We start from the raw sequence: 53,169 nt of genomic DNA, 5'->3' as shown, positions 1-53,169 counted from the left end.
GCCAGAACCACCACCACTTCGCACAGCCGGGCAAAGATCGTGCCGCCGCCACAGCGCCGTTCAAGGCTTTCTGTGACGATGAGGTCTGACAGCCCGCGCAAGTGTGGTTCCTGCGAAAGATCAAACGACAATGTGTCGGGCAGGGTGTTGATCAACGGATTGATGATGCCGTTGAAATCGATGACAGCGGCGGTCAGCAGTGTGGTGCCCGGCAGGGGCGCCGCGGCGCTGCGCGGCATATAAAGCAGGTGGGTTGGCGCGCCTGCGCCATCCGCATCCAGAATGAGCAGATTGGCGATATCTGGTTGTTCAACGTGATGGGCTTGAAGACCGTAGGTGCGCAGGAAGGCTGCCAGCCGGTCATGCTTTTGGTTCGGATTTGAACGTTCGATCATGCATTTAGCCATAGGCTTGATCGATATTGAGGTAAACTGATGACAACGCACTCATGCCATTAAATGGACTGCCGTCATGTCAGACACACCCGCAAATTCCGTCACCAAATTTGATCAGTCACGCGCAGAGGAATATGCGCGCCAAAGCCGGATTGCGCTTGCCGGTTACGATGCCTGCCATGAACTGTCTGCCTGCATGGTGTCGGCCTCTCTCGCCGATATCAGTCAGGCCCGCATTCTGGTGGTTGGGGCAGGTGGCACGGCTGGTGAAATTATTGCCCTTGCGGGACTGGAACCCGACTGGTCGTTTGTGGCTGTCGATCCGTCCGTACCGATGCTGGAAGCGGCGCAGGAAAACATTGCTAATGCCGGGCTGGCGGCGCGGGTTACCTGCATAGCCGGTGACCTGTCGTCTGTTGCCAGCGATGCGGTGTTTGATGCCGCCATCATGATTGGGGTTTTGCACCACCTGCCCGGTGATGCCGCCAAGCGTGACATCATGCGCCAGCTGGCAGCCCACCTGAAAGACGGTGCACCGCTTGTGGTGGCCGGAAATTACCGCGCCTACCAGTCTCGGCCGCTGTTCATGGCGGCATGGGCGCGACGGTGGAAAATGTCCGGCGCGCAGCCGGACGAGATCAGGGCAAAGATGGACCGGATATTGCAAGGTGCCGAACCACCGGTCTCGCAAGAGGCAGTCGATACGCTGTTTACACAAAACGGGTTTGAACACCCCACGCAGTTTTTTGCCAGCCTGTTCTGGGGCGCATGGATTTCAAGGCGTCGCCTGATGCCCTGATTGCCAAGGCGGTTACTGGCGGCAAATGCGGATGCGCTTTGCCTCCTTCTTTTCCTCAACATCAAGCCATTGTTCGGTGAAGGCGGTTGGCGGGTCGTTCAGAAGGGCGTCGATGTCGAGACCATGGCGCAACATGTCGCGTCGCGCCTTTGACGGTAGAAGTTTTGCCAGCAATTGCAGCGGTGTGACGGGCAGCTGCAGTTTTTCCACGCAGATGCCATCGACATATTTCTCGATAAGAAGTGTGCTCACGGATTTGTCTTTCGATGTGGTTGTTGATTGGGGAGGAAGGTGCTGCGGGGCTATCTGCGCCGGGCTGGTACGACCCGTGCCCGGGTCAGAAACGCATCGATGCGTTGTTGCTGTGGCAACAACCAGCGCCAGATCAGAACCATGGCAAACAAGGTCAGCAGCCAGCCAAGCATGACATCAGACAGGAAATGGGCGCCAAACAGCACGCGATTAAGCGCAATCACCGCAAGGAAAGGCGTGAGAACGAGGGCGGCGATGCTGCGCAATTTCTCAGGGATGAATACGAGAAGTGAAAGAGCGGCTGCAGCGCCCGATGCCTCGCCTGAGGGGAAGGAGCAGTTGCGTGCGCAGGTGGCGGCAAACTGCCAGACCGGGGTAAAATCTGCACTGCCGCCAAATTCCAGGAGGTGGCGGGGCCGGGCGCGACCAATCAGGGCCTTTAATGTCTCGACAATGATGACCGGCCCTGCGGCAAAGCTGAGCAGCACAAACAGTGGCTTGTGCAACGGGCAGAACCGGTATTTGCGCGGCAAAGCCAGGTTGAGGCCAAGGAGCAGCAGCATGGCCCCGATGATATAATAGACGCTGCCACGGCTGACGTTTCGCACCGCTTTCAGGAATGGTTGCTCGGCCAGAACAAACACCGAGCCGCGCGCAAACCAGCGTGATACCGCAAGGTCCACCATGGGAAAGACCACGAAGAAAAAGCTGGTCAACACAATGGCTGTGCCAAGCAGGCTGATTGCCCTTTCCGTACCTGTCTGTGTGGTCGGCTGGTGTTTTTGAAGGGACGCGCTGGACAGAAAGTCCGATGCGGTTTTTGACATGCTGGTCATTCCTAGGGCCACGGCACAGACCGGAAAATGCTGTGAGATTTTCCGCCGGCCTGATACGTAAGTTCAACGATATGGAGCAGCCTTGCGCCATTGAGTGACGCCAGGTGCCCGTGTGTGGCCGGAATTTGAAATTCAATTGTCAAGAAACGGCGAAGACACGATCAAGGGCCTGTTCAGATTGGGTTTTCCGACGATCAAGAGACTGTTTGGAATTGCGTGAGGGCGGTTTATTTCCCATAGTCGCGGCGACTTTGACGGCCAAATGTAAGACCTAAATGATAGCCAGGGACAAAAGTGGACAATAATCTTGTTCTCATCGTTGAGGATGAGCCGGCAATTGCAATGATCCTTGAAGGATATCTGCAGCGCGACGGCTTTCGCACCGTGCATGCCGCCGATGGTGAAACCGCCCTGCAGCACCATGCCATTCTAAAGCCGGACCTTGTGCTTCTGGATGTACGCATTCCCAAGCTGGATGGTCTGGGTGTGCTGGCGCGCCTTCGCCAGACCAGTTCGACACCTGTCATCATGGTCACTGCACTGGCCGATGATCTGGACCGGTTGAGCGGTCTGCATCTGGGCGCCGATGACTATGTGGTAAAGCCGTTCAACCCGCAGGAGGTTGTGGCGCGGGTGAGGGCGGTGTTGCGCCGGACACTGGGGGAGCGAAAGGACACAATACGACGGTTTCGGGCGATTGAAGTGGATTTCGGCAGTTATTCGGTTTTCGTCAACAAGGATGGGCAGCGTATTGCCCTGACACTGACGCTGAGTGAATTTCGCATTCTTGCGCATATGATCCGCCATCCGACGCAGGCATTTGGCCGCGCCGATATTCTTGACGCGTGCCTGCCAGAAAGTGACGCGCTGGTGCGCACCGTCGATACGCATATTTCCAACCTTCGCCGCAAGCTGGAAGAGTTGGGGCAAACCGGTTTCTTTTCCGCCGTGCGCGGCATTGGCTACCGGTTTTCTGATCCGCTATGAGGTTGCCGAGATTTAAAAACCTGTCGCTTGCAACGCTGACAGCCATTGTCATCGCAACCATGTTGTTGCTCAGCGTTGGCATGGCCTATGTCGGGGTAAACCGGTATTCGGCTTATCTGGATGACACCATCAACAGCAACCTGCCGCCAGAGGCCGCAGCGGCCTATAAGGCATTGACTGAAGGCGATGTGCCCGATGGTGCTGGCGTCAAAATCCTTGTGGAACATCTGAACGCCCAGGATGCGCAGACCGATTTGCAAATTCAGCTTGCCGCCCTTGTGTGTGGCCTGCTGTCCGCGCTGGTTTGCGCCATTATCGGCATCTATCTGGCGCGGCGCATCGCCCGGCCGCTGGAAGATCTGACCGTGGCGGCAGAGGCGCTGAAATCGGGTGACTTCTCAGCACGGGTTGCGGTTTCCACCAGCAATACGCAGGAAGTTTCAAGTCTTGTCGAGACGTTCAATGCGCTGGCCACCAGCCTTGATACAATGGAAAAGCGATTGCGTTTCAACAATATGGCCATTGCCCATGAGTTGCGAACGCCGCTGACCATTCTACAGGGGGCGCTGCAGGGCATGATTGACGGCGTGTTTCCTATGGAGCGGAAGATTATCTCCGACCTTCTGCTGCAGGTGGAGGGGCTGGGGCGAATTGTCGAGGATTTGCGCACCCTGTCGCTGGCGATTGGCCATAAGCTGGTGATGCAACGCCAGCCGCTTGATGTGGCGCAGGTTGTGGAGGCGGTTGTTGCAGCGGCCCGCCCGATGCTGGAGGAACGCACGTTCGAGATTGAAACCGCACTGAAACCGGCAATGATCTTAGCCGACCCATCACGGGTGCGCCAGGCTGTGCTGGCCCTCCTCAACAATGCCAGCCGTTATGCCGAAAGTGGCCACTGGCTGCGCTGTGAGACGGAAAGTCTGCCCGACGACAGCGTGGTTATCCGTGTTCTCGATCGCGGCCCCGGTTTTCCTGAAGATATGGACGCGGTGGCCGTCAATCCCTTCTGGCGCGGTGATCCATCACGATCGCGGGCAACCGGCGGCACCGGGCTTGGATTGTCTGTCGTGCAGGCCATCGCAACCGCACATGGCGGGCATCTTGAATTCAGCAATCGCCCGGAGGGCGGCGCGATGGTGGTCATTCATCTGCGCCCGGAGGGATGAAGGCCAAGGCTGACCACATGGCAGCCCTCCTGCATTTCCAGCCCGGTGCGGCGGTGAACTTCACGACTTGCATGGCTTATCATCGGCTTAATATATGTTACCGTCATCAACCCAAGGTTTTGTTTTTGTTAAGCACAAATTCATTCGCCAGACGTCTGGTCTTATTGCCGCGCATATCCGTCCGTAGAGGCTGACAGCATCGACATTCTTTGGGCGGAGACTTGCGCGTGCGACATAATATTCAAAATATCCTGCTGGCGGCACTGATGGCTGGCGTCAGCGTTACCGGTACCGCAACGCAAACTTATGCGCAGTCAGCACCAAAGGCGCAGGCGGGTGAGGGGCGGGCCTATGAGATAGTCGGTAGTGAGGTCTGGGATGTGCCTGATCCTGTTTCAGGCCGCGGCTACCAGGTCTTTGTTGCTTTGCCGCCGTCCTATGCCACCCAGCCAAACCGGCGTTACCCCGTGCTTTATGTCACGGATGCTGATTACGCTTTCCCTGTTATTCGGCAGATCGGCCGTCGTCTGAATGTCGAGGGGCCGCAGATCAAGGAATTTATCCTTGTTGGCCTGTCCTATGCCAAGGGTGAGGATGGAAAAGTCAGTCGTCAGCGTGATTATACCCCGACCCCTAGAGGTCCGAGCACGGCATCAGCAGGCGCAGTGCATGGTGAAGGAAAAGCCTATCAGCGTTATCTGGCCGATCAGGTCAAACCGTTCATCGCCACCCGTTACCGGACTGATCCTGCGGGTTCGTTTTTCCTTGGACACTCCTATGGGTCTTTGCTGGGCGCGCAGATTTTGTTGACACAGCCTGACCTGTTTAACGGCTATGTGCTTGGTAGCCCGTCGCTGTGGTATGACAAACGCCATGCTTTGAAGCTGGAAGAGATGTACGCGAAAAACAACAAGGACTTGAGCGCCAAGGTCTATCTTTATGTTGGCGCTTACGAAGCCTTGCGAAAAGGCGACAGACGCTACAACCAGTCGGTGGATATGGTGGCGGATAACAAGGCTTTCGAAGCGGCATTGAAAAGCCGTCACTATCCGAACCTGCAACTGAAATCAGTTGTGCTTGAGGACGAAGATCACCTGACTGTTGCGCCACGCGGTTTCACCCAAGGTCTGAAATACCTTCTGTCCGTGCGTTGAAACTGCACTGACAAGGCTTTGGTGTTCTTAATCAAAATCCTCATCATCAAGAGATGTTTTCCACGCTTCAAAGGATGAGAACACATCTGTTGCAGGCCAAAGCGGGTCTGTCTCCTGTCGCCATGTCAGATGCACCTGCGCAAAACAATTGTCCGGAATTTTGAAGAGGAAATCATCGCGCCGGTCTTTTCGTCCAACTGCCTGTGCGGGAACATTGTAAAGCACGTGCTGCGGGCACAACTCCCGTTGCAGTTCCTGCTCAAATTGCCGGGCAGATTCCGGGGACGGCGACAACCAACCGGCAGGAAGCTCTAACAAATCCGTGCTTTGTTTTTTCAAGGCGTCTGGTGGCTTTGACTGGTGAGGCTGATTTTCTGTTTGCGGGCTTTGACTGCGCGGTTGATGGCGCGTTGGAACGGGCCTTCCAGCAGCATGGCGAAAACCAGCGTGACGAAGGCGGTGACTGGAATGGTCAGCCAGGGCGAGAGTTCAAGGCTTTCGCGCATGTCCGCCATGATCGGGAAATGCAGCACGTAAACGGCGTAAGAGACCGGTGCCAGCAAGGCAAAGGGCGCAAATAGCGGCCGGAACCCTTTCCAGCCGTTGAGCGACCAGACAAACATGGCAAGCGCAATGACCAAGGCACCCGCAAAGTGGCGAAGTTCCAGAAACGGAAACAGCACACTTGAACCGATATCAATCTCGACATAGCTGTTGGAGGCCAAAAGAGCAAGGCAGAGTGCCACAAGAGCAACCGGCAGCAGCGCCAGTAAAAACTCCTTTGCCTGCGCGCGGCCAAGATAGATTTCACTCATGACTGCACCCAGCCACCAGATGCAGAAATAGGCCAGAAAGCGGCTGAGCTGATTGGGGTAAGCCAGCATGATCAGGAAAAACACCACCGAGATGATGCCGACAACGACGGTTCTGTGTGCCGACGGCGTAAACCGCACCAGCATGTAATAGAACAGGTAAAAGGCCACTTCGTAGGACAGCGACCACAGCGCCTGATTGCCCATGTAAGGTTCAACAATGGTACCGAGGCGAGGGCGGTCCTGCAGCATCAGCGCATTGCCGATAAAGGTGCCGAGGTCGATGTCAATCCATTCACGGGCTGCCAGTGCGGTAAAGAGATAGGTGGCAAGCAGTGCGACCAGAAAGATCGGCATGATGCGGACCAGCCGGTCACGGGCAAAAATGCGGAAAGTCTTTTCTGGCCGTTGCGACCAGGAATAGTTGATTGAAAAACCTGACAACAAGAAAAACAGGATGACCGCCTCCTGCCCGAAGCGGAAGGGAATGGACAGGATGTAGGAATATTCCTGAACCTCTGGCCGCAACACGTGGAAAAAAACCACATAAAGAGCTGCAAAGCCGCGCAAGCATTCAATCTCGAAGAGGCGATTTGTCTTCGGGTCTTTACTGAAAATCAATTGCGGCTCACCGTAGGGTCACGTCATCGCTGCTTGGCGGAAGAGGGGTGTTTTCATGCTGTTTCGTTTTCTGCAACGCCCAGATTAAAGGTCAATTGTTAATTAGCAGGAACATGCCGCTTGTAAAAAGGCCGCTCAGGCTGCCGCGACACGATGGTGTATCGTCAACGTCCTTGCCAAATGGCACAACTATGGTATTTATACGCCAGAATGTGAGGTTGCCATGTTGTTACAGCCAATTGTGCCCACGCTGGCCGATGCCAGTTCAACAGACATCAGCGATGCGGAAGCGGGGGCTTTGGCACGCACCACTGTAAACCTGTTTAATGCCTGGAATCTGACGGATGCGCAGGCCTGCACGTTGCTGGGTGGGCTTTCCGCCCGCACCTGGGCACGCTGGAAAGAGGGCAGCCCCGGCCGCATAGACCGTGATCTACGAATGCGGATGGCGCATTTGATGGGCATCCACAAGGGGGTGCGTTATCTGTTCAAGGATGTGGCGCGCGGTTACGAGTGGATCAAGGCGCCCAACGCCGCCTTTGCCGGAAAGTCGGCCCTGGACATCATGCTGCAGGGCGAGTTGTCGGATCTGGCCGTGATGCGCGAATGGCTCGATGCCGAGAGAAGCGCATGGTAGGGCACCTGTCCGTTCGCGCCCATGTGCGTTCGCAGACCTACCGTATCATTCGGTCTATCTTTCCACCCATCCATCTGTTTGAAGATATCGCTGACCCGCGTGACTGGGAAGCGCTGGTGGCCGTGGAGGAAAAGACCAATCCACGGGTGCGTTACGAGGTGGGTGATCTGGGCAAGGTGCCAGTCGAACGGCGGGTGTCTGGCCCCGGCTCCAGCCTTGTCATGGCACCCTTTGTGCATTGTTCTACCGACCGGCCGGGTCGGTTCAGCGATGGCAGCTATGGCATTTATTATGCCGGCGGCACAGAAGATGTGGCGGTGGCAGAAACCGTGCATCACCACCAGAATTTTATGCGCGCCACACAGCAGGCACCCGGCTGGACATCCGATTTCCGGGTGCTGGTGGGCCGTATCGACAGGACACTGGATGATGTGAACGCCGTGCCTGGTGTGCTGCATCCCACGGATTACAGTGCATCGCATGTTGAGGGAAAGGGGCTGCGGACCGCCGGCAGCGACGGGTTGTTATGGGACAGCGTACGCATGCCGGGCGGGCGTTGCATCGGCGTGTTCTGGCCTGACGTGATTAGCATTCCCGATCAGGGGCGGCATTATTGTTACCACTGGAATGGCAAACGCGTGGACTATGTGCGCCAATACGACACCGGCGCGGTGCTGAAGGTAGATTGAGCAGGGCGGGTGCGCTGAGGCAAACTCTGTTTCGTATCCCATGCTCACAGATGCCATGCGTTGGAACGTTTATTACTTTCCTTCGAGCCCGGTGTAACAGGTGCGCAGCGCGGAAACCGCTTTGTCTGATTGGTCGGACCCGAAACTATAGGGGCCGATGCTGATGGTGCCGGACTGGGCGGATTGGGCGACCTCATTGAACCAGTCGACATGTCCCCCCAGTTCCACAAGGAAAACGCCACCCTTTGGCTGGGCTCCTGCCGCAATCGGTTTGTCGTTTATGATGACGGGAAAGTATTCGACATCATCGGGAAATTCCTGTGTCACAGAGACCATGACAGACAAACGCGGTGCCTTCTGGTCGGCGGTTGCCTTGACCACAAGCATGTCAAAACTGCTGTCACCGGAACCCGGCAGAGACAGCATGCAGGAACATTTTGCGTGAAACAGCGTCCATGCGCCGAAGGATTGTTGCGACAATGCGTTGTCGCCATTTTCAGCGATGCATTCATTCGCGGCGTCTGGTGGCAGGGCCGTCACTGAGGTGGCCAACACGACTAAGCTGTAGAAAAATACAGGCATCTTTCACCAAAGGCTATTGTGAGGTCCCAAACGGGATCGCGCCTCCAAAAAGAAAGTCCCGGCTGGTGAGAGCCGAGACCTTCGAGGTGAACAAATTGCGCGCCGGACTGGATTATTGCTTCGTCAGTGCTTCAAACGAAGCGCAACGGTCGGCAACCGTCATTCCGGTTCCCTGTGCAATATCTTCCATCGACACGCCGGAGCTGCCGTCAAAGCTGTTTCCCTTTGCGCCCTCCGCTTCATACGCGTCACCTTCCGTGGTGCTGGCAGGGGTAGGCAGAACGCTTACGATATTCTGGTAGGCCTTTACTGTATCGTCGCTCAGGTGGCCTTGCTCAACGCAATATTTGATCAGGCCAAGCTGGTTTCGCGAGCTGTTGTACAATTGCTGCGTTTCATCCGCAGATGCAGCCGATGCCAGCATCATAAGCGGTACAGTTGCTGCCGAGAGAAGTGCCAGGTAACGGTTTTTCATCGAGTATCCTCTTCCTATATCGATTATTTGTTGGCTTTGTTTTTTGCCATCATGCGTCCAAGGGTGATTTGGCCCCGGTACTGGCCGCAGACCTCATCGACGCTAACGCCATTTGCCGCAGCCAGATCTGTTAGTGACTGTTCCTCGCCCTGAAGATAGGAAATCCCCTCGCGGCCCTTCTGTTCATGCAGCTCGACTTCTGGCGTGTTTTCGACTTCGCCAAAAATCTCATCCGTGCCAACCTTGAAAAACTGCTCCGCATCTGGGTCCAGCAAACCTTTTCCGCTGCAATATACAACTATACCGTGATCGTTGCGTCGTTCCAAATAGGCGGAATCCGCTGTTCCTTGCGCGTCAGCGCCGGATAACGAAGCCGCAAGCGACAGCAATACAGACAGGGCAAAAACTGGCGTTTGAAAAGTGTTTTTGGTCATATGTCGACACCTATGTCTAAGTCTCGTCAAGCGAGATCGACGTTGCCTCTTCCGCATTCATCACTGTGCTTTTCACCGTGTGGCCGTCTGTTTTTGCAAACAAAAGATCAGTCGTAACAGCTTTTTTGCACTATAGGCGGCTTATGGATTAAAATTTGGGCAATTGCAATACTTTTGGTACGTTGTTTCGTTTTTGATTAACGTCATGGTTGCGTATCAATTTTCGTGCTTATGTAGCTGAAACATGGCCAAAACCATTGCTGTTGATGCCTGGCCGCCAAGGCGAAATCTTGAGAGCCACATCTTGATAGCGGGGTCTTCATGTTGGAAATCCCGGCGTCAAGGCGAGTGAAAGAGGCGTCCGTGACAGTTGTGCTTTTTGTAAGCGTTCGGTATGGGTGGCAATGTATACATCTACTTTAACGTGTTTTATTCGTGGCAGGGAATGGGGTGTCATGCCTGGAATGCGGGTGATTTTGTACGTCTTTGGTTTTTGCTCCGCGAGTTCGTGCTGGGCGCCGAGCCATGCGGCGGTTGAGGCTTATACGCCGACAGGTGAGGGGTTGGCCGCGTTGCGTGCCGAGGCGAAATCTCACTACGAGAAAGGCGACAAACGTCAGCTTCTCAAGCTTTCCGGCGTGTTGGATCCGATGGGGAAAGACAAACGCCTCGATATTAGCTGCCGACTTGCCGCGACGGGCATCGCACGCGAGGTGAAGGGCTATATCGGCGGGCTTGATGCGCGTGATGCGGATGCGAGGAAAATCGCTGAATCACGGGTCCGCATCGCTGCAATCTCGGTCAAGCGCGACCTCGCAAACTGCGAATAACTACAAGCAATATATCATCGAAAGGATAGATCATGTCGAATTTTCGCTCTGCACTGATGGCTGGCGTGCTGCTCCTACTTGTGCCGGGTGCATCTCATGCACAGGAAGCGGGCCTGGGGGAGCGCCGTGCCATTGCGGCCTACGCCAAGGAGACATGGCCGTCTTTGGAGAAGGCAATCCAGACTGCGGCAGGGTTTGCGGTGCCCGTCACTCTTGATCAGAAAAGCCTGGCGCTGCCAGGCTTGGCGGAATCATATGCAAGCGATGACTATCTCCGTAAAACCATCATCGATCCTCTGATCCAGTCTCTTACGGACATTGCTTCGAGCGACATCGGCAAGGACGCGCTGCAGAAAAAACTGAAATCGATCGTCATCCACTATGACGAGGCGTCAGCGCCGGCTTCGAACTACGCGGATGGCGTGTCGTTTGCCGATGGTGTTTTGACCGTGAACTGGAAGCCTTTCACGAATGTTGACGATATTCAGCCGCGCACAAAAGCGCTGACCACAGAACTCGAACAGAAGCTGTAAACGTCGTCTCATGCGCTCGCCGTTCAAGAGCGGTTGGCCACCCACCATTCTGCGCCGCAAAGATTGGTCCTTGCGGCTCAGGCTTTAATACAGGTGCTGTGATTTTTGGGGCAGGGATTTGGCGGACACCATGTAGCTGCTCGTTCATGCACTGCAGGCACCAACGGGCAAGAAGAAATTCATATTCACTGCAGGATGTGGTCGCAATTCATTGAAATAGAATAATTTTACGCCGAGGTGTTGAGTGGATACTGTAACATTGTGGAGGCCTGTGGGTCCCGTTGAACTGGATCTGATAAGGCAGAGTGGCATGACGGCGTTTCCGCCACGTTTGCCTGATCAGCCAATTTTTTATCCTGTGCTGACAGAGGATTATGCCATTCGTATTGCACGGGATTGGAATGTCGGTCGAGATGGCGCGGGCTATGTCACGCGCTTTGACATTCAGGCTGCGTTTCTTTCCGCCTATGCTCCGCAAGAGGCTGGCGGCCAGGCGTTGAAGAAATACTGGATACCGGCGGAAGATCTCGAAAAATTCAATGCTGCGATTGTCGGCGAAATCGTCGTGACCAAAAGCTTTGAACGGAACCAGTGATATCGAAAGCATGGCGCGCGAATTCGGGGTGATTTTCAGGGCAAGGATTTAACATGCAACATGACATTCCAGACGACGTTAACGGCGATGTCCTGCGCAGATTGGTGGCAGACGGAGACAATCTGTCCGTACCACGGACAATTGATTTTCAGATCATAATTCCGGATGAAAAATCAGCGACACGATTTGCAGAGGTCGTCAGTTCGAAATTTGACAGTGTCAAAATAAAGCTTTTTGAGGAAGGCAAGCCTGGACTTGCCTGGGATGTAACTGCCAGTCGAATGATGCATCCAGACCATAAAGAAATCACCGAAGTCGAAATGTTCCTGGAAGATGCGGCAGCTCCATTCGGCGGTGAGAATGACGGTTGGGGATGTTTTTCAATTGACTGAACGTTGAACGTTTCGATGTTGCGTTCGACTGTGCCGTTCTTTCGGATGATTATTCGCGAGGGAGGCGCTTCATTCTTGAGCCCGCCCAAGCCCACACATAAATCGCATAAGATATATTATGGAACTTATTCGTATTGGGTAATAGCCCAGAATGCCTGAAAACCTGGTCTTGGACGCTTTGGATGTTGCCTCTGTTACGCTCTGGGTTTGCCGACTGCCATATGCTTTGCTGAGTGTCGCCGTTCCTGCTGTGTCATCCTCCGCAACGCGCTACGACGCGCTGCGCTGTGTTGAGCCGCCTTTGGTCACCGTACAAAGTACGGCATGAAGATGTGCATATGTGGCACCACCGCCAATGGGCTTACCATGCCAACGAGAACAATTGAGCTGACCGACGCCAAAGCCCAGATGATCCAGAACGTACGAAACCGACGTGTCAGAAATCCGATCAGGCAAATCAGCAATACGAGCGTCAGGAATGTAAATGCGGTCATGAGGCTCTGGTGACCGACGCTGAGAAAAAGCACACGCGGAACCAAACCAACCAGCAGCACCAGCACAATCAATTGCGGTGCGTATTTCGCATCGACCAAGCGTCTCGCAGTCAACATAGTCTCATTGCTCTCTGTGACGTCGCATGGCCATACTGCTGTCTGTCTGGACGCTGAACGGACGGTCTTTAGATGGTGTTGTCTGCGTGTGCCACAGTACAGTATGCAAGTTCAAGTTCAGTCGATGAGCATGGTAATTCTGCGTGCCGATGCATGTTCAACCCGTTCGCAGGATGCAATGAAATGGTCACGTGTCTGGATGCACTGTCAGCGCATTTCACTTCAAAATGGCTAGCGAAGAAACGAAGCCGTCGGTTTCACATCCTGAAATTGGTGTGGTCGAGAAGACCTGAATAACTGAAATACTCAGTTTTCAGGAGTAGGGCGCTCCCCTACCCTGGCTCTTATCGTACCTGTGGATGTCAGATGTAAATTTCTATCATTCTTGTTTAGCCGTGTTGGTTAGTGAATTGAAATAATGTAGAAAAATGTATTCTGATTTCGTTGGTTTCTGGTGTTGATGACGAGGTTGACCGTTTCTGCATGAAGTGGATTAATATCGGCAAATACGGAATTGATTTCTCTAGTTAAATTACATTTATTTATTCGGAATATTTCATTCCTTGAAAAGGATCCGCTACACTGACGTTGCTGTCGCGGTTGGCCGCAGACCCGTCTAGCCGTTCCACAATTTGCGGGCAGGGTTTCCCCTGCCCGATTTGTCTACGTGTTAGCTGTGAGGGTTTGTGCTGCGGTATCAGACGCCGGTCAAAATTTGTAGGCGATACCGAGGCGCACGCCGTTGGTTTGGAACCGGTTGCCGGTTGTCAAATCCACCAAGCCATTCTTCGCGGTGAAGTCCTTGCGGCCATAGTCGGTGTGGCGGTATTCAAGACGGATGATCAGGTTGTCGGTTGCCGCAAAGTCGATGCCGGCGCCAACGGTCCAGCCGTTCGCGGTTTTTCTTTGTGAGGCTTCATCATAGCTGAGGCCGACAATATCAAAGAAGCCCATATTGTTGACGCTGCCAAAAGCAACGCCGCCTGCGACGTAAGGCAGAAAACGGTCAAATGCATAACCGGCCCGCGCTCGCACGGCGCCAGACCAACGCAGTCTGCTTTCTGTGCCGACAATGATGCTACCGAAATCTTCTTCAAGTCGACCGTTGGCGTTGTTGTAGGTGATGTCGCCGTCAAGGCCGACAATCACATTGCTGCCGAGGTCGAAATTGTAGCCCGCATAGATACCGCCGCCAAAACCATCGGCATCGATGTCTCCCGGAATTGTCGGGTTGTTAAAATGAGATGTGCCCCTGTCGCGGCCGACCTGGCCACCGACATAGGCGCCCGCCCATGAAAATGCAGCCGTGTCCCTGTTGTCATAGCTGACCGGGTCTCCGGCGCACGCTGTCGCGACGCCGCCCATAACGATAGCGGACGCAAGCAGAACGGATCTGGCTTTCATAAAAACTCCCCCCAGAGTTAAATCAAATTACCTGATTTGATTTTATGTCGGCAGCATATCGGAACTCGTCAAAAAATATGTAGTATTGCAGCAACACACGCCATGATTGATTGTTGTGCACCGTTTCTATTGAGGTCCTGGCAATGACCAGCACTGTGCGTACAAATGCTGCTCATATTGGCGGGCTAGGAAGATGCATCTCCCCTTCCCTTTGGCCATAGATGGCAATCAGACGTCTTCCCTGAAGGTTGGAGCCTTCAGACGGATCTGCGCAATCCTCGATGTGAGGCGGTGCAATTCCTCACGCGTTACTCTTGGCCGCAAGTGTCTGTTCGAAGGTTTGCAGACATTGGCGCGCTTTCGTTTGCCAGTCGTAACTCACCAGCACGCGTGCTCGTCCAGCCTCGCCCATCACACGTATGCGAGCGGGATCGTCCATGAGCTGCTGTATGGCATCCGCGAAGCCGGCAATGAAACTTGCCCGGTCGATGGGGTCTACCAGAATACCGTCGACGCCATCCTGCACGACATCCTCAGCCCCACCCCAGCGCGTTGCAATGACAGGCACACCGGCCGCTAAGGCCTCCAGACAGACATTGCCGCCAGCCTCGCGCATGGAGGGCAACAAAAGTGCGGCGGCGTCCTGATAAATTTCGACGATTTCCTCGTGGCCCTTGAAGCCAACAAAGGAGATGGCGCCCTTGCCGCTTGCCGCAAGCTTTTCGAGGCGTGGCCTCTCCGGCCCCTCACCGACGATGGTCAGGCGTGCTCGCCCCTCCAGCCGATGGATTGCCTCGATGGCGAGGTCTACCGCCTTCCAGTCAATCAGGCGGCCGACATAAACGAAATGGGTCGGATCAATCGCACCGCTACGATCCACGTTCTGCCAATTGGCAGCGTCGATCGTGGCGTCGAAAGAGCGAAATCGAGGCACGTTCTTCGTGGCCACGGGAAGGTTGGCGAGTGTGCGGTCGTTTGCGTAGAACAGGCCTGCTGCGTTGCGTTTTGCCGGAAAGATGTAGTGCAACGGCTCCGCGATGTACCGCCCCGCTGCGATCAGATATTTTCCGGCTTCGCTGGTCTTGTCGCGCATGCCAGGCGGATAGTCCATTACGCCGTTCAGCGGACCGAAAAAGACCGGAACGCCGATATCCGTGATCAAGCTGATCGCCTTGGGAGAGATAGGTATCGGCACGAATACGCAATCAATATCACGAGCCTTCGCGCGTTGGCGAAGCTCCTTGCGCTGTCTTGCCTCGGTGGCGAGGCGGATGATCTGATCAGTATAGGCTTCGCGCACGCGGCCCGGCAGGTAAAGGCCAAGACGGTAGACAATCTTTTGAAGCTTGAGGTCGGAGAAAAGTGTGACATCGTTCAGCTCGTCGGCTGTCAGCGATGCATGAAGATCCGGCTCCACTCTGGCATGCGACAAAAGCTGAGGCTTCAGCCCGAGTTGGCGAAACGCGCGGAAGAAACGCAGCGGAATGGCCGCCTCTCCGCCCTTGGTGAAAGATGCGTTGTCGCAGACTATTGCTATTTTCAACGCACTTCCCCCCGAAACGCTTAGCAATAAAGATAGAATACAAAACGATACTGATGGCGCGCGGGCATGTATATAAGTTGCTTAAAATAAACGAAAATAAATATACCGTTATCGCGCGCTTTGGCTTTACGAATACTTTTGGTATCTCCTGTTGAAGTCGTCTACGCCTTTGGCTCGGCCGGGAACCTGCCTACAGGTGCTAAAGATCACTCCTCCTTTGCTGCCGGCTTGGCTTGCCTTAAGCGGGCGTTTTGACGTGTCGGGGCAGTTCCACGCCGACGCTATGGCCATGGATGACGAACAGGTGCTCTTCTTCAGTGAATGGAATGTTCAGGCGAATGAGGATGTCGCGGAACTGTGCTGAGCAGTCTTCAATTCTTGGCGGTATCAATTGTCCTCTATGATGTGCGTATCTTGGATCTACCTTCAGCCATTCAATGTGCAGTCCGAGTGACGCTTCAGGTGTCCTTGCCCAATCACCGTAGGAACTGCCTACAGATTGTGGATCTTCCGGTTCTTCTGCATCATAGAGGACGTCTTTGTGCCAATAGCTGGGTGGGAATGGCATCTCCTCATAGATAGCGGTACATAACTTGTACCACTTGGTATCGTTCATGTGCGATGTCAGGCCACGCTCGGTCAGGGCGTTGTGTATCTCTGTGCGCAGATCGTCATTAATGCCGCCGATGTAAAACATGGTCTGTATCCGGGCGTTCGTTTGTACTGTTGTGACGCATCATACGAAAACGCGCGAGAGTTGCAATCGGCGAGATTTTTGATCCTTATAGCAACTGCTTTTCCCCTCACCCCTACCCCCTAACCTCGGTTTTATCCTGGTGTCAGCACTGCGGGCGCGCAAAACAAAGTGGTCAAAGTCGGTGCTGCTGCAAGCTATATGCCTCATCTGCCCTGCTATCTGCCGGGTTGTTTTAAGTCCGATTGATATCAAATTTCGCTATTGCAACTCATTCGCAGAGGTGCCAAGCTGCATATCGCAACACCATGTTGCGTGTGGGTGTCGGCATGAAACGTGATTTATACTCTCAACCAGGTGACATCTGTCCTGCCGGCCATCGCGCCATGGATGATCGACAGAGGTCGCTCTCATCATTCAAGGCGGCCCTGCCCTCATCGCGCAGTGTCTCTGTTTTGTCGCGTGGCGTGATTGCCGCGACACTGCTGATTGCGTTTGTCGATGGAAGAATTCATTTTGCAAAACAAGATGTTGCGGACAACTCTTCAAGCATTTATTCAGTCGATTGATAGCTGAAAACCACCCTCAAAGCAGTGCTGGATAGCGGTTTAAGCCGCCATCAGATCTTCGTAGAGGATAGACGAACCAAGGCCGATCAGCACGATACCGGCAATGCCTTCGGCATAGCGGCCAAACCGTTCTCCCAGCAAACGACCGACTATGATACCGCCTGAGGCGAACACGAAGGTCGCAAGGCCAATGCCGACGGCGATGACGGCAATGTTCACATCGAGGAAGGCCAGCGACACGCCAACGGCCATGGCATCAAGGCTGGTTCCGATGGCGGTTGCGACCAGCACCAAGAAGGATGCCTTGACGGTGGATCGTTCGTCCTGCTCGTCCCCCTTCAGTGCGGAATAGATCATATTGAGGCCAACGGCACCCAGCAGCACAAAGGCCACCCAATGGTCGATGGTGGAGATATAGGCGGCAGCGGCAACGCCAGCTGCCCAGCCGATCAACGGCGTGATGGCTTCCACGACACCAAACACGATGCCGGTGCGCAACGCTTCCCTGAATGGCGGGCGACCGAGTGCCGCGCCACGCCCGACAGACACGGCAAAGGCGTCCATGGACATGCTGATGGATAGCAGGATGATTGCCATGATAGACATAACAAGACCTCGCGGACATAGACCCCGGGCGTCATCTGCCTGTCCGATATGGCAGATCTCAGCCACGGTCTCGTTGAGCCGAATTAATCGACTGAGTACGCCACGTGCCGCTGCACGAGTATGTTGACGCACTCCCGCTGAACCCCGCGGTGACTACTCCCCGATGCGCCGCTGTTTAAAAAACTGCCCTTGATCTGTCAATGTGAACTCTCTGAAAAATATGTGAAATATCTGTAGATAACAATGACTTGCAACTGCAATCAGAAGTGTTTTGTGCAGTTCAGAAGCGTTCTCAATTGTGGGTGGGAAACATGGGTTGGGGCGGTGGTTGGCCCGATGTCTTATCGCTATGCGCGCGCTGTACTCCAACCTTGGTCATGAAGACTGGATGTTGATGTGAATGCAGCGGTCGAACCAACCGCCCTCTTCCCCGTGCTTGTCACGGGGATCCAGTCATTCCCAGTCTTGGGGATGAAAAGCGTCTTGCCGCCGCGCAGACGCGCGCCGACTGGATACCTGTGATTGATCCTCGGGTCAGGCCCGAGGACGAGGCATGAGGGTCGGGTGTTTCGCCGGCGGCGTCAAACCATGAGCGTTGTGCAGCACATAACCCCTCACCTGAAAAATCTATGACTTGGCTGAAGCCAAGACCATGATTTTTCTTCCTCTCCCACAAGGGTAGAGGTAAGGGGTGCCAAGCGGCGCCGTCTTGTACCATCTCAACAAAATTGCACTAGATTGGACGCATCATCCGTCTCAGCAGTGCTGACTTGCTGGATGGGCGCGGCACCCACCCATCTCTGCCCTTGTGGGAGAGAAAGCGATTTCAACATCTTGGGACGAAGGTACCAAGTGTTAGAAATCGCAAGTGAGGGGTGGATTCGAGACCTCAGCACTATGCACGACCTCCGTGTCTTGACCTGCCTATTTTCCGGGCCTTAGCCACCACACCTTCACGCCGTGAACTGAATGACCTGTTCCATGATCAGCAGCAGCGCGATGGTGATCATTGCCGCACCCGATGTTTTGCTGACCAGGCGGGCAACACGCGGGCGAGTGCGCAGCACCGCACGGGAGCTGGCGGACACTGCCGTATAGATGACAGCGCAATTGACGATATGGGCAAGGCCGAGCGCTGCGATCTGGCCGGAGATGGGCCAGGTCGCGGTCTGGCTGGTGAATTGCGGCAGGATGGCCAGAAACAGCAGCAGTGCCTTGGGGTTCACGCCGCTGACACCAAAGCCACGAATGAGCCAGTTGGACCATGAGGCAATGTCAGACTCTGTGGCTTGCGGCACTGGCGGGTTGAGAAAAACACCCACGCCGAGATAAAGCAGATAGGCGGAGCCTAACAGCGTCAGGGCTGTCAGCATCAACGGCACACTGGCGACAATGGTGCCAACACCGGCTGCCACCACGGCGGTAATGGCGACATAACCCAGCACCATGCCACTGACGGCAGGTGCTATGGCGCGGTTGCGCATGCCCGCCGAAATCGCATAGGCCCAGTCTGCACCGGGTGTCAGGACCAGCGACAATGACAAGGCCCAGAAAGCACCAAGCAGACCAATTTCCATTTCATCTCTTCTCCGTTGCGGCGAGCGAGATGTATGAGATTTGTTTGAGAAGGTGCTCCCTATTTCTTGCCAAACACAGCCATATTGAGGCAGAATATCCCCCATGGATGCTACGGACCGCAAGATAATCGCAATATTGCAAAAAGAGGGACGCATTTCTGCTACGGAACTGGCAGATCGCGTTGGCCTTAGCCTGTCTCCTTGCCACCGACGGCTACGGGCGCTGGAAGAAACGGGCGTGATAACCGACTACCGGGCGACGGTGGATCCGTTGAAACTCGGCATCGGATTTTCAGCTATTGTTTATGCAACGCTGCGCGAGGCGAGCAAAGACAGCGTATCGGCCTTTGAGGCGGCGCTGCTGAAGGTGCCAGAGATCGTGCAGGCACAGCGGCTGTTTGGCGAACCTGACTATATGCTGCATGTGGTTGCCAAGGACCTTGCGGCTTTCCAGCGGCTTTATGACAAAAGCCTGCTCGGCCTGCCGCATGTCATGCGGCTCAACTCCACGCTGGTAATGAAAAATGTCATCCCCAGCCGGCCATTTCCGATTTGATCCTTGTGCGGTGATGTCAACGGAACCCCTTCCCGTACTTGTCGCAGGAATCCATTCACGTCGCGATTTTGGTGGATGGCTTGGATCCTCGCCACGAGGGCGAGGATGACGTGGAGAGGCTGGTTTTCCAATCGCTACCGGCTTTCGGATAGTGACGCTTCAACCTTAGAAAATGCATGAGGCAGAGAGTGCGCACTGCCATCCACTCCGAATTCCCGTCCTTCCCCGTCTAATCAACGAAAACAATCAGCGCATGGCATCGGCAATGCGCAGCAGTGCCGCGTAGATAACATCAGGGTCGTCAGGTGCCACGGCGTTGCGCACGTCCGTTTCGGCATTGGCGGCAATTTCATGGGCTGCCCGCACGGCCTGTCGGCCGTCGTCTGTCAATTCGGTGGTGAGGATCCTGCCATTGTCCGGATGTGCGACCCGTTTGATGAGACCGGCCTTTTCCAGCGTGACGATGATGGCCTGCATGGTTTGCGGTGTCACGAAGGCGCGGCGCGCCAGGTCGGCATTGGACAGGCCGCTGCTTTTTTCCAGTCCGGCCAGAACAGAATATTGCGGTGTCGTCAGCCCAATATCGCGCAACGCCGTATCAAGCCGACCGCGCAGCGCCTGCTGGGCGCGCTTCAAGGCATAACCAAGTGAACGATAGGTATCGTCGACAGGTGGGTTTATCAGGCTGGACATATCAGGGCCCTTATATTATATAAATATCAGCACCCTGATACTATCGGGTGGTATTGAAAAAGGAAAGATAGAGATGCCGAAACTGATTGGCCCCGACTTCATTGGCATCCAGACGAAAGATCTGGACGGCGCCCTCACCTTTTATCGTGATGTGGTTGGCCTGACGCCTTCGCCCAAAGCACCGCCGGGCGCTGTGGTGTTTGACACAAAACCCATTGCCTTTGCGGTGCGTACGCCCATTGAGCCATTTGATGATGGTCAAAAACTCGGTGTTGGCATCGCTATCTGGTTCGGTTGCGATGATGCCGATGCGCTGCATGAGCATCTGCAGGCCAAGGGTGTGGAGATTGCCTTTGCACCGAAGGATGGGCCGTTCGGGCGCTACTTCGCCTTTGTCGACCCGTTTGGCTACACGATCACCGCCCATACGGTTTTGCCGATTTGAACTGAACGCTAACGCAGCGCCCATCTGCGTAGATGGGCGCAGCAGCATTTATTGGTTATGCCTCGACGTTGTCTTTTGTCGCAATGGATTGCTGGTGGGCGCTGGCAATGCTGCTGCCAATCTGCAATGCCCTGACAAGGCCCGCTTGCGACGAGGCTGTGTCCAGCGGCAGTATCAGTTCCGTGCCGATTACCCGGGCACCGATGTAGCCGAAAATACCCTGATCGATCTGGGTTTTCATGGCCTGCGAATATCCGCGATGCTGATAGGTGCGCTCTGTTGCGCCGCCAATCGCAATGGTCTGCACGGACAAGCGGTTGAGCAGACGGATGGTGTCCTTGCCGCTTTCGTCGAAATAGGCCCAGCCTTGCGTAAACACCCGGTCGATCCAGCCTTTCATCACGGCTGGCATCGTCCACCAGAACACCGGATAGATCAGGATCAGCGCATCGGCGCGATCGATCCTTACCTGTTCTGCCAGGACATCATCCGGCGGCGTGGCATTTTCGCGAAACACGGCATAGTCGGCGGTGTTGAACGTTGCGTCGAAGCCGCTGGTTGCGAGATCAAGCAGTTCAAATGTGTGATCAGGTGTGGCCTTGATACCGGCAATGACTTCGCGGGCAACAGCGTGGGTATAGGCATTCGGTTCCGGTTGAGCCGTGACAATGAGGGAGTGCATGAGATAACCTTGTTGCATGAGTTGAATCGAGTGGGAGCTCGTTATATACTCATGGTAGGTTACTATTAGTAGGTTGATTGTCAAGTATGCAGGAAACAGCGTCACCCCGGCGAAGATTGTCACGCGATGAGCGGCACACGCAGCTTATTGAAACGGCACGGCATCTGGTGTTGCAGTCCGGAACCGACAGTCTGACACTTGGCCGTCTGGCGGAAGAAGCCGGCGTGTCGAAGCCTGTGGTCTATGATCACTTCGAGACGCGCAATGCGCTGCTGGCCGCGCTGTACCGGGATTATGATATTCGCCAGTCGGAGTTGATGGACAGTGGCCTGTCCACCTGCCCGGCCACTCTGGTCGACCGCGCCAGTGTCATTGCCAATGCCTATGTAGACTGTGTGTTGACGCAGGGTCAGGAAATTCCAGGCGTTGCCGCTGCACTTGTCGGTTCGCCGGAAATGGAGGCGGTGATACGCAGTTATCAAACCCGCTTCATAAAGAAGTGCCGGGAGGCATTGGCACCCTTCAGCAAAGACGGTTCCATTCCCCTTGCTGCCCTGTGGGGCATGATGGGGGCGGCTGACGCCCTGTCGACGGCAACGGCCTATGGCGAAATTTCCAAACAACAGGCGCTTGATGAGTTGCGTCACACGATCATGAGCATGATCCGGCGTGAGCCTGCGCCTTAAGGATAATAACGACAACTGACTGCTGTGCGACGCGCCGATTTTTTCCGCGTGGTTGCAACCATTCCCTGAGCAAATGAATTGCCACCTTGTCGTGCCCATCAAAAGGCGCGGCGAAGTTTAATGTTCATGGAGACTATCCTGTGCGTCCATCTTCCACGTTATTTTCGGCAGCTGTGTTGTCCTCAGCCGCCAGCCTGCTTTTCATGACTGCTCCTGCCCATGCGCAGAATGATGATTTTCATCTGGCCTACCATGTCGAGCGCACGCCCTCTGAAAAACTCAGCATTGAGACCTGCGGGTCGGTGGTGACGGCTGCGGCACAGAAGGTTGGGTTAAGCGCGGGGTCGCAAAACTTCCCCGGCCAGCTGGTTTTGGTCAGCGGTGGTCTTAAAGGCAAAGGTGCCTTTGTCGTGCAGTGCATTTCGGTAGAGGATATCACCGTCAGCGTGGTGCAGGGTATTGATTACAGCCAACAGAAAGGCGCACTCGGCAACTTCGCAGACAATGTGTATGAGGAATTGAAGGCGGCCGCCAACTAGGGTGGTGCCACAGTGCCGTCGCGCAATGCAGCGCGACGGGGTGGTGGTGGTTCGGACCTGCGCCCTGCTCATGAAGCGATGCTGCGGCCGTGAAAATGATTGAGGTGCCAGGAAGTGGACATTGTTATCAGCCCCACCCGCCCCTTACCCTGTCCTCGGGTCAAGCCCGAGGACGAGGATGAGGGAGTTTGGTGGACGCGCCTTTCGTTTCTCGTGAAGGTTTCAGTGCTTGGGTCCTCACGACTGCGGCGAGGATGACGTTTCGCCTCCCACTCACTGACGCAAAAGTTGAAAACTAAAATACAACCCATCTGATTAAGTGCTTCTTCTGACGTTTGCATCTATTGCGTGTATCAACAGCAGTTTGGGAGCTTGAATGCGCACTATCACTATTCTGGTCGTTGCATCGGTTATTGGCGGTTACGCCACCACGATGATCACAGACTTCACACCAGATGAAGCCTCCGTGCAGGCCGTGTTGGTTGAAAGATACAAGGCCAAACCACAGCAAACCATGCTCGACATGTCCGATGCCGTAAAGCAGTGCTCTGACAGCCCGTTGCATGGCATTCAAGGCGCCACTGAACTTCGCGCGCAATTGGCAAAAAACATTCTGGAGACGATATCCACGACGCCCGATAGCCGTGACGCCACCGTTGCGCGGCTTGATGCCGAAACGACGCGTGTCCTGACGACGCTGGTTCAGCGTCTGAACAAACCGGCGCAAGGCAAGTTGCTTGCCTATCTTAAAGACCTGCATAAGGCTGGAGTGGTCGATTGTGTCGTCTCAACAGTGGCTTGAGCGCATTGCCGACATTCTGTTGAGCAGCCGTCCATCGCTGATCGATTGGGGCAGTGTCGCCGTCGTTTGTTTTATTGCGAGCTTGTTGCCCGGCAGTTTTCTGCTGGACCGCTTACTCTACCCGTACAGGTATGACATGTCCTGGAGGTCCGCCTATATTATTGCCGGCGGCCTTTTTGTCTTCATGCTTGTAACGATTATGATGGGCTGGCTGTAAGCAGGTGGCTGCCAATGGTTTGGGGGACGCGCCTGTCGTTCCTAGTGAAGTTTTCAGTGTTCCCGCTCCGTCGTCATTCTCGGGCTTGTCCCGAGAACCCATTCACGTCTCGATTTTGGTGGACGGCTTGGATCCTCGCCTCAGGGGCGAGGATGACGTGGAGAGGTTGTTTTCCCAACCGCGATCGGAGTTCGTGGGATGCGCCTTGCCCAAATTGATTTGTAGTGACTGCGGCTGCCTTAACGTAACAGTGAATGAGGCATTGGAAAGTGTGCGCGGCCATCAGCCCCACCCACCCCTCTTTCCTGTGCTTGTCACAGGAATCCAGTTGAGCGCGTCCGCGCGATGGAAGAGTCTTTTCAGCCCCAAGACTGGGGCTGGCCTGGATCCCCGTGACAAGCACGAGGATGAGGAAGGTTGCGGGTGCGTCTTACCAGTCGATCAGCCCTTTTTGGCTGTGGCTGTCGTTCTGCGGCAGCGCCAGTTCCAGTCACGTGCTTCGCCAATGTCCATGTGTACGGACTCGGTGTGGCAGTAGGTGCCAACGCCGCCACGGTTTGGCAGCGAACGCAGGTAGTTGGCCAATTCCCACTTGGAAACGCCCTTGATCTGGATATCGGCGGCTTCACAGGTGTGGTGTTTGGAACCCTGGCGCACGCCACCCTTGGGCGGGCGGTAACCTGAGGTGACGATGGCCTTTTCTTTATAGTGGTTTTCCACCGCGTTGATCATCTGCACCAGTTCCGGCTTGAAACAGCCGACATTGACCTTTTCGGTCTGCAGAACCAGTCCATTGGGGGCAACACGCGTCAGGCCGGACAGCGAAGCCAGCTTCATCAGGCCGGCTGGTGCGTCATCTTCTTCCAGATGTTCGTCATCAAATTCGTCACCCATGGTGGCGCGGCCCTGCAAGGCAATGCCCATCTGGGATATATCAGTGGCGGTGTTGGTTGGCAGTTGCGCCACTTCCACACCGGCTGCCTTCGCGCCGGATTGTTCGCCGTCTGCGGCTTTGCCAGTGCGCTTTTTGGCAGCGCCGGCAAAAAATGCCGCAAGCGTCATGCCGGATTTGCCTGTTGGTGTTTCATCACTTTTTGCCGTTGTGCTGGCCGCGACCGGCGGCGTTGGCGCGGTCAATGTGGCCTGTGGTGCTGCGGTCTGCGCAGGGGCCGCGTTGGCGGCTGCTGCGGCATTCATCGCGGCGGCCTGCGCCTCCAGCGTCTGTGGCTGCACTTCGGCAATAGGCGGTTTGACCGGTGCCGGTGCCGAATAAACGCTTGAAAGTGACGGGTTTACGCCTGGTACCGGCACGTAAGCGGTGTCAGGCGCGCTGACGCCTGTCTCGCCTGCCACGGGCATGTCCTGCACAGGTGCCGCGTTGTTGGCGAAAATGCTGGTATTGCCGGCGGAAATGGATGTGGACTGGTGAACGGCGCTGGCCAGATCCGGCCGCGCTTCGTTCATCTGCTGGCCTTCTGCCATTTGCGGTGCGCCCGCCTGCTGTGCGCCACCGGACGCAACCAGCGCCGGGTCAACATAACCGCCATTGGCGGCAACAGCCTTGCCCGTGGCAGCATTATTATTGGCAGTTGTATTGGTGTCGCCCTTGTTCAGTGCCGTTGCGGCATTGACGGAGGGTGAAAGTGACGCCGTATCACCGTCTTCGGTGACCGCAGAAACGCAGCCAGACAACGTCAGAAGCGAGACGGCGACCAGCAATTTATGCCGCCAGACAGTCGTCAAGTTCCTTGCTTCAATCATGGATATTGAGACCCCCGCTCAGTTCGTTTTTTCTGCCGGATAACACTTTAAAGGTGTATCCGGCATAGCTAACTATCTGCCTGAAAAGGCCTTTTCGATTCGGCGGCACTATGCCCCATGACGCGCATGGAACGCAATACAGGCTTTGTTTACCATTTTTATCCCTGACATCGCAGTAGCATTTGACGTCTAGGATTTCCTGGGAAGCCTGCCTTTGCTGGTGTTACCAGGCGCCGGTGTTCTGCATAGATATCCATGGCTCGGCTGGTGCCAGGCTTGCGCCTTTTTGCAATATCTCAATGGAGATGCCGTCTGGCGAACGCACAAAGGCCATGTGGCCATCACGCGGCGGGCGGTTGATGGTGACGCCAGCGTCATGCAATTTCTGGCAGGTCTCATAGATATTGTCGACTTCATAGGCCAGATGGCCGAAATTGCGGCCGCCCTGGTAATCTTCCGTATCCCAGTTATAGGTCAACTCAAGGCACGGCGCTTTTGCGTCCTTGGCCACAGTCACGTCATCGCGCGCTGCAAGAAACACCAAGGTAAAACGGCCCTTTTCGTTTTCAATTCTGCGTATCTCCTCAAGACCAAAGATATTGCTGTAGAAATTCAGAGACTGATCCAAATCTCGTACACGCACCATGGTGTGCAAATATCGCATTTTGTTTTCCTCCTTTGTTGGGGTACCTTGCAAGACATGCGTCGAAAGTCAGCTTTGGGCAAGCCCGGGCCTGTAGAAACCTATGGGTAATTTCCAAACTGGGCTTGCGTTAAACCGTTACCAAGATGTTAATCTAGCCCGCAGGAATCAGTTAACCGTAGTATGGCGCGTAATCGAGGGGTTGGCAGGATATGACGAACAGGGTTTCATCGAATAACGTACTAGATTTCGAAGACCTTTCGGGCGATCCGGTTGAACTGACCGAGATCACCGGCGTTGTGAAATGGTTTGATGTTGCCAAGGGGTTTGGTTTTATTGTGCCAGACAACGGCATGCAGGATGTGTTGCTTCATGTGTCCTGCCTGCGCCGCGACGGTTACCAGACTATTCTTGAAGGCACCCGCATTGTTGCGCTGATCCAGCGCGGCGGCCGTGGCTTCCAGGCATTCCGCATTCTGTCCATGGATCAGTCGACCGCCGTTCATCCTTCGCAGCTGCCGCCCGTGCGCACCCATGTTCAGGTGACGGCATCGAGTGGTCTGGAACGCGCCATCGTCAAGTGGTTCAACCGCACCAAGGGCTTTGGTTTTCTGACGCGCGGCGAAGGCACTGAAGACATTTTCGTTCATATGGAAACGCTGCGCCGCTACGGCCTGGCAGAACTTCGCCCCGGTCAGGTGGTGCTGGTTCGCTTTGGTGACGGCGACAAGGGCCTGATGGCGGCGGAAATCCACCCGGACAATCCAAGCCCCATCAACATGGCGCACTGAGATGATGACGAGATTTGGCATGATAATGAGAAGCGTCTTTGTGGCGCTTCTTTTTTTGTTTTCAGGCCTGGCCTCTTTGGCCAGCGCGCAAGGCTCTGAGACATTTGATCAGGAGCCGCTGATCATCATGAACTCCAAGGGAAGCCAGCACCGTTTTACGATTGAGCTTGCCCTTGATAATGGCCAGCGCCAGCAAGGGCTGATGTATCGCAAGACGATGGCTGCCGATGCCGGCATGTTGTTCGACTTCGGCACGGACCGTGATGTGACCATGTGGATGCGCAACACCGTGCTGCCGCTCGACATGCTGTTCATCAATGCCGATGGCAGCATCCACCATATTCACCACGATGCCGTGCCCTACTCCGAATCCATCATCAGTTCGCGTGGGCCCATCCGTTTTGTGCTGGAATTGAACGCGGGAACGGCGGCAAAACTCGGAATCAACCCAGGTGATCGTGTCACCAGCCGGAGAATTTCTTCAACAAAATGAAGCGGTAAGGCGTTTTTCCTGCCATTTTGCTGCGATTGCGAAATTACGCACAGGTTTTTTGAAAAATAATCAGAATTCTTGCGAAAAATGTCATTTTGGGTGTTGCGGAAACAGAATGAACGATGTATCTCCGCATCAACACAGCGACGGAGTGTAGCGCAGTCTGGTAGCGCATCTGGTTTGGGACCAGAGGGTCGGGAGTTCGAATCTCTCCACTCCGACCACTTTCTCTAAAGAGAAAGAATGTTGTTGTGTCGACGCGGATAACTTTTTACCATCCCGTTCTTGCCTTTTGCATGGAGCAGTTTTCAAATGTCTGCCAAGATTTATCGCCCCGCAAAAACAGCAATGCAGTCCGGGAAAGCTAAAACTCACCTTTGGGTTCTCGAGTTTGATGCTGAAGCACCGCGCAAGATCGACCCTATCATGGGCTACACTTCCACGACTGACATGAACCAGCAGGTCAAGCTGACGTTTGATACTCTTGAGCAGGCCGAAGGTTATGCGCAGAGAAACGGCATCGAATACCGCGTTATTCAGCCACAGGAAGCCACACGCAAGACTGTCTCCTATACCGACAACTTCCGGTTCTCGCGCACACAGCCTTGGACCCACTGATCTAAGCGCATTTTATTTTGCCATTTTGGCCCCTTAGCTCAACTGGATAGAGCAACTGCCTTCTAAGCAGTAGGTCGCAGGTTCGAGTCCTGCAGGGGTCGCCACTTCTATAGCTCTGATTTCCCTATATAAAATGCCGAATTTTATACTGTGCTGAACATCGCGCAGTTTGCCGGATTGTGTGCCAGTTTGCCAAATCCGTTGCCGCTGTGTTCCGTCAGAACCTGTGCGCGGCTTAGCGGCTGGGAGTTTTGAAGAAGACTAACGGGCGTCTGTGGTGAAAGACGGGGTTTAGCGTTTTAGAATGCGGTGAGTATCTTTGCGACCTCGTTATTGCTCATTGATCCAAGATCTCCGTCACTACAGGTGACATAGCGGTGGGCAAAGTTGGCCAGTTTCGCGCCGCCTTCCCCGCTGTCGCAAATCGCATAGATTGGTCGGTTGATGGTCCACAGCCATTCCGCGAGTTGTTTAGGGTCGTTGGATAATGTTGCGATCGCTGCGCATCCAAGATTATGCAGCCTGACACAATCAAAGATGCCTTCAACGAGATACAGTGGATCAGACCAGTTCCAGGTCTCCAGACCGAAAACCGCATGGCGACCGGTCGATTTGTATGTGAAGTATCGGCCATCATTCTGATCATTCTTTCTGACCTTATCGGCAGCCGGCCGATACTGTTGATACCCGGACACTGCGCCGCTGAGATCAAAAAGAAGGAATGTCGCCACACCTTCGTTTTCGTCAATCATGACGCTGTATCGGCTCACATCGGTGTGGCGATCCAGAAGATGCTGCGCGATGGTCATTCGCACTGCGCCGCAGCTTGCTCCCACAGGACAGGATCGCCGTCCTTTAGCACCGCAAGCAGGTTTTTCTTTTCAACCTTGTAGACCTGCCAAAAGCCGGGATCGAGGGTCGATATTGTTTTCGTGTTGTCGATAAGGTCTGCGAGCTTGATGGTTTTGGCTTCTGACGGCGCAAGTGCTGTGTGCTGCAGGTCCAGAGCCTTTCGTGCAACTCTGTTGCCATGATAAGGCGTCGAGATGTCGCTGAGATACGCTACCAATGTTACGACCTTGCGTCCAAAACGTTCATTGATTTCAGCCAGGGTTATGCCGCAATCCTCGACGGTGTCGTGCAGATAGGCAGCGGCTATCATTTCGGGCGTATGATCGACGGTGGCGACAATAGCCGCCACAGCAATCGGATGGTTGATGTAGGGTTCGCCAGTATATTTGCGCAGTTGACCCTCGTGCGCTTTCGTTGCGAACCTTAGTGCATGTTTTTCCAGATCATTCATGCCGCGATATCCACCTTACCGGACTGCGCCTTGTCAAGGGATTGGCGTGACGACACAGCTCAAACCTTGCAAGGTTGTTATTACCAGCGTGGTTTGTAGCCGCCGTTGGACGAAATGCCGTACGAGTTGTTGTATCCATTATTGTTGCTGTTGTTATTGTACGTCGAATTGTTATTCGAACTTCCGCCATACGGATTGCTGTTGTAGGTGCGGTTTCGTTGTTTGCGTTTCTTTCCGTCCACGAGCCGTTCAAGTTCTGGGACGTTGATCCGTAAGGGTTTCCGTTGCGCTCGGTGTTATAGCCACCACCAAGATTTTTCTCAGTGCGATACGTGCCGCCAGAACCGGTGGAGCAACGTGTGGATGATGAAAGCTCGCAACCAGCATGTGCAGGCACCGTAAGTGTCGCCAGCGATAATGCCGATACGGACAGTAGCAGAATCTTCATAAAATCTCCTTTTAGTTGAGGAGGCACAAAGCAAACTGCACCTGGTTTGTCGAGCGGTTGGCCGATCACTACCAAGTGTTTGGCTTATCATGGTTTATTCGTTGGGCGGAGTTTGATGCAAAATAAAATGAATGCGCCTCTGCCTGGGCTTGCAGAACGCATTTCCATGCGAAAACTAACGCATGACGACGCGTGAAATGACATTGCTATATCCTGGGGGTAAACATGCAGGATGACGTGGAGGCTCTGGTCGAAAGGCTTTTTCAAGAGAGAGCATCGTGGCCGGAGTTGATCAAGGCAATCAGGGCTGCGGCGGGGGTCGGTATAGAGCCTGCGCAGAGGATTGCGCTTTCGCATGATGGCTGGCGAAGACTTTGCAACGTCAGGATCAACCAAGAGGCGCAATGCGGAAAACAAGCCCTGTCGCACTTGAAGACCTACGGCGCTGATTCCCTTGTTATCAGGGATGGCGACAGCCTCATCATTCTGGATCTAAAGACCAAATGAATGGCGGTGATGTTTGGGCAACGGAGGAGCGACACTCAGTCATGGCGATGGACTCAGTCCTAGTCATTAACTGTCAAAACAGGATTGGTATGACGTTACGCGAGCCAGCTAATGCACATATCTTATTATTGAAAAAACATGTTATCTCGGCGGCACTTACGTTATTTCAATAATATTATTTGGGTAATCGACTTGACGGAATTGTCATTTGGGGATAACTCTGTAAAAGTTAAAAATCCGTAAATGATGTATTGCCGAATCGCTCTTTTTCTGGATAAGATTAAGGCCGAAACGCGTTGTGCGTTTCGGCCTTTGTGTTTTTCGCTTCGGTTTCCCTGGTTGCCGCAGCTAGACAGGAAAATAAGCGGTAGTCATCGCAGACCCGTCTTAGTCCTCAAAGGTTTTTCAATCAAGACCAGAGGGAACACAAAACTATGGCAAAAGCCCAATCTGGGAATAAAGCCTCGTCCATCGCCGGTAAAGTTCTTGCTGGAACTAAGCCGTCAAAGACTGAGGTCATGACTTTGGCTGCGTCCGTGCTTCGGCAGGACGAAACTAAAGGTAAGCGGTAATAAGCTTGGCGGGGAGTTAGTGGCTCCCTGCCTTTCAACTCTCTGCCTGCTGGATTGTTCCACTAAGCCAATATATCACATCACTGATGGTGTGGTCGATGGCGATGTAGAGCGGCTAACTGCCTTTGCTGCATCGAGACCCTGTCAATCTATCCTAACCGTAGGACCGTTTCTCCAGACGTGCGGACAGTTGCGTCATCATATGGCGCTTCTGCGGGTTGCTGCGTTCCGCCGCCTGGGTCCAGAGCAGTGCGTCTGCATTGTCCTTGCCGGATATGCGCACGATTTCTTCAAATTGTTTGAGCCAGCCGCCGAGTTGATGGAGATAGGCGTCAACCAGATCCGCGATGTACTTGTCGCTGCTATGTGGGTCAAGCGGATCGAAACGCTGGCCAAGGTGCAAAGCGATACCTGAAAGTTTGAGGCCGACCAGTTCGGCATAACGCGCTGAGAGCGCTTGTCGTCTGGGTGCATCGACCAGACAGACGGCCAAACAGCACTGCTTGCTCCCGCCCTGCCTTGGCGGCGGCGGTTGCCCTGACCTTTTCCAGCGCCATGAGTGATTTGCAGTTTCCGGATCTCAGAGGATTCGCTTAACGGGGTGTCCATGGTTCAAACCGCAGACATCCCTGCTCCCGTCAGTTTCGACCGCCCAGTGCCAGACGGCAAGCCAGACCGGCAAACACAGTGGCCAGCAGATATTGCGGCAGTTTATTGAAACGGTTGCGGCCTGCAAAACGGCTGCGGATATGGCCGCTGAGCAGAATGACCGTGCCGTTGACGATAAGGCCTGTTACATTCAGCACCGTGGCAAGAACCAGCATTTGCAGCGGCAGTGAACCGGTTTGCGGGGCCACAAATTGCGGAAACAGCGCCAGCACGAACAGGGCCATTTTGGGGTTGAGCAGATTGGTCAACAGCCCCTCGCCCAGAATGCGCTGCATGGAAAAGCGCTTAAACCCCGTGGTGGGTGAAAAGGGTGTCGCGTCTGAACGGATGGTTTTGAAGGCGAGATAAAGAAGATAGGCGCAGCCGGCCCAGCGAATGGCGTCATAGGCCATGGGAACGGCAATAAACAGTTGCGAGAGACCGAATGCGGCGGCAAGTGCGTGGCAGTAAGTGCCAAGGGCAATTCCGGCATAGGTGAGAAAACCGGCGGCACGGCCCTGGCTGATACTGCGCGAGGCAATCAGCAACATGTCAGGTCCGGGCGTTGCAGTCAGAACAACGCAGGCGGCGGTAAAAAGCATAAGGGTGGAAAAATCCGGCATATCGTTTCCTTCGAGTTGGCCGGAATTCCGGTCTATCAAAAGCAGCCGGAATGGCAAGCGGCAACGCGGCCGATTTCACAATAAAGCCTGTGGGGCTGGCGCCGGTCATGTCGTCGGTTTCCGTCATGCAGGGTCTTCAAGTGCTGAGGTCAGCGACTTGAACCGTTTGATGATATCGCCGGCATGCGGGTTTACCCTGAGGATGGCCTGCAGCACATCCGGTGCATCATGGCGCACCATATCAACCGCCGACATCAGCGCCTGAAAGCTGCGCGTGGTCATGCGTGTTTCTCTGATATCCATTTTTACCAACAGGTTGGCGACAAGGTGGGTCAGTCCCTGCACCTGTGCAATCTCGCGGTCATGGTCCTCCGGTGTGGTCATGATGACCTCAAGTCCGGCCTTGCGGCAGAAGGCAGCGGCGCGAAAACGCTGCCCCCGGATCGGACATATGGCAATTTGTAAACCATGCAGGCCGTTACCGGCGCTTTTGGGGCCAAACAGCGGATGGGTGGCAACAATGTCGACGGTCGGTGGCAGCAGTTGCGCCATGATGGCGGCTGGTTCAACTTTTACGCTGCCGACGTCCAGCACCAGCGTGCCGGATTTGAGACGCGGCGCCAGTGCCGTTGCCACGCTGCGCATGGCGCTGACGGGTACGGCGATAATGACCACCGGACATTTGGCCACGGTTTCAAAGGGCGCAACGGCAACATCAAGGGTTTTGGCCATGGCAATATCAGGCGCGATATCGCTCACAAGCACCTGAAAACGGGCGCGCAAATGCTGGGCAACCAACTGGCCAAAGGCACCAAAACCAATGATGCCGACCGGTCCGTTAAAGGATTTGGGAAGAGACTTAGACATGACATCCTCATAGGCCACACGGCCAGAGGCATCCGTCAATATCAACCGCTGGCCATGCAGCGGTTAAACAATATGATTTGCCCGCCGCTATTTCAGCAGCGCATAATACAGACCGGAAATGGTTGCAGCGGTAATCATGTCGCCCGGATAGCAACGCAACCGGGCCCTGTCAATTGCCGCCGAGACTGGTGCAGCCGAGACTGGTTCAGATCCAGGTTTGGTTCAGGCGGAGATATCAGCTACTGGGCGTATCGATTGTCTGCGTCAGCATGTCGGTGCTGTCTTCACCTGCAATGCCAACGATGTCCTGCGAGACGGCAGTTTTGTCGAGCGACAGATGCTCCAGCTTTTCCCAGCTTTCATCCATTGGCCAGGCGGTGGAGACATAGGGCAGACCGACATGGCCGTAATAGAAGGACAGTTGGCCCTCAGCAAAATGTTCGCTCTTCTGCGCCACCCAGTGGCTATAAAGCGCAGAGGCCAGGCCGGATCGGTCGGCACCGGCCTGGCAATGGATGAGAATGGGTTTAGGCGCGGATTTCATCACGGCAACCAGTTCGGCTGCGCGTTCAGGGTCCAGTTCCTGCGATGCACTCATGCGGAAATCAATGTGTTTGATGCCCAGTTTTTCCGAAGTCGCGATTTCTTGTCTGTACCAGTCTGCGGTGTTTTCACCGCGCAGGTTGATGACTGTTTCAATGCCGTGGTCGCGGACATAGCGTTCCAGCTGCGCCGAGGTCGGTTGTGCCGAGCGATAAAGTTGACCCGCAATGACCGTGTGGAAGTTACCCGAAATCTGCAAGGCACCCGCATAGGCTGCCAGACTGCCAAGCACCAAAGCAATCGCTGTTGCCGCAACACGGGTCTTTGAACGTTTCATCTTTGGGTCTCCGATCAACTATCGTAGAGCCCAAATGCCCGCCATTCCTGACAAGTAGCTGAACGTCAGCAGATGACGTTGTTTCTTACATTTTGCCGGCTAAGGTCAGCTGAAACAACGCGCCTGTACGCGATGGCAGGGCCAATACATTGCCGCCATGCAGTTCAGGTTCGATGGACAGATGGTCTGCTGTTGCCAGTTGACGGTGTTGGTAGGAGCAGGACTGCACTGACAAGGACAACAGTCTAAGCGTCAGGAACGAAAAGAAATTTCGACGCGTTAAGGCGTGGACGCAAAAATGAGCGGTAATAATCGCCACCTGCAATGTTGTTGCAATGTGCAGCAATCAGTGTGGTGGTGCGGTTTATGACTGTGCACCGTCCACCGGCATGCGGGGGGTCCTCCAGTCTCCCTGCCGGTGGACGGTGCATGTGCCATTCCGTTGTTGTTTCGTTGCTGTCTTGATGTCGTTCAGGCGTCGTTCATGGGCGCAACGGCAAATGTCGAAGCGACCGCCACCCTTCTGCCCGTAATGGAGCCTTTGCATGAAACCCACCCGAACAGCCCTTCTCGCGGTATTGCTGATCCCTTCGCTGGCCGTGGCCGGTCCAGCATCGTCACAAACGCCAGAGGCGCCAGCAGGCACGGCGTCGGGTGCTGCCGCTGGCAAGGTGGAACTGGCCGGTGTTGACGTGACAACCGTTGCCGCCCGTAACCTCGGCAGTGAAGTGCGCGTGTCCGGTTCACTTACTCCCATCCGGCGCACCAGCCTGACGGCGCGGGTTGCCGGCACCATTACCGAACTGCCGGTGCAGATTGGCGATGTGGTGAAAAAGGGCGACCTTCTGGTGCGCATCGACACCGAGGGTCTGGCATCGGCGCTGACGGCCCGCAATGCCGAGGTGGAAGCGGTTGAGGCGCAGCTTGAGCTTGCTGAAAATGTGCTCGCCCGCAATGTCAGCCTGCGCGACACCGGCGCGACATCAGAGGCGGTGCGTCTGGAGGCCAATGCCAATGTGCTGAACCTGAAGGCGCAGTTGCGTGCCAAACAGGCCGCTGTTGCCGATGCAGAGAGAGCCTTGAGCGACGCGCAGGTGCATGCCGCGTTCGATGGCGTGGTATCGGCGCGGCCAGTGGAACAGGGCCAGACGGTGCCTGTGAATGGTGAGCTTTTGACCATTGTCGATCTGCGCCGCATGGAGGTGGATGCCGGTGTGCCGACCAGCCGCATTCCCCGCGTCCGTATTGGCCAGCCGGTGGAACTGACGGTTGAAGGTTTCTCGGACCGCAAATTTACCGGTGAAGTCACTCGCATTGCGCCCACGGCGGTCGCAGGTTCCCGTGCCGTGCGCGTGTTCATTGCCATAGACAATGACGACATGCTGCTGAAGGGCGGCATGTTCACCACGGGTGTTCTCAGCATCGACCAGCAGGACAATGTCATTGCCGTGCCGATTGCTGCCGTGCGCCACGATGCCACCGGCACTTTCGTGCTGAAGGTGGAGGACGGTTATCTGCGCCGCCAGGATGTGAAGCTTGGCACCACATGGAATGACCAGAACCTGGTCGAGATCAACGGGCTGAGCTCGGGAGAAGTGGTGGTGTCTGCGCCGTTGCCGCAGCTGGTGGCCGATACGCCCGTGACCGTGGTGGGGAAATAAGCCGATGTTCCTTACCCGCGTCAGCGTCAAACATCCGGTTTTTGCCACCATGATGATGGTGACGGTGCTCGTCATCGGGCTGTTTTCCTACAGCCGCCTTGGTGTCGACCAGTTTCCGGAAACCGATCTTCCCATCGTTGTGGTAACCGCCGCTTATACCGGCGCGTCGCCGGAAACGGTGGAAAGCGAAATTGCCCGCCCTATTGAATCCGCGCTGAACACCATTGGCGGTATCGATACGATTACCTCGGAATCCTATGAGGGCCGCGCCGTTGTGGTGGTGCAGTTCCAGCTGGATGTGGATTCGCAGGCCGCAGCGCAAGAGGTGCGTGACCGTGTTGCCCGCCTGCAGGCCGGTTTCCCTGACGCGGTTGATACACCGCAGGTCACCCGCTTCAACCCGGAGGATGCGCCAATCCTGTCTTTGGCGGTTTCCTCTTCCACACGCACGCTGTCGGAAATCACCACGCTTGCCGACCGGGTGATTACCAGCCGCCTCAACATCATTGCCGGTGTTGGCCAGATTACCCTTGTTGGCGGCAGTGAGCGGCAGATGCTTGTCGTGGTCGATCCTGACCGGCTGGAAGCCTATGGTGTCGGCGTCGCCTCTGTGATGGACGCCATCCGCCGGGAAAATCAGGACCGTGCCGCCGGTACGCTGATTTCCGGCATCAACCAGCGCATTGTCACCGTTGAGGGACGTATTGAAGATACCGCCGGGTTCAATAGCATCATTGTTGCGCAAAGCGGCGGTTACCCGGTCTATCTGTCTGACGTGGCAACGGTGCTGGATACCGGTGCCGAAGTCACCAGCCGCGCCACCTATCAGGGCGTGCCATCGCTTGGCATGGATATCGTCAAGGTTCAGGGCGCCAATACCGTGGCGGTGGCCGGTGATTTGCGCAGCGAGATTGACACGCTGAACACCGAACTGAAGGCCGAGGGTGTGGAGCTGACCATTACCCGCGACAATTCCCGCGCCATTGCCGCGCAGGTGTCTGAAGTGCAGAGAACGCTGATCGAAGGCGGCGTGCTGACCGTGGTCATCGTGTTCCTGTTTCTCAATTCCTGGCGCTCCACTGTCATCACCGGGCTGACGCTGCCGATCTCTGTCATTGGTACCTTTGCGGTGATTTATGCGCTGGGCTTTACGCTCAACACCATGACGCTGATGGCGCTGTCGCTGTCGATCGGTATTCTGATCGATGACGCGATTGTGGTGCGTGAAAACATCACCCGCCATTTGCAAATGGGCAAGGACCATGTGCGTGCCGCGCTTGATGGCACCAATGAGATTGGTCTTGCCGTGCTGGCCACCACTTTGTGTATCGTTGCGGTGTTCTTGCCGGTTGCCTTCATGGGCGGGTTGATCGGCCGGTTCTTCCTGCAATTTGGCGTGACCGTTGCCGTGGCGGTGCTGATTTCGCTGTTCGTGTCCTTCACGCTCGACCCGATGCTTTCCAGCGTCTGGTATGATCCGGATTCGGAAAAGAACGCCAAGCGCGGGCCGCTTGGCCGCTTGATCCATCGGTTCGATGTCTGGTTTGAAAAGCTGGCAGACCGTTATCGCAAGCTGATCCATTGGACGTTTGGCCACCGCAAGACAACCATTGGCATTGTGGTTGGCATGTTTGTCGCCAGCCTGATGCTGGTGCCGAAAATCGGTGCCGAGTTTCTGCCGGTCACCGACCAGGGCGAAGTGTCTGTTTCACTTGAGGCCAATCAGGGTGCATCGCTGGAATATATGGCCGCCAAGGTTGGGCAGGTGGAAAATGCGCTGCGTGAATTCGATTATGTCGACACGATCTATTCCACCATCAATGCCAGCGGTGCGCGTGGTTTCAACCAGGCCAATGTCGCCGTGCAGCTGGTGCCCAATGACCAGCGCGAAATCAGGACATCGGAATCGCTGGAACCGGTTCGCCAGCGTCTGGCCTTGATTGCCGGCTTGAAAGTTTCGGTCAGCCAGTCGGAAGGTGGTGCCACCGCCAAGCCATTGCAGCTTTCCGTGCTGGGGGATGGTGACGAGCAGTTGCGCAAGATTTCAAGCCAGATCACCACGGCCCTGTCGGCCATTCCTGGTGCGACGGAAGTGGAATCCTCGATTGAGAACGAGCGCCCTACCCTTGCCGTCAAGGTACGGCGTGAAGCGGCCAGCGACCTAGGTGTGTCGATATCGATGATTGGTGACACGCTGCGGCCACTGGTGGCGGGTGATGCGGTATCGGTATGGAATGCGCCTGACGGTGAGACCTATGATGTGATGGTGCGCCTGCCCGCCAAGGGACGACAGGACGCCGCCCAGCTTCGCAACCTGACGATTTCCACCAACCGCACCGATGAGGACGGCAAGCCGATTACCGTGCTGCTCGACCAGGTCGCCGATGTCGTTGAAAGCACCGCGCCTGATGCGATTACCCGCAAGGACCTGTCGCGTGAAATCCGCATTTCCAGCAATGTCGAGGGGCGTCCGCTGGGTGATGTACGGCAGGATCTGGATGCAGCCATTGCCAAGATGGATATTCCCGCCGGTTACCGCGTGTCGTTTGGCGGTGACGTGCAGAGCCTGAATGAAAGCATGGGTTACGCCGTGCAGGCCTTGGTGCTGGCGGTGATCTTCATCTACATCATTCTGGCGTCGCAGTTTGGCTCGTTCATCCAGCCGATTGCCATCATGATGACCCTGCCCTTGTCGCTGATCGGGGTGCTGATTGGCCTTCTGGCCACCGGATCGACCCTCAACATGTTTTCGATCATCGGTTTCATCATGCTGATGGGTCTTGTGACCAAGAACGCCATTCTGCTGGTCGATTATTCAAACCATGAGCGGCGGGACGGAAAGTCGTTGCAGGAAAGTCTGGCCAATGCCGGTGCCGTGCGTCTGCGCCCCATTGTCATGACAACGCTGGCGATGATCTTCGGCATGTTGCCCATGGCTATTGGCATTGGTGAAGGCGGAGAATCCCGTGCGCCAATGGCCCATGCGGTGATTGGCGGTCTGATTTCGTCAACGCTGCTGACGCTGGTTTTCGTGCCTGTTGTGCTGACCTACCTTGATGCATTCAGCCGTCGTCTGGCGGCGCTGTTTCCGAAGGGGCCGGACCACCAGGTGGCAGAAAAATCCCTGTAAAGCTTACACCGGCGCCACGTAAAAACGTAGCGCCGGTAAAGTCAGGTCCATCAGCCCTTCACGATGATTTTTGCGCCCGGCGTGACGCGCTCATAGAGGTCCATCACGTCCTGGTTCATCATGCGAATGCAGCCGGCCGATACGCCCTTGCCGATCGAGCTTGGATCATTGGTGCCGTGGACACGGTAATAGGTGTCCTTGTTGTCCTTGTGCATGTAAAGCGCGCGTGCACCCATGGGGTTTTTCGGGCCGCCATCCACGCCGTCCTTGTGCGGGCCGTAATGGGCAGGGTTTCTCTTGACCATATCAGGGGTTGGGATCCAGCGCGGCCATGCGGCCTTTCTGGCAATGATGGCCTCGCCGCCGTCAAAGGAGCGCGCCACCGGGCCAACACCAACGGCGTAACGGATGGCCTTGTTGCCGGGCTGGATCAGATAAAGGAAACGGCTGTTCTGATCGACGATGATCGTGCCGGGCTTTTCTTCCGATGGATAGTTGACGACCTGACGCACATATTGCGGGTTCAGCTTCTGCACATCGATGGCGGGAATTTCAAAACCGCCATCGGTTCTGGCCGCATACATTTGCACCGGGTCACCGCCGACAGATTTCAATGCGTCGTCTTCGGCGCGTTGCTTGACAAGCTGTGGCGTTGGCGCGGAACTGCCGTCGCCTGTGCTGGCACATGCCGACAGCAACAGGGGCAGCGCAATCGCCAACGCTTTGCGAGGAGAGAAGAGAACACGAATCATGGGGGGCCTGCCTAATGCGGATTGGAACTTTCCACGCTTGGCTGACGCCCCCACCTTAACACTGCCTTAAGATTGGTAAAACTAACGCAGCTGTGAACAGCTTCATTCGCCCGGTAGTGTCAAAACGACAACGAAGCCAGTCGCCACGGCGCGGAAATCCAGCCTGCCGCCCAGCTTTTTCATCGCCATGTCGACAATGGCCAGACCAAGGCCGCTGCCATCAGTCGTTGGGGCGTGGCCGCGCTTGAACCGTTCACGCACACTGGCCTGATCTTCCACGGCAATGCCCTGCCCGCGATCGATCACCTCGATCTGCATAGCGGCGTCAGTGGTTTGAAAGCGGATGGTGACACTGGTGTCCTGCGGCGCATATTGAATAGCATTTTCAATGACATTGCGCAGCGCCAGGCGCAGCAGATTGATGTTCCTGACCACCAAATCCTGTTGCTGCGGCAGGTCAAATTCCAGTGACACCGAGCGTCTGCTGCTTAACCCTTCGAGGTCGCAGCGGATGTCCTCCAACACCCGGTCAAGGCGTGCTACCTCAACCTCGTGGCCACGGTCGGTGGAATCGACCGAGGCAAGGTCAATCAACTGGCGTACAAGGCGGCCGGTTCTGTCGACGCTGGTCGATATATGCGCCAGTGCCTTGTTTCTGACGTCCTCCTCATGGCTTTTCAGCGCCACCTGCGCCTGGGTTTTGAGACCCGCCAGCGGTGTTTTCAGCTCATGGGCGGCGTAGGCAATGAAGGATTTTTCGCGCTCGCGCGCTTCCTCGACCCGCAGGAACAGCGAGTTCAGCGACTTGAGCAGCGGCTTGATTTCGCTTGGCGCATCCTTCTGCTCAATGGCGTGCAACTCGTCGGCGGTGCGCATGCCCAGCAAGGCGGCGATGCGGTTGAGCGGCCCCAGCCCCTTGCCGACACTGAACCAGATCAACAGCGCCAGGATGGGCAACATGGCAACGGCTGGCACCAGCTGGCCCTTGACCACATCGGCCACCAGCCGGTCGCGGATTTCAAGACTGTCACCAATCAGCACCCGCACATTGAGGCTGGTGTTGACCACGGCAAAAACCCGCCAGCGCACACCATCCACTGTCGTTTCGCTGAAACCGCTGGTGTTGTCGGTCAGCGCATCATCCGGCGCACTGGCGGACCGGCTGACCAGCTTGCCCTGCAACGACCAGATCTGGCAGGACAGCTGTCGGCGGTAATCGCCTTGCACGTCAAAGGGTGCGTCGGGGGAGCCTAAGGCATCGCTTGCCTTGGTGTCGTCAATGGCGGCGGCAACATCGATATGGTGATCGGTGATCAGTGAACTGACCATGCGGGCGGCTTCCATCAACCGTGCATCCAGCACGCGTTCCACCTGATGCTGCACGCTGAAATAGGTCCACAGCACGGCAAACAGCCACACGGCACCGGTGGTGGCCAGCAGGATGGAAAACAGCCGAAGACGTATCGAGCGCATCACCCCATCCCCAGCCGGTAACCGACGCCACGCACCGTCTCGATGACCGACGTGCCGAGCTTGGCGCGCAGCTTGTGCACATGCACCTCGATGGTGTTGCTCTCGACATCTTCCTGCCAGCCATAAAGCCGCTCTTCCAGCGCCTGTTTGGAATGGATGGCCTGCGGGCTTTCCATCAGGGCATGCAGAATGGAAAATTCTCGCCGCGACAGGCCAATCTCCACGTCGGCGCGGCGCACCAGCATCGAGGCCGGATCAAGCGTCAGGCCACGCAGGCTGATCTCGGCACTGGCACGGCCGCTAGAGCGGCGGGTAATGGCGCGCAGGCGTGCAGCCACCTCATCCAGATCAAAGGGTTTGCCGATATAGTCATCGGCACCGGCATCCAGCCCGTCAATGCGGTCGCCCACCTCATCCTTGGCGGTCAATAGCAGCACAGGAATGCGGTTTCCGGCCTGGCGAATGCCGCGCAGCACATCCAGCCCCGACCCATCCGGCAACATTCTGTCGAGGACGACGGCATCAAAACGTCCGGTTTCCAGCGCCTCGGTGGCGTCGGCAACCGTGGTCACGCCATCGGCCACAAAACCGCTGAGTTTGAGGCCTTCGCGCAGGCCATCCAGCAGGATCGGGTCATCTTCGACAACAAGTATTCGCAAGTCACGTCTCCGCAAGCGGTCTATTCAACATTTCGTCCGGATTTTTAGTCCGATTTTCACCTTAAGGCTGCCTTAAGCTGCCGGTCGGATCAGTCCTGATAACAAAATGTAGACGAAAGGACATGGCGGATGCGCATATTGGCGTTCACGTTTGCGATGCTGACGCTGGTCGGCATGACACTGGCTGGCCTTGTAACGCCAGCCGTGGCAGTGCAAACACCGCTTGAAATGGATCAGGCCTTCAAGGTGTCTGTTGAACAGGCAGCAGATAATCGCGCCGTGATCCGCTGGACCATAAATGACGGTTATTATCTGTACCGGGATTATCTCAGTGCCGAAGACAGCGCGGGAAACAAGCTGGAGCTGCAGACCTTGCCGGGCAAGGTCAAGGATGATCCAAATTTCGGTTCGACCGAGATCTATTATTCCACTGCAACGGCTTCGGTGCTCAACGCACCACAGACATTTCGCCTGACCTATCAGGGTTGCCAGGAAGACGGCCTGTGTTACCCGCCAACGACCAAAATAGTGGATATGGCAACATTGTCACTTGCTGGTGATAACGCTGGTAAAGGCCTGTTTTCACAAGGTGGATTTGCAGCGGCAGGCAAGGCATCGAACGCCTTTTCCAGTGCGGCCAGTACCGGCAATGCCATTGCTCGCCCAGATGACAATGGCAGCTTTACGCTGGCGGATGAACATGCCGAAACTGCCATCGACCGTATGCTCAGTGATGGCGGCTTGGCTCTGTTGCTGGCCGGGTTTCTGGGGTTTGGCGTGCTGCTGGCCTTCACGCCTTGTGTGTTTCCCATGTATCCGATCGTTGCGGCCATGCTGGCCCGCGAGGGTGAAAACCTGACGGCACGGCGTGGTTTTACCCTGTCATTGGCCTATGTGCTGGCACTGGCCTGCGCTTTCGGGCTGCTTGGCATGGCAGCAGCATGGTCTGGACAAAATCTGCAGGTGGCGTTGCAGAGCACCACGACGGTGGCGTCCATTGCCATTCTCTTTGTGGTGCTGGCGCTGTCGAATTTCGGTCTGTTCCACTTGCAGCTACCGGCCTTTATCTCGGCGCGGTTCAGCAAGGGCAAAACAAGGGCAGGCACCGTGCCGGGCGCCATGGCGCTTGGGTTTTCCTCTGCGCTGTTGATTGGTCCCTGTGTGACGGCACCTTTGGCCGGTGCGCTGCTTTACATTGCCCGTACCGGTGACATTGCCATCGGTGCGGCCGCGCTGTTTGCGCTGGGGCTTGGCAAGGGCATTCCACTTGTGATCATGGCGACAGCCAGCGGCAAGGCTTTGCCAAAGGCCGGCCTATGGATGGAAAAGGTACGCCAGATCTTCGGTTTCCTGTTTCTGGCAACCGCGCTGTGGCTGGCGACACCGCTTATGCCGCAACCCCTCGTGTTGCTGGGCTGGGCCGTGCTGGCGCTGTGCTTCGGGGTGTTTGCCTTTACCGCAGCAAGCGGCACCACCGGTTCCGGTTTCAGCGTGATTTCCCGCAGTGCCGGTCTGGCATCGATTATCTGGGCGGGCCTGCTATTTGTCGGTCTCGGCCTTGGTGCGAATGATCCGCTGGCGCCGCTTAAGCCGCTGCTATCAGGTAATGGTCCGCAGGCCGTGGCCAGAATAGAGAAGTCGGACTTTGCCAAGGTCGGTTCGCTGGCGGATCTTCAAAACCGTATCGCGTCGTCGCCGGGCAATGAGCCGACACTCGTTTATGTCACCGCCGACTGGTGCGTGACCTGCCGCACCATTGAACGTTCGCTGCTGACCAGTCCAGACGTTGTCGACGCGCTTGGCAAGGTCAACCTTGTCAGTCTCGACCTGACGCAGCTAAACGACGACAAACAGGCCATGCTGTCGGCACTTGGGGTTATCGGTCCACCGACCATGGTGTTTCTTAACGCCAAACGCCGCGAACCGGCGGCAACCCGTTTGGTCGGCGAATTTTCCGCCAGTGATCTGGCGGCCTCTGCCCGCAAGGCACGGGAGGACAGTCTTTGAACACATGTCATCAGCACACAATTCAGCACATAACGCGGAAGGAGAATTCCGATGTGGTCACGTCGTGATGTCCTGGCAGGCGGGCTTGCGACTGTCGCAGGTCTGACTTTGCTTGGCGCAAAGGATAGCGCCGCTGCGCAAATGAGCACGAAGGAGATATTCTTTGACAAGGATGCACCGGTGCTTGGCAACCCCAAGGGTTCGGTGACGGTGGTCGAATATTTCGACTATCAGTGCCCCTATTGCAAAAGCTCACACGCGGCCTTGAAAAAGGTGGTGGCCGCCGATGGCGATGTGCGGCTGGTGCTGAAAGACTGGCCGATCCTCGGTGATGCCTCAGTTTTTGCCGCGCAGGCGGTGCTGGGTGCAGCACAGATTGGCCACTATGAACCGGCCATGGAAGCGCTGATGAAAACCAGAGGACGCCTGTCGCAAAGTCAGGTTGAAAAGGCACTGGCCGGTGTGGGTCTGACGATGGAAATGCTGTCTGCCGCCGTCAATGAAAACAACAGCAAGATCTCCGCATTGCTGGATCGTAATTACAGCCAGGCCCTGTCGTTCAATTTTTTCGGCACGCCGTCCTTTGTCATTGGCAAGGATGTCTATCCCGGTGTTCTCAGTGAAAAGGCACTGAAAGACGCCATCAAACTGGCGCGTGCCTGAGCCATGATTGGCCGCACGCCCCATACTCCAAATCTTGAAAGTAACCTCCATGTCCCGTTTCTCCCTTACCCGCCATCTCATCGCTGTCACCTGCGCGCTTGGCCTGTTGTCAGCCCTGCCCGTCCGTGCCGAAGACAAGGCCGACCTGCCGCCAATCCTGCGCACCATTGAGGGTCAGGGCATCACCATCCTCGGTGAAATGAAGGTACCGGGCGGCCTGCGGGCCTTTGCCGCCAAGGCGGGTTCACAGCCGCTTGCCATCTATCTGACGCCTGACAATGAACATGTGGTGGTCGGTACGCTGGTTGATGGTTCCGGCCAGGACATGGCCGAAACCCAGCTGAAGGAAATGGTTGAAAAGCCGATCATGGAAGATGGCTGGAAACAGCTGGAACAATCCGCCTGGGTGGTGGATGGCAAGGCCGATGCACCGCGCATTGTTTATACCTTCACCGACCCCAACTGCCCCTATTGCAACAAGTTCTGGCAGGCCGCACGACCATGGATCGACAGCGGTAAGGTGCAACTGCGCCACATCATGGTTGGTGTGATCAGGCAGGATTCTCCGGCCAAGGCAGCCGCCATTCTCGAGGCCAAGTCGCCATCTGAGGCGCTGACGGAAAATGAGCTGAAGCACAAAAGTGGCGGCATCAAAGCCCTGTCCAAGATCAGTGACAAGAGTACCGCGAGCCTCAACAGCAATGCCGAGTTAATGACCAGCCTTGGTTTTAACGGCACGCCGGCCATTGTGTTCAAGAAGGATGATGGCAGCATCGGCACCGTTTCCGGCCTGCCCGAAGATGGCGCGTTAAAGATGGTTCTGGGGCCCAAATGAATTTATAGGACGAAACTGACGTGATGACTGAAGTCCGTTGGATAAGGCCATCAAGTGGCTTTATTCATCGCACAACTTCAGGTCATAGATAGCTTTGGAAACATCATATTCGAGCAGGTCAGGACAGATGAACATGAATATAGCAGCGGGTCATATTTCGCGTCGGTTGGTGTTGGGTGCCTGCCTTGCCCTTGGTCTGGCAGCCCCAGTGCTGGCGCAAGGCACTGACGATGCCGTTTTGAAAAGCCTGCTGCCCGACAGCTATATCGGGGCTGACAACGCACCGGTGTCGCTGATTGTCTATTCCTCGCCAACCTGCAGCCACTGTGTTGATTTCCACGCCAATGAACTGCCGAAGCTGCAGGAAAAGTTTGTCAGCACAGGCAAGCTGAAAATCGCCTACCGCCCCTTCATGCGCAACTCGCTGGATGCGGTCATTTTCATGCTGGCGCATTCGCGGGGTGCAGACAAGTTCGATGAGACCGTCTCGACCTATATGGACAAGTTTGACGAACTGGCCGCCGCACAGGACACCCAACAGGCGGTAAGGTCGATTGCCGAGGGAATGGGCATCGACAAGGCCGGCTTTGACAAGGCCGTGGCCGACCAGCCCTATTTCGACCAGCTGAATGCAGCCACCAAACAGGCGCAGGAAGAGTTCAAGGTGGCGGGCACGCCGACCTTTTTCCTTGACGGTAAACAGCTGGAGATTGCCAGCAGCTTTGAGGAAGTGGGAACTGCCGTGGAAGCGGCCCTGCCGAAGCCCTGATCTCGCGCTCTCAGCGTGATCAAAGAGCCCATCATCGCGGGATTGATTGCCAAAACGACAAATATCCAGCCGCCCTTATGGCGGCCGGTTTATATCCAGTCATGTTGCAAGTGACCAACAGGGTCGGCCCACCTGCAACTATGCGTGGTTTCGCCGTGATGGTGGCGTCAGGTTTGCTTCGCCCGCGGCAAGCATGAACCGCTCACGCGCTTCTTCAGCTGATTTTCTGCCATCCAGTGCGGCGCGGCAAAAACGCCGAGCCTCGACATAGGCCGGTCCGCGTGCATCCGGCCATTCATTGGTCAGAATGGCAAGAGCGGAATATGGGCCATGGACAGTCTGTGTGCCACTATGCGGTGTTTTCACTTCGATTGGGTTGCCCCAAGATAATGTCGGCATCTGTTCCTCCTCCAGAACAAGCCTAAAACGGGGCGGACCGAAAAAGGTTCCGTCCTTTAGCGAGACTATTCTAGCCTCGAGAAACGATTTCGTTAAGCCCCTTCTAATAGGGCTTTGTTTTTTATGGTTTCCGGTCGGATTTTCAGGGTGTTTTGGGCGCTGATCAGGCCAAGACGGGCCAAACTTTCGGCGGTTGCGCTGATCGCCTCTTCCCGCGAACGCGGTGCCCACTAAGCTATTTGTCATGGTGGCTATCCGCTCATCAATGTCGGTTCATCCACAGCTGTGCAAGTTCAAAGAAGGTCTTGGATGGTCGACCACCTGTGGCATCCAGCGGCGTTTCATTGTCCGTCGAACTGAACGACTTTCTAATGTCCAGCGCACCGGAAGACGCTTGCTGACAGATAAAATTTGCAGATTGCCGATCTCCGGCGGCGATCCGCTCAATGACTTGCGTCATATGATAGCGATAGGGTTGGTTTGGTGCCTCGGCTGCTATCGCGTCGTTCAGACTATAACCACTCCACAGGCCCGTCTGGCCTCGGCAACGTGCCGCAAGTTCGAGCATTTTGATGGCGACCGTGTCATGCCCATCTGTGTCTGCGATCGTTAAGTGCATCAATGCCGGTGTGTCGCAAGTAAATGCACCAGTAAAAATGGAAGCTGGCGGGCATTTTGTCATTGCCTGATATTTGGAGGATCGACCAGAGCAGCTGATCCCAGGCGACAGGTTTAGCTCGGAACTCGGTAAAGCCTTTTGAGCCGCGGCGCGGATGCACCGCAAGCACCGAACCATCAAGACGCTTCACGAGGGTGTCGTGTTTTGCCGACCATCCAGAACCTTTTGCCGCTGCACGCACAGCGGAATTCAAATCATCTTTCATAGAGGTCGGTCTATCTCACTTCTTTGCCGGTGTGCGGGCGGTCAGCTTGTTGCCGTCGGGGTCGCGCAGGTAAGCGACGAAAGCGCCGTTGGGGCGTTCTGTGGGTAGGGTTTCAATGGAGGTGCCGCCATTGGCAACACCTGCATCATGCCATGCCTGGACATTGGCGGCTGTAGCGGCCGCGATACCGATCGTGCCGCCATTGGCGGCTGTTGCCGGTTTGCCATTGATCGGTGTGGTGATCATCAAACGGCTACCGTCATGCAGATATATCAGGCGACCTCTGGCATCCATTTCACCCGGTTTGCCGCCCAGTGCTGTGAAAGTCGCGTCGTAGAAACGTCTGGCCTGTTCCAGGTCATTGCTGCCAATCATGATGTGGGTGAACATGTGTTATCTCCTGTTAACGGCCCGGCGGGCGTGGTGGGGCAACCGCAGTTGACCATGAATTCATTGCGAAAAACTGCATGGTGACACTGGTTTTCGGGTGTTCGCGCGGGGGCAGAATAGGCGGTTTTGCGCTGGCTGCAATATGCTGATGGTGCGATAATGCTGCCATTGCTAGAGGCGGAATTTCGCTGGAGATATCAGGTGTTTGTGTCATGCTGATGCCGCTGCCCTTGCGTTATCAGCCAGCGCTCAAACGCCTTGGCGTCGCGAAAATTGCTGCTATCGGGTGCGACCAGCACATGGAAGTCATCCATTGCAAGGGGCATGTCGGCAAACAGTTGTACCAGCCTGCCGGCCGCGACATCTGCCGCTACAAGCGCGCTTGGGCCCATGGCGATGCCTGCGCCGTCGACTGCCGCCTGAATGGAATGATAGAGCGGTTCAAAGCGCAGCTGCGCCTTGCCACTGAGGCCGGGTTGCCCTGCCCGGTCCAGCCAGCGTTGCCAGAGGTCGGGAACAGATTCCGCATGCAGAAGTGTGTGGTTTTTCAGGTCTTGAACCTGATGCACCGGCATGGACAACAGTAGCTGCGGGCTTGCCACCGGCAGGCATGTTTCACTGAGAAAAGCCATGCTGGATGCACCCAGTGCGCCGCGCCTGATGGCAACATCATGGTGATCGCTGACCTTGTCCAGCGGCAGGATGGACGCGGCAAGGCGTATCTCGATCTCTGGATGGAGCGCTGTGAAATCAGGCAATCGCGGAATGAGCCAGCGCATGGTGAAGGTTTGTGGCGCATTGATGCGCAGCACCCGGCGGTCCTGTCGGCCGGTCAGCTGTTGGCTGGCGGCCGCCAGCCCATCCAGCAGTTTTGTCGCTTCACCAAGAAATAGTCGGCCTTGCGCGGTCAGCACCACGCCGCGCCCTTCTTTGATCAGAAGGCGCACGCCCAGCCAGTCCTCGAGGATCTTGATCTGGCGGCTGATGGCGCCATGGGTCACGCCGAGTTCGGCTGCCGCATCGGTCAGGCTTTGATGCCGACCGGCAGATTCAAAGGCTTTGACGGCATTTAATGGAGGAAGTGACCGACGCATATGTGAGATTTCCTGACAGGTTGGTCACGCTAACTCAATTGTCGGCCAAAAGGAAGATATGCAAAGTGGGGTCCTCACAATGGATTTTCCAAATGCAAATATCTGCCACACACGATCGGCAGCCGGTGATCCGGTTGCTGCAAGCTGCTGATTCCATGACAGAACTGACCGCGCTGCTGCACAGTGCCTATGGGCGGCTTGCCCGCATGGGGTTGCGTTATATGGCGACCTACCAGAGCGAGGACGTAACGCGTGAGCGCGTCAACCAGGGCACCTGCCTTGTGGCGGAAATGGACGGCAAGATTTGCGGCACCATCCTGTTTCGTAATGCCGTGCAGACCACAGGCTGTGGCTGGTATGACCGGCCGGAGGTCGCGTCACTGGCGCAATTTGCCGTCGATCCCGCCCTTCAGGCGCATGGCATCGGATTGCGTCTGATGTTGGCCACCGAACAATTGGCGCGTGACAGCGGCGCGCAGGAGATCGCGCTCGACACCGCCGAACCTGCCACGCATCTGGTCGGCTGGTATGGCCGCCTGGGCTATCGGTTCGTGGAACATGCGCAGTGGTCGCATACCAATTATCGCAGCGTTATCATGAGCAAGGTTTTGTCTGACCGGAGCTTGCTCACACCTGATCTGGCATACGCTCAGTCATAGGCTTTCAGAAAGTCGATCAGTGCGCGCAAGGCGGTCGCATTTGCCGCCGCTGAACCCCTATTTCATCTTCAACCTGCCAAGCGAAATGCTGTTTGGCGGCATGACCGTGACAGGCTGGAACAACGGCTGATACCCCTACATGCAAGGCTTGGGCACCTGTGAACAGCGCTCAAGCCGTTGTGGTTTGTTATGGTTTTGCCGCGACAAAACCGTGGTACTTTGCAGCCGTTGCTAGCGCCAAGGCCGAAAGCAGTAGCGCAAAGATTACCCAGGGAAATGAGGCTGGGCCGATATGATCGAGCAGCAGACCGCCCACCAGACCACCGCCAGCAATGCCGCAGTTCCATGCCGTCACGAACATGGCCTGCGCCATATCGGTCGCCTCACCTGCCGCCTTGGCCTGCGCGGTCTGGAACAGGGTTGGCGCAGCGCCGACGACACCGCCCCAGATAATCACGGCGACCAGAATGACGGATGGTGACGTTGTCGCAAAGGCGAGCACGAGGGCAATAGTTGCAAATATCAGCAGGCTGCCTAGCACCATCACGCGCAGGTGACGGTCGATGAATGTGCCGGCCAACCACAGCCCGATTATACCAGCGACACCGAACAGCAAAAGCACGAGGTCAACACGCGATGCCAGGCCCGAAGGCTGCAGGAAGGGTGCGATATAGGTGTAGAGAATGTTGTGCGCGACGACGAATATCAACATCGTCGCCAGGATGGCAACAAGGCCTGGAAGCATCAACACATGGCGAATGGACACATGTTTGCCACGCTGCTGGCCGGGGAAATCTGGCAGCAAGACATAGGCTGACAGCACAAGTGCCAAGGCCAGCACACTCATGCCGCCAAAGGCCAGTCGCCAACCGAATACCGTGCCCAGGAATGTGCCAACGGGTACGCCAAGGGAAAAGGCCAGCGGGCCGCCAATACCGGTAATGGCAATGGCCCGGCCAATGAGATGCGGCGGCGCGATGCGTGCTGCGTAACCGACCAGCAGCGCCCATACCATGCCGCCGAACATGCCCGCGAAAAACCGCGCGACCAGTGTCAGCCAGTAGAGATCTGACACCGCCGTAACGGCGTTGACGATGATAAACCCGACCAATGCGGTGAGTAACAGCCCGCGTCGCAGCAAAGCCTGGGTCAGTGTCATCAAAGGAATGGCCGTCAGCAAAGAGCCAGCGGCATAGGCGGTGACAAGTTGCCCGGACAGGCTGTCGGTTACGCCAAGCCCGCTGCTGATCTGCGGCAATAGGCCTGCGGGCATGACCTCCGTCATCAAGGTGACAAAACCTGCGCAGGCAAGCACCAGCAACCTGCCAAGCGGCAGACTGTGCGGCGGTTGAGCCGGCGATGCGGAGTTGGTTTGTGTCGTCATGCGTTGCAGCCTTTCGAAATTGGGTGTCAGTTCATAACCATGCCGCAGACGGTGTGAGCGGTACGAGCGATGGGTGGCAGCCAGCTGTAAAGGCTCGTCAGACAAAGAAAAATTCTCTACAATTCACAACACTTTGGAATTTTTGTCGTGCATGGGGGACGAGTTTTGGACAGTTTTGGGGCGCTCCACGCCTTTGTTCAGGCCGCCGATACCGGCGGTTTTACCGAGGCGGGTCGCAAGCTCGGCGTCACGGCATCGGCGGTCAGCAAGGCCGTGCAACGTCTGGAAGAGCGGCTTGGCGTGCAGCTGTTTCATCGCTCGACCCGAAGCATCACCCTGACGGAGGAAGGGGCGATGTTTCTCAAACGCTGTCGTCATATCCTCAGAGAGTTTGAGGCAGCCGAAACCGAACTATCGCAAACGCGGCAGGCACCGCAGGGTAAATTACGCCTCAGCCTGCCCTCGATGGGCAGCCTGTTTTTGCAGAAGATTGCCGGGTTCAAACGGCTCTATCCGCAGATCGAACTGGAACTCGATTTCACCGATCGTATCGTTGATGTGATCGATGAGGGTTTTGACGCGGTGATCCGCACCGGAGACCACGCCGACAGCCGCCTGATGACACGCACGCTTGGTTATTACCGCCGGGTGATCATCGGTTCACCGGACTATTTTCGCGATGCCGGTATTCCCAAACAACCACAGGACCTCGCCACCCATCCCTGCCTGATCTACCGCTTCGCCACCACTGGCAAGCTGGACAAATGGCCGCTGTCCGATGGCGGGAAACCGGTTCATGTCGAGCTTTTGAACAGCGCCGTCATGAACACGCTCGACCCGCAAATCTGTTTTGCCGAAAATGGTCTTGGCCTTGCCTGTGTTCCGGATCTTGCCGTGCGCAACCAGTTGCAAAGCGGCCGTCTGGTCAGTGTCCTCGATGACTATCTGCCCACTAAAACACAGATCAGCGTCATGTGGCCGACGAGCAAACATCTGTCGCCCAAACTACGCGCCTTCGTGGATTTTGCCGCCGAACATCTGCCGGGATGATGGGCGGCGGCAATCCCCTCGCCGCGCCCGCTCAGGTATGCCGTCTAGAGCTGACCGATGACATCAAGCACGATCTTGCCACGGGTGCGCCTGGCCTCGGAGAGGTCGAAGGCCTGTTTGATTTCGGCAAGCGGCAGCACGGTTGCGATGGTGGGTTTTAGTTTTCCTGCCTCAACCAGTTCGCGGATCGACACCAGCTGTTGTGCATTGGCTTTGCAGAAAACGCGGGCAGCGCCAACACCATATCTGTCTGCCTCATCGGCGGGGAACGCCACGGCAGTGACCAGAAAACCGCCCTTCTTCAGCGGCAGGAATGCCTTGTCGAAGGTGTCGCCGCCGACCGTGTCGAACACCACATCGATGTCCTTGGCCATGGTGTCTAACGGCTGGCTTTCGTAGTCGATGAACTGATCTGCGCCGAGGCTGCGGATATAGTCTTCATTGCGGGTTGATCCCATGGCGGTGACATGCGCACCTTTGGCCTTGGCAAGTTGCACGGCAAGCGAACCGACACCGCCAGAACTGTTCGTTATCAATAGCTTCTGGCCGCCCTGAAGTTTGGCGAGATCAAACATCGCCTGCCATGCGGTCAGTGCGCCAAGCGGTATGGCGGCACTTTCCATGAAATCGAGGTTGGCCGGTTTGTGGGCAATGTCGTCCGCCCTGGCAATGGCATAGTCTGCAAACCCGCCGGTCGGGATAATGCCATAGACCGGATCACCAGGTTTGAAGTTGCTGACGGCATCGCCGCATTCTTCGATGGTGCCGGCAATTTCTCCGCCAAGATGAATGGGCAGCAACAGGCCCATGCGCTGGCCAAGGCCGCCACGGATTTTCCAGTCGACGGGATTGACGCCTGCGGCGTGGACCCTGACCAGAACCTCACTTGCCCCCGGTACCGGGCGATCAACGTCGGTATAGTCTACCACGTCATTATTGCCGTATTGTCTGATGACAACCGCTTTCATCTCTCGTACCTCATTTCGGGTGCTTGTGCCGCTAGGCTTTGCACGCGCTCGACCTTTGATACTGGCCATGATAGACCAACGGCTTGGCGATGTGACGCCAATCCGCATCGCGCAAAGGCCAAACCGGATGCACAAACCACCCTTCACCCTGCACCGTGGTTTCAAACAGCGTGGCATGGGCATGCCGACCCACACCCATGAAGAAGCGCAGCTAACCTTTGCCGCATCGGGCATGGTGCAGGTGTTGACGGAGGCCGGTCGCTGGCTGGTGCCGCCGCAGCTTGCCGTGTGGATACCGGCCGGCGTTTCACATCGGGTTGAGGTGCTGACGGATGCGGAACTGTGGATGGTCAACTGGGAACCAGTGGTGGCCGAGGCATGGGCGCCGCCAACCCAGCTGGACCGGCCGTTTACGCTGCGGGTAA

64 protein-coding genes, 2 tRNA genes and 1 riboswitch (2 of these 67 cut by a window edge) are annotated in these 53,169 nt (G+C 56.0%); of the genes, 32 read left to right on the top strand and 34 right to left on the bottom strand.

Annotation, left to right across the window (positions count from 1 at the left end; translation table 11 throughout):
- Positions 1 to 395, bottom strand: the 5' portion of a protein-coding gene (locus PYL13_RS10825; protein WP_275641326.1) for a helix-turn-helix transcriptional regulator. 421 nt of this gene lie to the left of the window's left edge; only the first 395 of its 816 coding nucleotides appear in the window; its start codon is at positions 393 to 395; its stop codon lies beyond the left edge, outside the window.
- A gap of 76 nt (positions 396 to 471) precedes the next feature.
- Here PYL13_RS10825 and PYL13_RS10820 point away from each other — a divergent pair, with 76 nt between their 5' ends.
- Positions 472 to 1,194, top strand: coding sequence for a class I SAM-dependent methyltransferase (locus PYL13_RS10820; RefSeq protein ID WP_275641325.1), 723 nt, complete (start codon positions 472 to 474; stop codon positions 1,192 to 1,194).
- Between the two features lie 12 nt (positions 1,195 to 1,206).
- Here the strand turns inward: PYL13_RS10820 and PYL13_RS10815 are convergent, their stop codons facing one another.
- Both PYL13_RS10815 and PYL13_RS10810 read right to left on the bottom strand, forming a co-directional pair.
- Entirely contained in the window at positions 1,207 to 1,446 is a 240-nt protein-coding gene (locus PYL13_RS10815) for a hypothetical protein (RefSeq protein WP_275641324.1), read from the bottom strand.
- Positions 1,447 to 1,496: 50 nt separating this feature from the next.
- Positions 1,497 to 2,273: a phosphatase PAP2 family protein gene (locus tag PYL13_RS10810; RefSeq protein WP_275641323.1), complete on the bottom strand. Its 777-nt coding sequence runs from the start codon at positions 2,271 to 2,273 to the stop codon at positions 1,497 to 1,499.
- 303 nt (positions 2,274 to 2,576) lie between these two features.
- Here PYL13_RS10810 and PYL13_RS10805 point away from each other — a divergent pair, with 303 nt between their 5' ends.
- The 3 genes from PYL13_RS10805 to PYL13_RS10795 all read left to right on the top strand — a co-directional run bounded on the left by PYL13_RS10805 (position 2,577) and on the right by PYL13_RS10795 (position 5,589).
- Complete coding sequence (locus tag PYL13_RS10805; protein WP_250985472.1) at positions 2,577 to 3,269, top strand: response regulator; 693 nt, start codon at positions 2,577 to 2,579, stop codon at positions 3,267 to 3,269.
- Positions 3,266 to 4,435 (top strand): ATP-binding protein, encoded by a 1,170-nt coding sequence (locus tag PYL13_RS10800; RefSeq protein ID WP_275641322.1) that lies wholly within the window; start codon positions 3,266 to 3,268, stop codon positions 4,433 to 4,435. Before PYL13_RS10805 ends, PYL13_RS10800 begins: the two co-directional genes overlap by 4 nt.
- Before the next feature lie 227 nt (positions 4,436 to 4,662).
- On the top strand, positions 4,663 to 5,589 hold the full coding sequence (locus PYL13_RS10795; RefSeq protein WP_275641321.1) for an alpha/beta hydrolase: 927 nt from the start codon (positions 4,663 to 4,665) through the stop codon (positions 5,587 to 5,589).
- A 27-nt stretch (positions 5,590 to 5,616) separates the two neighbouring features.
- Here PYL13_RS10795 and PYL13_RS10790 read toward each other — a convergent pair whose 3' ends face one another.
- Both PYL13_RS10790 and PYL13_RS10785 read right to left on the bottom strand, forming a co-directional pair.
- Positions 5,617 to 5,928 (bottom strand): hypothetical protein, encoded by a 312-nt coding sequence (locus tag PYL13_RS10790; protein WP_275641320.1) that lies wholly within the window; start codon positions 5,926 to 5,928, stop codon positions 5,617 to 5,619.
- On the bottom strand, positions 5,925 to 7,022 hold the full coding sequence (locus PYL13_RS10785) for an acyltransferase family protein (RefSeq protein ID WP_275641319.1): 1,098 nt from the start codon (positions 7,020 to 7,022) through the stop codon (positions 5,925 to 5,927). Before PYL13_RS10785 ends, PYL13_RS10790 begins: the two co-directional genes overlap by 4 nt.
- A 223-nt stretch (positions 7,023 to 7,245) precedes the next feature.
- Between PYL13_RS10785 and PYL13_RS10780 the strand changes: the two genes are divergently transcribed.
- Positions 7,246 to 7,659 carry an antitoxin Xre-like helix-turn-helix domain-containing protein gene (locus PYL13_RS10780; RefSeq protein WP_275641318.1) on the top strand — a complete coding sequence of 138 codons (414 nt, stop codon included), beginning with the start codon at positions 7,246 to 7,248 and terminating at the stop codon, positions 7,657 to 7,659.
- Positions 7,653 to 8,348: an RES family NAD+ phosphorylase gene (locus tag PYL13_RS10775; protein WP_275641317.1), complete on the top strand. Its 696-nt coding sequence runs from the start codon at positions 7,653 to 7,655 to the stop codon at positions 8,346 to 8,348. The genes PYL13_RS10780 and PYL13_RS10775 overlap by 7 nt, the downstream gene beginning before the upstream one ends.
- Positions 8,349 to 8,420: 72 nt before the next feature.
- Here PYL13_RS10775 and PYL13_RS10770 read toward each other — a convergent pair whose 3' ends face one another.
- From PYL13_RS10770 to PYL13_RS10760, 3 genes are all read right to left on the bottom strand, one after another.
- Positions 8,421 to 8,930, bottom strand: coding sequence for a hypothetical protein (locus PYL13_RS10770; RefSeq protein WP_275641316.1), 510 nt, complete (start codon positions 8,928 to 8,930; stop codon positions 8,421 to 8,423).
- A gap of 112 nt (positions 8,931 to 9,042) precedes the next feature.
- A complete protein-coding gene (locus tag PYL13_RS10765; RefSeq protein WP_275641315.1) occupies positions 9,043 to 9,405 on the bottom strand; it encodes a hypothetical protein in 363 nt (120 codons plus the stop codon).
- 23 nt (positions 9,406 to 9,428) lie between these two features.
- Positions 9,429 to 9,839, bottom strand: a complete 411-nt coding sequence (locus tag PYL13_RS10760) for a hypothetical protein (RefSeq protein WP_275641314.1) — start codon at positions 9,837 to 9,839, stop codon at positions 9,429 to 9,431.
- A gap of 455 nt (positions 9,840 to 10,294) precedes the next feature.
- On the opposite strand from PYL13_RS10760, the gene PYL13_RS10755 reads away from it, so the two are divergent.
- The 4 genes from PYL13_RS10755 to PYL13_RS10740 all read left to right on the top strand — a co-directional run bounded on the left by PYL13_RS10755 (position 10,295) and on the right by PYL13_RS10740 (position 12,189).
- Entirely contained in the window at positions 10,295 to 10,669 is a 375-nt protein-coding gene (locus tag PYL13_RS10755) for a hypothetical protein (protein WP_275641313.1), read from the top strand.
- 32 nt (positions 10,670 to 10,701) lie between these two features.
- Positions 10,702 to 11,202: a hypothetical protein gene (locus PYL13_RS10750; RefSeq protein WP_275641312.1), complete on the top strand. Its 501-nt coding sequence runs from the start codon at positions 10,702 to 10,704 to the stop codon at positions 11,200 to 11,202.
- Positions 11,203 to 11,512: 310 nt separating this feature from the next.
- On the top strand, positions 11,513 to 11,797 hold the full coding sequence (locus tag PYL13_RS10745; protein ID WP_275641311.1) for a hypothetical protein: 285 nt from the start codon (positions 11,513 to 11,515) through the stop codon (positions 11,795 to 11,797).
- A 53-nt stretch (positions 11,798 to 11,850) separates the two neighbouring features.
- Complete coding sequence (locus tag PYL13_RS10740; protein WP_275641310.1) at positions 11,851 to 12,189, top strand: ribonuclease E inhibitor RraB; 339 nt, start codon at positions 11,851 to 11,853, stop codon at positions 12,187 to 12,189.
- A 305-nt stretch (positions 12,190 to 12,494) separates the two neighbouring features.
- Here PYL13_RS10740 and PYL13_RS10735 read toward each other — a convergent pair whose 3' ends face one another.
- The 4 genes from PYL13_RS10735 to PYL13_RS10720 all read right to left on the bottom strand — a co-directional run bounded on the left by PYL13_RS10735 (position 12,495) and on the right by PYL13_RS10720 (position 16,444).
- Entirely contained in the window at positions 12,495 to 12,800 is a 306-nt protein-coding gene (locus PYL13_RS10735; protein ID WP_275641309.1) for a hypothetical protein, read from the bottom strand.
- Between the two features lie 708 nt (positions 12,801 to 13,508).
- Positions 13,509 to 14,204, bottom strand: a complete 696-nt coding sequence (locus tag PYL13_RS10730) for an outer membrane protein (RefSeq protein ID WP_275641308.1) — start codon at positions 14,202 to 14,204, stop codon at positions 13,509 to 13,511.
- Between the two features lie 301 nt (positions 14,205 to 14,505).
- On the bottom strand, positions 14,506 to 15,747 hold the full coding sequence (locus tag PYL13_RS10725) for a glycosyltransferase family 4 protein (RefSeq protein ID WP_275641307.1): 1,242 nt from the start codon (positions 15,745 to 15,747) through the stop codon (positions 14,506 to 14,508).
- Positions 15,748 to 15,985: 238 nt separating this feature from the next.
- Positions 15,986 to 16,444, bottom strand: a complete 459-nt coding sequence (locus PYL13_RS10720; RefSeq protein ID WP_275641306.1) for a DUF6678 family protein — start codon at positions 16,442 to 16,444, stop codon at positions 15,986 to 15,988.
- A gap of 305 nt (positions 16,445 to 16,749) precedes the next feature.
- Here PYL13_RS10720 and PYL13_RS10715 point away from each other — a divergent pair, with 305 nt between their 5' ends.
- Positions 16,750 to 17,010, top strand: a complete 261-nt coding sequence (locus PYL13_RS10715; RefSeq protein WP_275641305.1) for a hypothetical protein — start codon at positions 16,750 to 16,752, stop codon at positions 17,008 to 17,010.
- Positions 17,011 to 17,049: 39 nt separating this feature from the next.
- On the opposite strand, the gene PYL13_RS10710 is transcribed toward PYL13_RS10715, so the two are convergent.
- Both PYL13_RS10710 and PYL13_RS10705 read right to left on the bottom strand, forming a co-directional pair.
- Positions 17,050 to 17,616, bottom strand: a complete 567-nt coding sequence (locus tag PYL13_RS10710; RefSeq protein ID WP_275641304.1) for a manganese efflux pump MntP — start codon at positions 17,614 to 17,616, stop codon at positions 17,050 to 17,052.
- Between the two features lie 75 nt (positions 17,617 to 17,691).
- Positions 17,692 to 17,790, bottom strand: a riboswitch (yybP-ykoY riboswitch).
- 779 nt (positions 17,791 to 18,569) lie between these two features.
- Positions 18,570 to 19,193 carry a LysE family translocator gene (locus PYL13_RS10705; RefSeq protein WP_250985452.1) on the bottom strand — a complete coding sequence of 208 codons (624 nt, stop codon included), beginning with the start codon at positions 19,191 to 19,193 and terminating at the stop codon, positions 18,570 to 18,572.
- Positions 19,194 to 19,296: 103 nt separating this feature from the next.
- Between PYL13_RS10705 and PYL13_RS10700 the strand changes: the two genes are divergently transcribed.
- Positions 19,297 to 19,749 carry an Lrp/AsnC family transcriptional regulator gene (locus PYL13_RS10700; RefSeq protein ID WP_275641303.1) on the top strand — a complete coding sequence of 151 codons (453 nt, stop codon included), beginning with the start codon at positions 19,297 to 19,299 and terminating at the stop codon, positions 19,747 to 19,749.
- A 246-nt stretch (positions 19,750 to 19,995) separates the two neighbouring features.
- Here PYL13_RS10700 and PYL13_RS10695 read toward each other — a convergent pair whose 3' ends face one another.
- Positions 19,996 to 20,442: a MarR family winged helix-turn-helix transcriptional regulator gene (locus tag PYL13_RS10695; RefSeq protein ID WP_259146210.1), complete on the bottom strand. Its 447-nt coding sequence runs from the start codon at positions 20,440 to 20,442 to the stop codon at positions 19,996 to 19,998.
- A 73-nt stretch (positions 20,443 to 20,515) separates the two neighbouring features.
- Here PYL13_RS10695 and PYL13_RS10690 point away from each other — a divergent pair, with 73 nt between their 5' ends.
- Positions 20,516 to 20,887: a VOC family protein gene (locus PYL13_RS10690; RefSeq protein WP_275641302.1), complete on the top strand. Its 372-nt coding sequence runs from the start codon at positions 20,516 to 20,518 to the stop codon at positions 20,885 to 20,887.
- 55 nt (positions 20,888 to 20,942) lie between these two features.
- Here PYL13_RS10690 and PYL13_RS10685 read toward each other — a convergent pair whose 3' ends face one another.
- Positions 20,943 to 21,569 (bottom strand): NAD(P)H-dependent oxidoreductase, encoded by a 627-nt coding sequence (locus PYL13_RS10685; protein WP_275641301.1) that lies wholly within the window; start codon positions 21,567 to 21,569, stop codon positions 20,943 to 20,945.
- A gap of 86 nt (positions 21,570 to 21,655) precedes the next feature.
- On the opposite strand from PYL13_RS10685, the gene PYL13_RS10680 reads away from it, so the two are divergent.
- The 4 genes from PYL13_RS10680 to PYL13_RS10665 all read left to right on the top strand — a co-directional run bounded on the left by PYL13_RS10680 (position 21,656) and on the right by PYL13_RS10665 (position 23,813).
- Positions 21,656 to 22,255 (top strand): TetR/AcrR family transcriptional regulator, encoded by a 600-nt coding sequence (locus PYL13_RS10680; RefSeq protein ID WP_275641300.1) that lies wholly within the window; start codon positions 21,656 to 21,658, stop codon positions 22,253 to 22,255.
- 140 nt (positions 22,256 to 22,395) lie between these two features.
- Positions 22,396 to 22,794 (top strand): DUF6180 family protein, encoded by a 399-nt coding sequence (locus PYL13_RS10675; protein ID WP_275641299.1) that lies wholly within the window; start codon positions 22,396 to 22,398, stop codon positions 22,792 to 22,794.
- A 376-nt stretch (positions 22,795 to 23,170) separates the two neighbouring features.
- Complete coding sequence (locus PYL13_RS10670; RefSeq protein WP_275641298.1) at positions 23,171 to 23,596, top strand: hypothetical protein; 426 nt, start codon at positions 23,171 to 23,173, stop codon at positions 23,594 to 23,596.
- Positions 23,574 to 23,813 (top strand): hypothetical protein, encoded by a 240-nt coding sequence (locus PYL13_RS10665; protein WP_275641297.1) that lies wholly within the window; start codon positions 23,574 to 23,576, stop codon positions 23,811 to 23,813. Before PYL13_RS10670 ends, PYL13_RS10665 begins: the two co-directional genes overlap by 23 nt.
- Positions 23,814 to 24,254: 441 nt before the next feature.
- On the opposite strand, the gene PYL13_RS10660 is transcribed toward PYL13_RS10665, so the two are convergent.
- Both PYL13_RS10660 and gloA read right to left on the bottom strand, forming a co-directional pair.
- On the bottom strand, positions 24,255 to 25,556 hold the full coding sequence (locus PYL13_RS10660; RefSeq protein ID WP_275641296.1) for a YcbK family protein: 1,302 nt from the start codon (positions 25,554 to 25,556) through the stop codon (positions 24,255 to 24,257).
- Positions 25,557 to 25,797: 241 nt separating this feature from the next.
- Positions 25,798 to 26,238, bottom strand: coding sequence for a lactoylglutathione lyase (gene gloA, locus PYL13_RS10655; protein WP_192491033.1), 441 nt, complete (start codon positions 26,236 to 26,238; stop codon positions 25,798 to 25,800).
- Positions 26,239 to 26,429: 191 nt separating this feature from the next.
- On the opposite strand from gloA, the gene PYL13_RS10650 reads away from it, so the two are divergent.
- The 5 genes from PYL13_RS10650 to PYL13_RS10630 all read left to right on the top strand — a co-directional run bounded on the left by PYL13_RS10650 (position 26,430) and on the right by PYL13_RS10630 (position 28,223).
- Positions 26,430 to 27,008: a cold-shock protein gene (locus PYL13_RS10650; RefSeq protein ID WP_192491034.1), complete on the top strand. Its 579-nt coding sequence runs from the start codon at positions 26,430 to 26,432 to the stop codon at positions 27,006 to 27,008.
- Between the two features lie 19 nt (positions 27,009 to 27,027).
- On the top strand, positions 27,028 to 27,501 hold the full coding sequence (locus PYL13_RS10645; protein WP_275641295.1) for a DUF192 domain-containing protein: 474 nt from the start codon (positions 27,028 to 27,030) through the stop codon (positions 27,499 to 27,501).
- Between the two features lie 147 nt (positions 27,502 to 27,648).
- Positions 27,649 to 27,725 (top strand) — tRNA-Pro (locus tag PYL13_RS10640).
- 88 nt (positions 27,726 to 27,813) lie between these two features.
- Positions 27,814 to 28,119 (top strand): ETC complex I subunit, encoded by a 306-nt coding sequence (locus PYL13_RS10635; RefSeq protein WP_192491035.1) that lies wholly within the window; start codon positions 27,814 to 27,816, stop codon positions 28,117 to 28,119.
- A gap of 27 nt (positions 28,120 to 28,146) precedes the next feature.
- Positions 28,147 to 28,223: transfer RNA gene (locus tag PYL13_RS10630), tRNA-Arg, on the top strand.
- A 195-nt stretch (positions 28,224 to 28,418) separates the two neighbouring features.
- Here PYL13_RS10630 and PYL13_RS10625 read toward each other — a convergent pair.
- Both PYL13_RS10625 and PYL13_RS10620 read right to left on the bottom strand, forming a co-directional pair.
- Positions 28,419 to 28,928 (bottom strand): toprim domain-containing protein, encoded by a 510-nt coding sequence (locus PYL13_RS10625; RefSeq protein WP_275641294.1) that lies wholly within the window; start codon positions 28,926 to 28,928, stop codon positions 28,419 to 28,421.
- Positions 28,925 to 29,422: an HD domain-containing protein gene (locus tag PYL13_RS10620; RefSeq protein WP_275641293.1), complete on the bottom strand. Its 498-nt coding sequence runs from the start codon at positions 29,420 to 29,422 to the stop codon at positions 28,925 to 28,927. Before PYL13_RS10620 ends, PYL13_RS10625 begins: the two co-directional genes overlap by 4 nt.
- 673 nt (positions 29,423 to 30,095) lie before the next feature.
- Between PYL13_RS10620 and PYL13_RS10615 the strand changes: the two genes are divergently transcribed.
- Positions 30,096 to 30,377, top strand: coding sequence for a hypothetical protein (locus PYL13_RS10615; protein WP_275641292.1), 282 nt, complete (start codon positions 30,096 to 30,098; stop codon positions 30,375 to 30,377).
- Between the two features lie 726 nt (positions 30,378 to 31,103).
- On the opposite strand, the gene PYL13_RS10610 is transcribed toward PYL13_RS10615, so the two are convergent.
- The 4 genes from PYL13_RS10610 to PYL13_RS10595 form a co-directional block, all read right to left on the bottom strand.
- A complete protein-coding gene (locus PYL13_RS10610) occupies positions 31,104 to 31,442 on the bottom strand; it encodes a hypothetical protein (protein WP_275641291.1) in 339 nt (112 codons plus the stop codon).
- Positions 31,443 to 31,587: 145 nt separating this feature from the next.
- On the bottom strand, positions 31,588 to 32,220 hold the full coding sequence (locus PYL13_RS10605; protein ID WP_275641290.1) for a LysE family translocator: 633 nt from the start codon (positions 32,218 to 32,220) through the stop codon (positions 31,588 to 31,590).
- A 123-nt stretch (positions 32,221 to 32,343) separates the two neighbouring features.
- Positions 32,344 to 33,087: a prephenate dehydrogenase gene (locus PYL13_RS10600; RefSeq protein ID WP_275641289.1), complete on the bottom strand. Its 744-nt coding sequence runs from the start codon at positions 33,085 to 33,087 to the stop codon at positions 32,344 to 32,346.
- A 235-nt stretch (positions 33,088 to 33,322) separates the two neighbouring features.
- Complete coding sequence (locus PYL13_RS10595; RefSeq protein ID WP_275641288.1) at positions 33,323 to 33,967, bottom strand: dual specificity protein phosphatase family protein; 645 nt, start codon at positions 33,965 to 33,967, stop codon at positions 33,323 to 33,325.
- A gap of 545 nt (positions 33,968 to 34,512) precedes the next feature.
- Here PYL13_RS10595 and PYL13_RS10590 point away from each other — a divergent pair.
- A complete protein-coding gene (locus PYL13_RS10590) occupies positions 34,513 to 35,628 on the top strand; it encodes an efflux RND transporter periplasmic adaptor subunit (protein WP_275641287.1) in 1,116 nt (371 codons plus the stop codon).
- 4 nt (positions 35,629 to 35,632) lie between these two features.
- On the top strand, positions 35,633 to 38,758 hold the full coding sequence (locus PYL13_RS10585) for an efflux RND transporter permease subunit (RefSeq protein WP_275641286.1): 3,126 nt from the start codon (positions 35,633 to 35,635) through the stop codon (positions 38,756 to 38,758).
- 50 nt (positions 38,759 to 38,808) lie between these two features.
- Here the strand turns inward: PYL13_RS10585 and PYL13_RS10580 are convergent, their stop codons facing one another.
- From PYL13_RS10580 to PYL13_RS10570, 3 genes are all read right to left on the bottom strand, one after another.
- A complete protein-coding gene (locus tag PYL13_RS10580; RefSeq protein WP_275641285.1) occupies positions 38,809 to 39,510 on the bottom strand; it encodes a L,D-transpeptidase in 702 nt (233 codons plus the stop codon).
- A gap of 102 nt (positions 39,511 to 39,612) precedes the next feature.
- Positions 39,613 to 40,983 (bottom strand): ATP-binding protein, encoded by a 1,371-nt coding sequence (locus PYL13_RS10575; protein WP_275641284.1) that lies wholly within the window; start codon positions 40,981 to 40,983, stop codon positions 39,613 to 39,615.
- Positions 40,983 to 41,642: a response regulator gene (locus PYL13_RS10570; RefSeq protein WP_250985435.1), complete on the bottom strand. Its 660-nt coding sequence runs from the start codon at positions 41,640 to 41,642 to the stop codon at positions 40,983 to 40,985. Before PYL13_RS10570 ends, PYL13_RS10575 begins: the two co-directional genes overlap by 1 nt.
- A gap of 129 nt (positions 41,643 to 41,771) precedes the next feature.
- Here PYL13_RS10570 and dsbD point away from each other — a divergent pair, with 129 nt between their 5' ends.
- The 4 genes from dsbD to PYL13_RS10550 all read left to right on the top strand — a co-directional run bounded on the left by dsbD (position 41,772) and on the right by PYL13_RS10550 (position 45,916).
- Positions 41,772 to 43,649: a protein-disulfide reductase DsbD gene (gene dsbD, locus PYL13_RS10565; protein WP_275641283.1), complete on the top strand. Its 1,878-nt coding sequence runs from the start codon at positions 41,772 to 41,774 to the stop codon at positions 43,647 to 43,649.
- A gap of 51 nt (positions 43,650 to 43,700) precedes the next feature.
- On the top strand, positions 43,701 to 44,312 hold the full coding sequence (locus PYL13_RS10560) for a DsbA family protein (protein WP_275641282.1): 612 nt from the start codon (positions 43,701 to 43,703) through the stop codon (positions 44,310 to 44,312).
- A 49-nt stretch (positions 44,313 to 44,361) separates the two neighbouring features.
- Positions 44,362 to 45,147, top strand: coding sequence for a thiol:disulfide interchange protein DsbG (gene dsbG, locus PYL13_RS10555; protein WP_275641281.1), 786 nt, complete (start codon positions 44,362 to 44,364; stop codon positions 45,145 to 45,147).
- 133 nt (positions 45,148 to 45,280) lie between these two features.
- Positions 45,281 to 45,916: a DsbA family protein gene (locus PYL13_RS10550; protein WP_275641280.1), complete on the top strand. Its 636-nt coding sequence runs from the start codon at positions 45,281 to 45,283 to the stop codon at positions 45,914 to 45,916.
- A 138-nt stretch (positions 45,917 to 46,054) separates the two neighbouring features.
- On the opposite strand, the gene PYL13_RS10545 is transcribed toward PYL13_RS10550, so the two are convergent.
- The 5 genes from PYL13_RS10545 to PYL13_RS10525 form a co-directional block, all read right to left on the bottom strand.
- Positions 46,055 to 46,315, bottom strand: a complete 261-nt coding sequence (locus PYL13_RS10545; RefSeq protein ID WP_192491047.1) for a DUF982 domain-containing protein — start codon at positions 46,313 to 46,315, stop codon at positions 46,055 to 46,057.
- A gap of 262 nt (positions 46,316 to 46,577) precedes the next feature.
- On the bottom strand, positions 46,578 to 46,883 hold the full coding sequence (locus PYL13_RS10540) for a hypothetical protein (RefSeq protein ID WP_275641279.1): 306 nt from the start codon (positions 46,881 to 46,883) through the stop codon (positions 46,578 to 46,580).
- A 16-nt stretch (positions 46,884 to 46,899) separates the two neighbouring features.
- Positions 46,900 to 47,199, bottom strand: coding sequence for a hypothetical protein (locus PYL13_RS10535; protein ID WP_275641278.1), 300 nt, complete (start codon positions 47,197 to 47,199; stop codon positions 46,900 to 46,902).
- A gap of 15 nt (positions 47,200 to 47,214) precedes the next feature.
- Complete coding sequence (locus PYL13_RS10530; RefSeq protein ID WP_275641277.1) at positions 47,215 to 47,589, bottom strand: VOC family protein; 375 nt, start codon at positions 47,587 to 47,589, stop codon at positions 47,215 to 47,217.
- Between the two features lie 197 nt (positions 47,590 to 47,786).
- Positions 47,787 to 48,683, bottom strand: a complete 897-nt coding sequence (locus tag PYL13_RS10525) for a LysR substrate-binding domain-containing protein (protein ID WP_275641276.1) — start codon at positions 48,681 to 48,683, stop codon at positions 47,787 to 47,789.
- Positions 48,684 to 48,775: 92 nt separating this feature from the next.
- On the opposite strand from PYL13_RS10525, the gene PYL13_RS10520 reads away from it, so the two are divergent.
- Positions 48,776 to 49,342, top strand: coding sequence for a GNAT family N-acetyltransferase (locus PYL13_RS10520; RefSeq protein WP_275641275.1), 567 nt, complete (start codon positions 48,776 to 48,778; stop codon positions 49,340 to 49,342).
- 187 nt (positions 49,343 to 49,529) lie between these two features.
- Here PYL13_RS10520 and PYL13_RS10515 read toward each other — a convergent pair whose 3' ends face one another.
- Entirely contained in the window at positions 49,530 to 50,726 is a 1,197-nt protein-coding gene (locus tag PYL13_RS10515; protein WP_275641274.1) for an MFS transporter, read from the bottom strand.
- A gap of 165 nt (positions 50,727 to 50,891) precedes the next feature.
- Here PYL13_RS10515 and PYL13_RS10510 point away from each other — a divergent pair, with 165 nt between their 5' ends.
- Positions 50,892 to 51,776 (top strand): LysR family transcriptional regulator, encoded by an 885-nt coding sequence (locus PYL13_RS10510; RefSeq protein ID WP_275641273.1) that lies wholly within the window; start codon positions 50,892 to 50,894, stop codon positions 51,774 to 51,776.
- Positions 51,777 to 51,820: 44 nt separating this feature from the next.
- On the opposite strand, the gene PYL13_RS10505 is transcribed toward PYL13_RS10510, so the two are convergent.
- Positions 51,821 to 52,744, bottom strand: coding sequence for an NADP-dependent oxidoreductase (locus PYL13_RS10505; RefSeq protein ID WP_275641272.1), 924 nt, complete (start codon positions 52,742 to 52,744; stop codon positions 51,821 to 51,823).
- A 67-nt stretch (positions 52,745 to 52,811) separates the two neighbouring features.
- Between PYL13_RS10505 and PYL13_RS10500 the strand changes: the two genes are divergently transcribed.
- Positions 52,812 to 53,169 carry the 5' end (the start) of an AraC family transcriptional regulator gene (locus tag PYL13_RS10500; RefSeq protein WP_275641271.1) on the top strand. It continues 452 nt past the right edge of the window, so the window shows 358 of its 810 coding nt (coding positions 1-358); the start codon lies at positions 52,812 to 52,814; the stop codon falls past the right edge of the window.

Source organism: Agrobacterium sp. Azo12, assembly GCF_029193765.2.
Lineage (GTDB): Bacteria > Pseudomonadota > Alphaproteobacteria > Rhizobiales > Rhizobiaceae > Agrobacterium.
The sequence above is the reverse complement of the archived record's forward strand: the minus strand, read 5'-3'. Positions and strand labels throughout refer to the sequence as shown.

Excerpts from the sequence above, each read along its gene's own strand:
- PYL13_RS10515 (WP_275641274.1), bottom strand. The coding sequence starts at position 50,726 with ATGACGACACAAACCAACTCCGCATCGCCGGCTCAACCGCCGCACAGT.
- PYL13_RS10770 (WP_275641316.1), bottom strand. The coding sequence starts at position 8,930 with ATGCCTGTATTTTTCTACAGCTTAGTCGTGTTGGCCACCTCAGTGACG.
- dsbD (WP_275641283.1), top strand. The coding sequence starts at position 41,772 with ATGCGCATATTGGCGTTCACGTTTGCGATGCTGACGCTGGTCGGCATG.
- PYL13_RS10745 (WP_275641311.1), top strand. The coding sequence starts at position 11,513 with ATGACGGCGTTTCCGCCACGTTTGCCTGATCAGCCAATTTTTTATCCT.
- PYL13_RS10670 (WP_275641298.1), top strand. The coding sequence starts at position 23,171 with ATGCGCACTATCACTATTCTGGTCGTTGCATCGGTTATTGGCGGTTAC.
- PYL13_RS10590 (WP_275641287.1), top strand. The coding sequence starts at position 34,513 with ATGAAACCCACCCGAACAGCCCTTCTCGCGGTATTGCTGATCCCTTCG.
- PYL13_RS10600 (WP_275641289.1), bottom strand. The coding sequence starts at position 33,087 with ATGTCTAAGTCTCTTCCCAAATCCTTTAACGGACCGGTCGGCATCATT.
- PYL13_RS10750 (WP_275641312.1), top strand. The coding sequence starts at position 10,702 with ATGTCGAATTTTCGCTCTGCACTGATGGCTGGCGTGCTGCTCCTACTT.
- PYL13_RS10620 (WP_275641293.1), bottom strand. The coding sequence starts at position 29,422 with ATGAATGATCTGGAAAAACATGCACTAAGGTTCGCAACGAAAGCGCAC.
- PYL13_RS10520 (WP_275641275.1), top strand. The coding sequence starts at position 48,776 with ATGCAAATATCTGCCACACACGATCGGCAGCCGGTGATCCGGTTGCTG.
- PYL13_RS10700 (WP_275641303.1), top strand. The coding sequence starts at position 19,297 with ATGGATGCTACGGACCGCAAGATAATCGCAATATTGCAAAAAGAGGGA.
- PYL13_RS10535 (WP_275641278.1), bottom strand. The coding sequence starts at position 47,199 with ATGAAAGATGATTTGAATTCCGCTGTGCGTGCAGCGGCAAAAGGTTCT.
- PYL13_RS10755 (WP_275641313.1), top strand. The coding sequence starts at position 10,295 with ATGCCTGGAATGCGGGTGATTTTGTACGTCTTTGGTTTTTGCTCCGCG.
- PYL13_RS10710 (WP_275641304.1), bottom strand. The coding sequence starts at position 17,616 with ATGTCTATCATGGCAATCATCCTGCTATCCATCAGCATGTCCATGGAC.
- gloA (WP_192491033.1), bottom strand. The coding sequence starts at position 26,238 with ATGCGATATTTGCACACCATGGTGCGTGTACGAGATTTGGATCAGTCT.
- PYL13_RS10680 (WP_275641300.1), top strand. The coding sequence starts at position 21,656 with ATGCAGGAAACAGCGTCACCCCGGCGAAGATTGTCACGCGATGAGCGG.
- PYL13_RS10735 (WP_275641309.1), bottom strand. The coding sequence starts at position 12,800 with ATGTTGACTGCGAGACGCTTGGTCGATGCGAAATACGCACCGCAATTG.
- PYL13_RS10645 (WP_275641295.1), top strand. The coding sequence starts at position 27,028 with ATGATAATGAGAAGCGTCTTTGTGGCGCTTCTTTTTTTGTTTTCAGGC.
- PYL13_RS10730 (WP_275641308.1), bottom strand. The coding sequence starts at position 14,204 with ATGAAAGCCAGATCCGTTCTGCTTGCGTCCGCTATCGTTATGGGCGGC.
- PYL13_RS10635 (WP_192491035.1), top strand. The coding sequence starts at position 27,814 with ATGTCTGCCAAGATTTATCGCCCCGCAAAAACAGCAATGCAGTCCGGG.
- PYL13_RS10540 (WP_275641279.1), bottom strand. The coding sequence starts at position 46,883 with ATGCTCGAACTTGCGGCACGTTGCCGAGGCCAGACGGGCCTGTGGAGT.
- PYL13_RS10775 (WP_275641317.1), top strand. The coding sequence starts at position 7,653 with ATGGTAGGGCACCTGTCCGTTCGCGCCCATGTGCGTTCGCAGACCTAC.
- PYL13_RS10505 (WP_275641272.1), bottom strand. The coding sequence starts at position 52,744 with ATGAAAGCGGTTGTCATCAGACAATACGGCAATAATGACGTGGTAGAC.
- PYL13_RS10615 (WP_275641292.1), top strand. The coding sequence starts at position 30,096 with ATGCAGGATGACGTGGAGGCTCTGGTCGAAAGGCTTTTTCAAGAGAGA.
- PYL13_RS10695 (WP_259146210.1), bottom strand. The coding sequence starts at position 20,442 with ATGTCCAGCCTGATAAACCCACCTGTCGACGATACCTATCGTTCACTT.
- PYL13_RS10545 (WP_192491047.1), bottom strand. The coding sequence starts at position 46,315 with ATGCCGACATTATCTTGGGGCAACCCAATCGAAGTGAAAACACCGCAT.
- PYL13_RS10595 (WP_275641288.1), bottom strand. The coding sequence starts at position 33,967 with ATGAAACGTTCAAAGACCCGTGTTGCGGCAACAGCGATTGCTTTGGTG.
- dsbG (WP_275641281.1), top strand. The coding sequence starts at position 44,362 with ATGTCCCGTTTCTCCCTTACCCGCCATCTCATCGCTGTCACCTGCGCG.
- PYL13_RS10580 (WP_275641285.1), bottom strand. The coding sequence starts at position 39,510 with ATGATTCGTGTTCTCTTCTCTCCTCGCAAAGCGTTGGCGATTGCGCTG.
- PYL13_RS10800 (WP_275641322.1), top strand. The coding sequence starts at position 3,266 with ATGAGGTTGCCGAGATTTAAAAACCTGTCGCTTGCAACGCTGACAGCC.
- PYL13_RS10685 (WP_275641301.1), bottom strand. The coding sequence starts at position 21,569 with ATGCACTCCCTCATTGTCACGGCTCAACCGGAACCGAATGCCTATACC.
- PYL13_RS10780 (WP_275641318.1), top strand. The coding sequence starts at position 7,246 with ATGTTGTTACAGCCAATTGTGCCCACGCTGGCCGATGCCAGTTCAACA.
- PYL13_RS10575 (WP_275641284.1), bottom strand. The coding sequence starts at position 40,983 with ATGCGCTCGATACGTCTTCGGCTGTTTTCCATCCTGCTGGCCACCACC.
- PYL13_RS10810 (WP_275641323.1), bottom strand. The coding sequence starts at position 2,273 with ATGTCAAAAACCGCATCGGACTTTCTGTCCAGCGCGTCCCTTCAAAAA.
- PYL13_RS10765 (WP_275641315.1), bottom strand. The coding sequence starts at position 9,405 with ATGAAAAACCGTTACCTGGCACTTCTCTCGGCAGCAACTGTACCGCTT.
- PYL13_RS10550 (WP_275641280.1), top strand. The coding sequence starts at position 45,281 with ATGAATATAGCAGCGGGTCATATTTCGCGTCGGTTGGTGTTGGGTGCC.
- PYL13_RS10690 (WP_275641302.1), top strand. The coding sequence starts at position 20,516 with ATGCCGAAACTGATTGGCCCCGACTTCATTGGCATCCAGACGAAAGAT.
- PYL13_RS10715 (WP_275641305.1), top strand. The coding sequence starts at position 16,750 with ATGTTGCGTGTGGGTGTCGGCATGAAACGTGATTTATACTCTCAACCA.
- PYL13_RS10560 (WP_275641282.1), top strand. The coding sequence starts at position 43,701 with ATGTGGTCACGTCGTGATGTCCTGGCAGGCGGGCTTGCGACTGTCGCA.
- PYL13_RS10705 (WP_250985452.1), bottom strand. The coding sequence starts at position 19,193 with ATGGAAATTGGTCTGCTTGGTGCTTTCTGGGCCTTGTCATTGTCGCTG.
- PYL13_RS10525 (WP_275641276.1), bottom strand. The coding sequence starts at position 48,683 with ATGCGTCGGTCACTTCCTCCATTAAATGCCGTCAAAGCCTTTGAATCT.
- PYL13_RS10820 (WP_275641325.1), top strand. The coding sequence starts at position 472 with ATGTCAGACACACCCGCAAATTCCGTCACCAAATTTGATCAGTCACGC.
- PYL13_RS10740 (WP_275641310.1), top strand. The coding sequence starts at position 11,851 with ATGCAACATGACATTCCAGACGACGTTAACGGCGATGTCCTGCGCAGA.
- PYL13_RS10530 (WP_275641277.1), bottom strand. The coding sequence starts at position 47,589 with ATGTTCACCCACATCATGATTGGCAGCAATGACCTGGAACAGGCCAGA.
- PYL13_RS10650 (WP_192491034.1), top strand. The coding sequence starts at position 26,430 with ATGACGAACAGGGTTTCATCGAATAACGTACTAGATTTCGAAGACCTT.
- PYL13_RS10605 (WP_275641290.1), bottom strand. The coding sequence starts at position 32,220 with ATGCCGGATTTTTCCACCCTTATGCTTTTTACCGCCGCCTGCGTTGTT.
- PYL13_RS10760 (WP_275641314.1), bottom strand. The coding sequence starts at position 9,839 with ATGACCAAAAACACTTTTCAAACGCCAGTTTTTGCCCTGTCTGTATTG.
- PYL13_RS10625 (WP_275641294.1), bottom strand. The coding sequence starts at position 28,928 with ATGACCATCGCGCAGCATCTTCTGGATCGCCACACCGATGTGAGCCGA.
- PYL13_RS10585 (WP_275641286.1), top strand. The coding sequence starts at position 35,633 with ATGTTCCTTACCCGCGTCAGCGTCAAACATCCGGTTTTTGCCACCATG.
- PYL13_RS10720 (WP_275641306.1), bottom strand. The coding sequence starts at position 16,444 with ATGTTTTACATCGGCGGCATTAATGACGATCTGCGCACAGAGATACAC.